Source organism: Clostridium sp. TJA085, assembly GCF_058310235.1.
Genome location: NZ_JBZEEZ010000005.1, coordinates 57,672 through 115,342, shown reverse-complemented (window position 1 = coordinate 115,342; position 57,671 = coordinate 57,672). Strand labels below are relative to the sequence as shown.

Annotated in this window: 54 protein-coding genes, 1 riboswitch and 1 other annotated feature (2 of these 56 cut by a window edge); of the genes, 40 read left to right on the top strand and 14 right to left on the bottom strand. The window is 28.0% G+C overall.

Annotated elements, in window-relative coordinates; all coding sequences use genetic code 11:
• The 8 genes from AC4FQW_RS11905 to AC4FQW_RS11870 all read left to right on the top strand — a co-directional run.
• Window positions 1-1,204, top strand: the 3' portion of a protein-coding gene (locus AC4FQW_RS11905; RefSeq protein WP_491149255.1) for a glutamate-5-semialdehyde dehydrogenase. 41 nt of this gene lie to the left of the window's left edge; the window shows 1,204 of its 1,245 coding nt (coding positions 42-1,245); its start codon lies beyond the left edge, outside the window; its stop codon occupies window positions 1,202-1,204.
• A gap of 18 nt (window positions 1,205-1,222) precedes the next feature.
• Window positions 1,223-1,672, top strand: a complete 450-nt coding sequence (locus AC4FQW_RS11900) for a GNAT family N-acetyltransferase (RefSeq protein ID WP_491149253.1) — start codon at window positions 1,223-1,225, stop codon at window positions 1,670-1,672.
• A gap of 230 nt (window positions 1,673-1,902) precedes the next feature.
• Entirely contained in the window at window positions 1,903-2,823 is a 921-nt protein-coding gene (locus AC4FQW_RS11895; RefSeq protein ID WP_491149251.1) for a TraB/GumN family protein, read from the top strand.
• A 285-nt stretch (window positions 2,824-3,108) separates the two neighbouring features.
• Complete coding sequence (locus AC4FQW_RS11890; RefSeq protein ID WP_491149249.1) at window positions 3,109-3,885, top strand: SDR family NAD(P)-dependent oxidoreductase; 777 nt, start codon at window positions 3,109-3,111, stop codon at window positions 3,883-3,885.
• A gap of 11 nt (window positions 3,886-3,896) precedes the next feature.
• Window positions 3,897-4,700 (top strand): HAD family hydrolase, encoded by an 804-nt coding sequence (locus AC4FQW_RS11885; protein WP_491149247.1) that lies wholly within the window; start codon window positions 3,897-3,899, stop codon window positions 4,698-4,700.
• Window positions 4,701-5,045: 345 nt separating this feature from the next.
• Entirely contained in the window at window positions 5,046-6,095 is a 1,050-nt protein-coding gene (gene carA / locus AC4FQW_RS11880) for a glutamine-hydrolyzing carbamoyl-phosphate synthase small subunit (protein ID WP_491149245.1), read from the top strand.
• Window positions 6,096-6,118: 23 nt separating this feature from the next.
• Window positions 6,119-9,334 (top strand): carbamoyl-phosphate synthase large subunit, encoded by a 3,216-nt coding sequence (gene carB, locus AC4FQW_RS11875; RefSeq protein WP_491149243.1) that lies wholly within the window; start codon window positions 6,119-6,121, stop codon window positions 9,332-9,334.
• Between the two features lie 234 nt (window positions 9,335-9,568).
• Complete coding sequence (locus AC4FQW_RS11870; RefSeq protein ID WP_303127292.1) at window positions 9,569-9,811, top strand: hypothetical protein; 243 nt, start codon at window positions 9,569-9,571, stop codon at window positions 9,809-9,811.
• Between the two features lie 85 nt (window positions 9,812-9,896).
• On the opposite strand, the gene AC4FQW_RS11865 is transcribed toward AC4FQW_RS11870, so the two are convergent.
• Window positions 9,897-11,798: a type I glutamate--ammonia ligase gene (locus AC4FQW_RS11865; protein WP_491149241.1), complete on the bottom strand. Its 1,902-nt coding sequence runs from the start codon at window positions 11,796-11,798 to the stop codon at window positions 9,897-9,899.
• Window positions 11,799-12,053: 255 nt separating this feature from the next.
• Here AC4FQW_RS11865 and murI point away from each other — a divergent pair, with 255 nt between their 5' ends.
• The 8 genes from murI (at window position 12,054) to AC4FQW_RS11825 (ending at window position 20,757) form a co-directional block, all read left to right on the top strand.
• Window positions 12,054-12,827 carry a glutamate racemase gene (murI, locus tag AC4FQW_RS11860; RefSeq protein WP_303127296.1) on the top strand — a complete coding sequence of 258 codons (774 nt, stop codon included), beginning with the start codon at window positions 12,054-12,056 and terminating at the stop codon, window positions 12,825-12,827.
• Window positions 12,828-13,060: 233 nt separating this feature from the next.
• Window positions 13,061-13,333, top strand: a complete 273-nt coding sequence (locus AC4FQW_RS11855; protein WP_303127298.1) for an STAS-like domain-containing protein — start codon at window positions 13,061-13,063, stop codon at window positions 13,331-13,333.
• A 197-nt stretch (window positions 13,334-13,530) separates the two neighbouring features.
• The gene (locus tag AC4FQW_RS11850; protein ID WP_303127300.1) at window positions 13,531-14,175 is read left to right on the top strand and encodes a DedA family protein; all 645 of its coding nucleotides are present in this window, start codon (window positions 13,531-13,533) and stop codon (window positions 14,173-14,175) included.
• A 141-nt stretch (window positions 14,176-14,316) separates the two neighbouring features.
• Window positions 14,317-14,841 carry a peptidylprolyl isomerase gene (locus AC4FQW_RS11845; RefSeq protein ID WP_303127302.1) on the top strand — a complete coding sequence of 175 codons (525 nt, stop codon included), beginning with the start codon at window positions 14,317-14,319 and terminating at the stop codon, window positions 14,839-14,841.
• A gap of 12 nt (window positions 14,842-14,853) precedes the next feature.
• A complete protein-coding gene (locus AC4FQW_RS11840) occupies window positions 14,854-15,222 on the top strand; it encodes a DUF3783 domain-containing protein (protein ID WP_491149238.1) in 369 nt (122 codons plus the stop codon).
• Between the two features lie 6 nt (window positions 15,223-15,228).
• Window positions 15,229-15,906, top strand: coding sequence for a helix-turn-helix domain-containing protein (locus AC4FQW_RS11835; RefSeq protein ID WP_491149237.1), 678 nt, complete (start codon window positions 15,229-15,231; stop codon window positions 15,904-15,906).
• A gap of 96 nt (window positions 15,907-16,002) precedes the next feature.
• On the top strand, window positions 16,003-19,464 hold the full coding sequence (locus tag AC4FQW_RS11830) for a S8 family serine peptidase (protein ID WP_491149236.1): 3,462 nt from the start codon (window positions 16,003-16,005) through the stop codon (window positions 19,462-19,464).
• Window positions 19,465-19,524: 60 nt separating this feature from the next.
• Window positions 19,525-20,757, top strand: coding sequence for a peptidoglycan-binding domain-containing protein (locus AC4FQW_RS11825; RefSeq protein ID WP_491149234.1), 1,233 nt, complete (start codon window positions 19,525-19,527; stop codon window positions 20,755-20,757).
• Between the two features lie 44 nt (window positions 20,758-20,801).
• Here AC4FQW_RS11825 and AC4FQW_RS11820 read toward each other — a convergent pair whose 3' ends face one another.
• Window positions 20,802-21,866, bottom strand: coding sequence for a YkvI family membrane protein (locus AC4FQW_RS11820; RefSeq protein WP_303127312.1), 1,065 nt, complete (start codon window positions 21,864-21,866; stop codon window positions 20,802-20,804).
• Between the two features lie 142 nt (window positions 21,867-22,008).
• Here AC4FQW_RS11820 and AC4FQW_RS11815 point away from each other — a divergent pair, with 142 nt between their 5' ends.
• The 4 genes from AC4FQW_RS11815 to AC4FQW_RS11800 all read left to right on the top strand — a co-directional run bounded on the left by AC4FQW_RS11815 (window position 22,009) and on the right by AC4FQW_RS11800 (window position 25,510).
• The gene (locus AC4FQW_RS11815) at window positions 22,009-23,106 is read left to right on the top strand and encodes a hypothetical protein (RefSeq protein WP_303127314.1); all 1,098 of its coding nucleotides are present in this window, start codon (window positions 22,009-22,011) and stop codon (window positions 23,104-23,106) included.
• Window positions 23,107-23,188: 82 nt separating this feature from the next.
• Window positions 23,189-24,118, top strand: a complete 930-nt coding sequence (gene mnmL, locus AC4FQW_RS11810; protein ID WP_491149314.1) for a tRNA modification radical SAM protein MnmL/YtqA — start codon at window positions 23,189-23,191, stop codon at window positions 24,116-24,118.
• A gap of 69 nt (window positions 24,119-24,187) precedes the next feature.
• Window positions 24,188-24,901 (top strand): 2-phosphosulfolactate phosphatase family protein, encoded by a 714-nt coding sequence (locus AC4FQW_RS11805; RefSeq protein ID WP_491149231.1) that lies wholly within the window; start codon window positions 24,188-24,190, stop codon window positions 24,899-24,901.
• Between the two features lie 42 nt (window positions 24,902-24,943).
• Window positions 24,944-25,510, top strand: coding sequence for a DUF1643 domain-containing protein (locus tag AC4FQW_RS11800; protein ID WP_303127318.1), 567 nt, complete (start codon window positions 24,944-24,946; stop codon window positions 25,508-25,510).
• A 44-nt stretch (window positions 25,511-25,554) separates the two neighbouring features.
• On the opposite strand, the gene rbr is transcribed toward AC4FQW_RS11800, so the two are convergent.
• Window positions 25,555-26,145 (bottom strand): rubrerythrin, encoded by a 591-nt coding sequence (gene rbr / locus AC4FQW_RS11795; protein WP_491149312.1) that lies wholly within the window; start codon window positions 26,143-26,145, stop codon window positions 25,555-25,557.
• 199 nt (window positions 26,146-26,344) lie between these two features.
• The gene (locus AC4FQW_RS11790) at window positions 26,345-27,523 is read right to left on the bottom strand and encodes a class I SAM-dependent rRNA methyltransferase (protein WP_303127319.1); all 1,179 of its coding nucleotides are present in this window, start codon (window positions 27,521-27,523) and stop codon (window positions 26,345-26,347) included.
• Window positions 27,524-27,670: 147 nt separating this feature from the next.
• Here AC4FQW_RS11790 and AC4FQW_RS11785 point away from each other — a divergent pair, with 147 nt between their 5' ends.
• Complete coding sequence (locus AC4FQW_RS11785) at window positions 27,671-28,906, top strand: NAD(P)-dependent oxidoreductase (protein ID WP_303127321.1); 1,236 nt, start codon at window positions 27,671-27,673, stop codon at window positions 28,904-28,906.
• Window positions 28,907-28,955: 49 nt separating this feature from the next.
• Here the strand turns inward: AC4FQW_RS11785 and AC4FQW_RS11780 are convergent, their stop codons facing one another.
• The 5 genes from AC4FQW_RS11780 to yedE form a co-directional block, all read right to left on the bottom strand.
• Window positions 28,956-29,099 carry a hypothetical protein gene (locus tag AC4FQW_RS11780; RefSeq protein WP_491149228.1) on the bottom strand — a complete coding sequence of 48 codons (144 nt, stop codon included), beginning with the start codon at window positions 29,097-29,099 and terminating at the stop codon, window positions 28,956-28,958.
• 63 nt (window positions 29,100-29,162) lie between these two features.
• Complete coding sequence (locus AC4FQW_RS11775) at window positions 29,163-29,390, bottom strand: (2Fe-2S)-binding protein (RefSeq protein ID WP_303127324.1); 228 nt, start codon at window positions 29,388-29,390, stop codon at window positions 29,163-29,165.
• Window positions 29,391-29,583: 193 nt separating this feature from the next.
• The gene (locus tag AC4FQW_RS11770; RefSeq protein ID WP_303127326.1) at window positions 29,584-29,862 is read right to left on the bottom strand and encodes a putative Se/S carrier protein; all 279 of its coding nucleotides are present in this window, start codon (window positions 29,860-29,862) and stop codon (window positions 29,584-29,586) included.
• Window positions 29,843-30,046, bottom strand: coding sequence for a sulfurtransferase TusA family protein (locus AC4FQW_RS11765; protein ID WP_303127328.1), 204 nt, complete (start codon window positions 30,044-30,046; stop codon window positions 29,843-29,845). The genes AC4FQW_RS11770 and AC4FQW_RS11765 overlap by 20 nt, the downstream gene beginning before the upstream one ends.
• Window positions 30,047-30,056: 10 nt before the next feature.
• Entirely contained in the window at window positions 30,057-31,124 is a 1,068-nt protein-coding gene (yedE, locus tag AC4FQW_RS11760; protein ID WP_303127330.1) for a YedE family putative selenium transporter, read from the bottom strand.
• Between the two features lie 184 nt (window positions 31,125-31,308).
• Between yedE and AC4FQW_RS11755 the strand changes: the two genes are divergently transcribed.
• The 7 genes from AC4FQW_RS11755 (at window position 31,309) to AC4FQW_RS11725 (ending at window position 40,887) form a co-directional block, all read left to right on the top strand.
• Window positions 31,309-32,478 (top strand): aminotransferase class V-fold PLP-dependent enzyme, encoded by a 1,170-nt coding sequence (locus tag AC4FQW_RS11755; RefSeq protein WP_491149224.1) that lies wholly within the window; start codon window positions 31,309-31,311, stop codon window positions 32,476-32,478.
• Entirely contained in the window at window positions 32,468-33,367 is a 900-nt protein-coding gene (locus tag AC4FQW_RS11750; RefSeq protein WP_491149222.1) for a selenium metabolism-associated LysR family transcriptional regulator, read from the top strand. The genes AC4FQW_RS11755 and AC4FQW_RS11750 overlap by 11 nt, the downstream gene beginning before the upstream one ends.
• 472 nt (window positions 33,368-33,839) lie before the next feature.
• Window positions 33,840-36,950: an isoleucine--tRNA ligase gene (ileS, locus tag AC4FQW_RS11745; protein WP_303127336.1), complete on the top strand. Its 3,111-nt coding sequence runs from the start codon at window positions 33,840-33,842 to the stop codon at window positions 36,948-36,950.
• Between the two features lie 163 nt (window positions 36,951-37,113).
• Window positions 37,114-38,112 carry a LacI family DNA-binding transcriptional regulator gene (locus AC4FQW_RS11740; RefSeq protein ID WP_303127338.1) on the top strand — a complete coding sequence of 333 codons (999 nt, stop codon included), beginning with the start codon at window positions 37,114-37,116 and terminating at the stop codon, window positions 38,110-38,112.
• A 136-nt stretch (window positions 38,113-38,248) separates the two neighbouring features.
• On the top strand, window positions 38,249-38,695 hold the full coding sequence (locus AC4FQW_RS11735) for a hypothetical protein (protein ID WP_303127340.1): 447 nt from the start codon (window positions 38,249-38,251) through the stop codon (window positions 38,693-38,695).
• Between the two features lie 17 nt (window positions 38,696-38,712).
• On the top strand, window positions 38,713-40,077 hold the full coding sequence (locus tag AC4FQW_RS11730) for an MATE family efflux transporter (RefSeq protein ID WP_491149219.1): 1,365 nt from the start codon (window positions 38,713-38,715) through the stop codon (window positions 40,075-40,077).
• Window positions 40,078-40,200: 123 nt separating this feature from the next.
• Window positions 40,201-40,887, top strand: coding sequence for a ferredoxin-like domain-containing protein (locus tag AC4FQW_RS11725; RefSeq protein WP_303127344.1), 687 nt, complete (start codon window positions 40,201-40,203; stop codon window positions 40,885-40,887).
• A 69-nt stretch (window positions 40,888-40,956) separates the two neighbouring features.
• Here AC4FQW_RS11725 and AC4FQW_RS11720 read toward each other — a convergent pair whose 3' ends face one another.
• Together AC4FQW_RS11720 and AC4FQW_RS11715 are read right to left on the bottom strand one after the other, a co-directional pair.
• A complete protein-coding gene (locus AC4FQW_RS11720; RefSeq protein WP_303127346.1) occupies window positions 40,957-41,226 on the bottom strand; it encodes an ATP cone domain-containing protein in 270 nt (89 codons plus the stop codon).
• A 93-nt stretch (window positions 41,227-41,319) separates the two neighbouring features.
• Complete coding sequence (locus AC4FQW_RS11715; RefSeq protein WP_303127348.1) at window positions 41,320-41,505, bottom strand: hypothetical protein; 186 nt, start codon at window positions 41,503-41,505, stop codon at window positions 41,320-41,322.
• Window positions 41,506-41,627: 122 nt separating this feature from the next.
• Here AC4FQW_RS11715 and AC4FQW_RS11710 point away from each other — a divergent pair, with 122 nt between their 5' ends.
• Window positions 41,628-42,203: a nucleoside recognition domain-containing protein gene (locus AC4FQW_RS11710; protein ID WP_303127354.1), complete on the top strand. Its 576-nt coding sequence runs from the start codon at window positions 41,628-41,630 to the stop codon at window positions 42,201-42,203.
• 15 nt (window positions 42,204-42,218) lie between these two features.
• Complete coding sequence (locus AC4FQW_RS11705; protein WP_303127356.1) at window positions 42,219-42,743, top strand: spore maturation protein; 525 nt, start codon at window positions 42,219-42,221, stop codon at window positions 42,741-42,743.
• A gap of 206 nt (window positions 42,744-42,949) precedes the next feature.
• Here AC4FQW_RS11705 and AC4FQW_RS11700 read toward each other — a convergent pair whose 3' ends face one another.
• Entirely contained in the window at window positions 42,950-44,107 is a 1,158-nt protein-coding gene (locus AC4FQW_RS11700) for a dicarboxylate/amino acid:cation symporter (protein WP_491149215.1), read from the bottom strand.
• Window positions 44,108-44,342: 235 nt separating this feature from the next.
• Between AC4FQW_RS11700 and AC4FQW_RS11695 the strand changes: the two genes are divergently transcribed.
• From AC4FQW_RS11695 to AC4FQW_RS11680, 4 genes are all read left to right on the top strand, one after another.
• A complete protein-coding gene (locus AC4FQW_RS11695; protein ID WP_303127360.1) occupies window positions 44,343-44,783 on the top strand; it encodes an ACT domain-containing protein in 441 nt (146 codons plus the stop codon).
• A gap of 19 nt (window positions 44,784-44,802) precedes the next feature.
• Window positions 44,803-46,053, top strand: coding sequence for an aminopeptidase P family protein (locus AC4FQW_RS11690; protein WP_491149213.1), 1,251 nt, complete (start codon window positions 44,803-44,805; stop codon window positions 46,051-46,053).
• Window positions 46,054-46,137: 84 nt separating this feature from the next.
• A riboswitch (Lysine riboswitch) is annotated at window positions 46,138-46,313 on the top strand.
• 123 nt (window positions 46,314-46,436) lie between these two features.
• A complete protein-coding gene (locus tag AC4FQW_RS11685) occupies window positions 46,437-48,155 on the top strand; it encodes a Na+/H+ antiporter NhaC family protein (protein WP_491149212.1) in 1,719 nt (572 codons plus the stop codon).
• 145 nt (window positions 48,156-48,300) lie between these two features.
• Window positions 48,301-48,777: an Hsp20 family protein gene (locus tag AC4FQW_RS11680; protein WP_303127366.1), complete on the top strand. Its 477-nt coding sequence runs from the start codon at window positions 48,301-48,303 to the stop codon at window positions 48,775-48,777.
• 22 nt (window positions 48,778-48,799) lie between these two features.
• Here the strand turns inward: AC4FQW_RS11680 and AC4FQW_RS11675 are convergent, their stop codons facing one another.
• Window positions 48,800-49,288, bottom strand: a complete 489-nt coding sequence (locus AC4FQW_RS11675; RefSeq protein WP_303127368.1) for an FUSC family protein — start codon at window positions 49,286-49,288, stop codon at window positions 48,800-48,802.
• A gap of 139 nt (window positions 49,289-49,427) precedes the next feature.
• Window positions 49,428-49,665, top strand: a binding site (T-box leader).
• Window positions 49,666-49,729: 64 nt separating this feature from the next.
• On the opposite strand from AC4FQW_RS11675, the gene metG reads away from it, so the two are divergent.
• Both metG and AC4FQW_RS11665 read left to right on the top strand, forming a co-directional pair.
• Window positions 49,730-51,691 (top strand): methionine--tRNA ligase, encoded by a 1,962-nt coding sequence (metG, locus tag AC4FQW_RS11670; RefSeq protein WP_491149209.1) that lies wholly within the window; start codon window positions 49,730-49,732, stop codon window positions 51,689-51,691.
• A 77-nt stretch (window positions 51,692-51,768) separates the two neighbouring features.
• Complete coding sequence (locus AC4FQW_RS11665; protein WP_491149207.1) at window positions 51,769-53,145, top strand: methionine--tRNA ligase; 1,377 nt, start codon at window positions 51,769-51,771, stop codon at window positions 53,143-53,145.
• Between the two features lie 204 nt (window positions 53,146-53,349).
• Here AC4FQW_RS11665 and AC4FQW_RS11660 read toward each other — a convergent pair whose 3' ends face one another.
• Window positions 53,350-54,024 (bottom strand): Crp/Fnr family transcriptional regulator, encoded by a 675-nt coding sequence (locus tag AC4FQW_RS11660; protein ID WP_491149205.1) that lies wholly within the window; start codon window positions 54,022-54,024, stop codon window positions 53,350-53,352.
• A gap of 100 nt (window positions 54,025-54,124) precedes the next feature.
• On the opposite strand from AC4FQW_RS11660, the gene AC4FQW_RS11655 reads away from it, so the two are divergent.
• The 4 genes from AC4FQW_RS11655 to rsmA form a co-directional block, all read left to right on the top strand.
• On the top strand, window positions 54,125-54,910 hold the full coding sequence (locus tag AC4FQW_RS11655) for a TatD family hydrolase (RefSeq protein ID WP_491149203.1): 786 nt from the start codon (window positions 54,125-54,127) through the stop codon (window positions 54,908-54,910).
• A 223-nt stretch (window positions 54,911-55,133) separates the two neighbouring features.
• On the top strand, window positions 55,134-56,189 hold the full coding sequence (locus tag AC4FQW_RS11650; RefSeq protein WP_491149201.1) for a resuscitation-promoting factor: 1,056 nt from the start codon (window positions 55,134-55,136) through the stop codon (window positions 56,187-56,189).
• A 161-nt stretch (window positions 56,190-56,350) separates the two neighbouring features.
• The gene (rnmV, locus tag AC4FQW_RS11645) at window positions 56,351-56,902 is read left to right on the top strand and encodes a ribonuclease M5 (protein WP_303127466.1); all 552 of its coding nucleotides are present in this window, start codon (window positions 56,351-56,353) and stop codon (window positions 56,900-56,902) included.
• Between the two features lies 1 nt (window position 56,903).
• A protein-coding gene (gene rsmA / locus AC4FQW_RS11640; protein ID WP_491149199.1) for a 16S rRNA (adenine(1518)-N(6)/adenine(1519)-N(6))-dimethyltransferase RsmA crosses the window boundary here: on the top strand, window positions 56,904-57,671 show its 5' portion. The gene runs 75 nt beyond the window's last position; the window shows 768 of its 843 coding nt (coding positions 1-768); it begins with the start codon at window positions 56,904-56,906; its stop codon lies off the right edge, out of view.

The following is a 57,671-nucleotide window of genomic DNA, read 5'->3' as shown; positions in this document are numbered from 1 at the left end:
AGCATATATATTAGCTAATCTTACAACTACAGATAAAGATAAATCTTTAGAAAAAATGGCAAATAATCTATTAGAAAAAAGCAATGAAATAATAGAAGCAAATAAAAAAGATTTAGAAAAGGCAATTCAAAATGGTACTAATAAGGCTATGCTTGATAGATTATCATTAGATAAATCAAGAATAGAATCAATGGCTGATGGGCTTAAGCAAATTGTTAATTTGCAAGATCCAGTAGGAGAAGTTATTTCTATGTGGAATAGACCAAATGGACTTCAAATAGGTCAAAAAAGAGTTCCTATGGGAGTTATAGGAATAATATATGAAGCAAGACCAAATGTTACGTGTGATGCAGCTGGACTTTGTTTAAAAGCTGGAAATGCAGTTATATTAAGAGGTGGAAAAGAGGCAATAAATTCAAATATAGCAATAACAAAAGTTTTAAGAGAAGGACTTAAAGAAGCAGGTCTTCCAGAGGATTCAGTTCAACTTATTGAAGATACAAGTAGGGAAGTTGCAACGGAAATGATGAAGCTAAATGACTATATAGATGTCTTAATTCCAAGAGGTGGAGCAGGTCTTATAAATGCTGTTGTTAAAAATGCAACTGTTCCCGTTATAGAAACTGGAACAGGAAATTGTCATATTTATATTGATAAAGATTGTGATTTTGAAATGGCAAAAAATATAGTTGTTAATGCAAAAACATCAAGACCTGCTGTATGTAATGCTGCAGAAAGCTTGGTTATACATCAAGATGTGGCAGAAGAAATACTTCCTATTTTAGTGAAGTCTTTAAGAGAAAAAGATGTTATTTTAAGAGGGGACGAAGCTTCAAGAAAAATAATTAGTGATATTGAAGCGGCAACAGAAGAAGATTTTTATAAAGAATATTTAGATTATATTATGAGTGTTAAAATAGTAAAAGATATAGACGAGGCTATAAATCATATAAATAAACATAATACTGGACACTCAGAAGCAATAGTTACAAATAGTTATGAGAGTTCACAAAAATTTCTTCAAAGAATAGATGCAGCAGCTGTATATGTTAATGCATCAACTAGATTTACTGATGGGTCAGAATTTGGTTTTGGAGCTGAAATTGGAATAAGTACGCAAAAACTACATGCTAGAGGCCCTATGGGACTTAAAGAGTTAACAACAATAAAATATATTATATATGGTAACGGACAAATAAGATAAAAGTGGTGAGGGTATTAAATGAAACTTTGTATTCAAAAATTTGATGAATTTACAAATGATGATTTATATAAAATACTTCAAGAAAGGTTTGAAGTTTTTGCCTGTGAACAAAAAATAACATGTGAAAATGAATTTGATGGAAAAGACCAGGATTGTATACATTTATATGCAAAAGACGGAGATAAAATAGCTGCATATCTTAGAATACTTCCTAAAGGTGTTGGATATAAGGAGGCAGTAGGAATAGGCAGAGTTTTAGTAAAAAAAGAATATAGAGGATATGGTTTAGCAAAAGTTGTTTTAAGAGAAGCTATAAAATATATTAAACATAATTTTAATAATGAAAAAATAAAATTATCTTCTCAGGAGTATATAAGAAGTTTATATGAATCACTTGGATTTGTTGCAATATCAGATATATATGATGAGGCAGGAATACCACATATAAAAATGATGTATAAAGGATAAATTAAAAGCCTTCAGTGTATAAACTGAAGGCTTAATTAAGATAGTATTGAAATAGTAAGTGTGGTCAACTCTAAAATTTTAGTAGCTGCCCTTACTATAATTTTCTGAATATTCAAACAAATTATACTATAAATTTAAGATAAAATCAAATTTATACTATATTATAGTATTTATATTAAAATATGTTACAATTAAATTGAAAAAATATAAAAAATAGGAAGTGGGATGATATGGCAATAAAAAAATATAAAAAAGTAGTATATACTTTTACAGCTATTTTTATTTTTTTAGGTATAGCAATATATTTTTCTAGTCTTGATTTAAAATCAGACTTAAAGCCTGAAGCAAAAGGCTTTCAATGGGAAGTTACAAAAAATAATAAAAGTATGTACTTAATAGGGACTATGCATCCTATAAATAAAGAATATAATTATTTCAATAAAAATGTAAAAGATATAATAAGAAAAACTGATGTATTAGCAGTTGAAATAAATCCCTCTAAAGAGGAAATAGATAATATTAATGCAAAAAATGTATATATAAATGGACATAGTATAGAAGATGAACTTAATAAAAATCAAATAAAAAATTTAAAAAGTATATGTAATGAAATAGGTATAGATTATAAAGATATAAAAAAATTAAAGCCTCATATAATTATGAATAAATTAGAATCTGTTTTATATTATAAAGCAAATCTTGTAATGGAAACTTTTGATGATATGTTAAAAGATACTATAGTTAGTAAAGGAAAAAGAGTAGTTCAATTAGAAAATATGGAATTTCAAATGGATCTTTTAAGTAAAATTAATGGACTTGAATCATTAAAGTTAAATTTAAATAATTATAAGAAGGGAAAATTTTTAGAAAGTGGAGAAGAAACTATAAAATATTCAAAAGAACTTATGGATGGATATGCTAAAGGTAATAAAGCTATTATGGAAAAGGCAATAGAATTACAAAAGAAAAATCCATTAAGTTATAGGATAATGATAACTAATAGAAATAAAGTTATGACTAAAAAGATAGATGAGCTTTTTTTAGATAATGAAACATATACTGTAGCTGTTGGTGCATTACATTTCTTTGGTGATGAAAGTATAATAAAGATGTTAGAGAATAAAGGTTATAAAGTTAATCCTATAAAATAAAAAAGTGGCTTAAAGCCACTTTTTATTTGCATAAATTTAAATTTTTATATTAAAGAAATTCTTCAGCTTGAGTATAAATATAGCTTGAAGCTTAATGAGCTGAGTTTGATTAAAAAATCCAGTAATTCTAAATAATCTATATATAGATTATTTTATAAGGATATTAATAAAAATATTTTTCCTAAAATAAATTTTTAAGTCAGCTATTTCGTTGATATTGTATAAAAAGAATGTATAATTTATAAATAAAGAAAATATAAAAACTAATTATGGAAAGGATATTATATGGTAAAGGATAATTACACTTTAATAACTGGTGGGACTAAGGGGATTGGATTTGAACTTGCAAAATTATTTGCAAGGGATAGTAACAATTTAATCATTGTTGCAAGAAATGTTAATGAACTTATTGAAGTTAAAGAGTTTTTAGAAAATAAATATAAAATATTTGTGGAAATATTAGATTTAGATATAAGTGTGGATAACTCCGTTGAAAAAATTATAAATTTTGTGGAAGAAAAAAATTTAATTGTGGATAACTTAGTTAATAATGCTGGAGTCGGAAGTTTTGGTTATTTTGACGAAATAGATGAGAAAAAAGATTTAAACCTTATAAATATAAATATTATAGCATTAACTAAACTTATAAAATATTTTTTACCTAAATTAAAAAAAATGAATGATGGTGGAATATTAAATGTTGCATCAACTGCAGCATTTATTGGGGGACCAAAAATGAGCACATATTATTCTTCAAAAGCATATGTACTGACTTTATCTGAAGCTTTATATGAAGAAGCAAAAGAGTTTGGAGTAACAGTAAGTTGTCTTTGTCCTGGACCTGTAAAAACATCTTTTCAAAAAAATGCTGGAATTATTAAGTCTGAAAAAGCAAGAAAATATTTAATGGATGCAGAAATAGTAGCAAAGTGTGGGTATAATGGCTATAAAAAAAAGAAAGACATTATAATTCCAGGTTTTAAAAATAAAGTTATGATTATAGCTACAAAGTTTTTTCCAAGGAGTATAATAAGAAAAATAATATTTAATACAAATAAGTAGGAGTGTAAAATATGGGGATTTTTGAAGGGTATCTTTTAGTTTCAGATATGGATGGAACTTTATTAAATGATAAAAGAAAAATATCAGATGATGATAAAAATGCTATAAAGTATTTTAAAGAAAATGGAGGTTTATTTACTATAGCAACTGGTAGAATGCTAGAATCAGCTGGTAGGTTTGCAAGAGAGCTTGATTTAAGTTTGCCCATAATACTTTATAATGGAAGTAAAGTTTATGATTATACAAGTGAAAAGGTAATTAAGGAGTATTTTTTAGAAGAAGAAAGAAAAGTAGTTATAAATAAATTACTTCAGGAAAATAAAGAAATAGGAATTGAAGTTTATTCTGAAGAAAAAATATATATATTTAAAGAATGTAAATATACAAAAAGATTTACTGGAAAAGGATATAAAGTAATATATGATATAGATGATAGTATTTGGAATGCAAAGTGGACTAAAGTATTAGTTGTTGGTGAAGAAGGTATATTGGATGAACTTGAAGCAAACTTTACAAAATATGATAGTGAAATACCTATAAGAAGTGGAGAAAGGTTTCTTGAAATTGTACCAAAATATACTTCAAAAGGACAGGCTTTAAATGATTTAATAAATGAATATAAACTCAATGATTTAAAGGTTATAACTGTTGGAGATAATATGAATGATAAAGAGTTTTTAGAAAATGCAGACTATGGTTTTATAGTTAAAAACGGAAATAAAAAATTATTAGATAAGGTTAAGTATAAAGCTCCAAGCAACAATGATAATCCTATTAAATTTATAGTAGAATGGATTGAAAATAATATAAAGTAATTAATTATCATAATGATAATTAAATTTTTAAATTTCTTGACATGGAAATTTATATAAACTAAAATAGTAAAAAAAGAATAAATTTAGAAAAGTTAAAGTACACTTTAAATTGGTCCCGTGAGGCCAGAAAGGAGTATAGAACTATGCTATTATTTAATGGAAATATTATAGCTTTGTTTAATAAGTTAAATTTAAATAAGAATGAATATACCAGGGCAATAGGGAGAGCAATTTCAATTTAAAGTAATTTGGTCTCTTTATTGTCCTTTTTGTTATGCAAAAATTTAAATTTATCTTTAAAGTGTATTTTTAGCAAGTAACTTAAATTTTTGAGGAGGGCTAAGCATGAAAGCAAAGCTTATATTAGAAAATGGAGTAATTTTTGAAGGAAAAGCCTTCGGATATCTTAAAGAAAATGTTGGAGAAGTAGTATTTACTACAGGAATGACTGGCTATCAAGAGGTTTTAACAGATCCATCATATCATGGACAAATAGTAACTATGACTTATCCTTTAATAGGAAACTACGGAATAAATTTAGAGGATATGGAATCAAACAAGCCACAAGTGAGTGGATTTATAGTTAGAGAAAAATGTGACATACCTAATAATTTTAGATGCGAATTAACATTAGATGATTATTTAAGACAAAATAAAATTATTGGTCTTGAAGGTATAGATACAAGAGCATTAACTAAAATTCTAAGAAGCAATGGAACAATGAGAGGAATTATTGTATTAGATGATTCTAAATTAGAAGACGTTAAGGGTAAAATTGAGGGTTTTTCAAATAAAGAGGCAGTACATATTGTAAGTACTAAAGAAAAATATGAAATTGAGGGTACAGGAAAGCACGTAGCTGTAATCGACTATGGTATAAAAACTAATATTCTTAGATGTTTTAAAAAGAGAGGATGTAAGTTAACGGTATTCCCATCAAATGTATCATCAGATGAAGTACTTAGTGTAAATCCTGACTTAGTATTTTTATCAAATGGACCTGGAGATCCGGAAGATTTAAAGGGAGAAATAGAAACTATAAAAAATATTATAGGAAAGAAGCCGGTAGTAGGAATATGTCTTGGTCATCAACTTTTAGCATTAAGTTTAGGCGGGAAGACAGCTAAATTAAAGTTTGGACATAGAGGTGGAAATCATCCAGTAAAAGACTTAGAAACAGGAAAAGTACATATAACATCACAAAATCATGGTTATTACGTAAATAACATTCCAAAGGATGTAGAAGTAACTCATGTAAATATAAATGATGAAACAGTAGAAGGAATGAAGCATAAAGTTATGCCAATATATTCAGTTCAATTCCATCCTGAGGCATCAGCTGGCCCTAAGGATTCAGAATATATATTTGATAGATTTTTAAATTATGCACTATAAGATACTTTAGGAGGATTGAAGTTATGCCATTAAATAAAGATATTAAAAAAGTTTTAGTTATAGGATCAGGACCGATTATTATAGGACAAGCAGCTGAGTTTGACTATTCAGGAACTCAAGCTTGCCAAGCGTTAAAGGAAGAAGGAATAGAAGTAGTTTTAATAAATTCAAATCCTGCAACAATAATGACAGATAAAGAAGTTGCAGATAAAGTTTATTTAGAGCCACTTACATTAGAGTTTGTTGAAAAAGTAATAGACAAAGAAAGACCAGATAGTTTACTTGCAGGAATGGGGGGGCAAACTGGGTTAAATCTTGCAGTAGAGCTTTATGATGCTGGAATTTTAGATAAATATAACGTAAGAGTAATAGGTACATCTATCGAATCAATAAAAGAAGGAGAAGATAGAGAGTTATTTAGAGATATGATGAACAGAATAAATGAGCCAGTTATACAAAGTGAAATTGTAACTGACTTAGATGCTGGAATTTCATTTGCAAATAAAATAGGATATCCAGTTATAGTAAGACCTGCATATACACTTGGAGGCACAGGTGGGGGAATTGCTGAAAATGAAGCGGAACTTATAGAAATATTACAATCAGGTCTTCAATTAAGTACTATAGGACAGGTTCTTTTAGAAAAGTCAGTTAAAGGATGGAAAGAAGTTGAGTATGAAGTAATGAGAGATTCATACGGAAACTGTATAACTGTATGTAATATGGAAAATATAGATCCAGTAGGAATACATACAGGAGATAGTATAGTTGTAGCACCATCACAAACATTATCAGATAAGGAATATCAAATGCTTAGAACTGCATCAATTAATATAATAAACACAGTAGGAATTGAAGGTGGTTGTAATGTACAATTTGCTTTAAATCCAGAAAGTTTTGAATATGCAGTAATAGAAATAAATCCTAGAGTTTCAAGATCATCAGCTCTTGCTTCAAAAGCAACAGGATATCCAATAGCAAAGCTTGCTACAAAAATAGCACTTGGATATGGATTGGATGAAATAAAAAATGCAGTAACTCAGAAGACGTACGCATGCTTTGAGCCTTCATTAGATTATGTAGTTTGCAAAATACCAAAATGGCCATTTGATAAATTTTTTGGAGCTGATAGAGCTCTTGGAACAAAGATGATGGCAACTGGTGAAATAATGGCAATAGGGGCAAATTTTGAGCAAGCTTTCTTAAAAGGAATAAGAAGTTTAGAAATCGGAAGATATTCATTAGATTACAAGAAGTTTAGAGATTTAAGTATGCAAGAACTTAAAGAAAGAGTAATGGTTCCAGATGATGAAAGAATCTTTGCATTAGCAGAAATGCTTAGAAGAGATTATAGAATTGATATGGTATGCCATATAACAGGAATGGATAAGTTCTTTGTAGAAAAAATAAAATGGATAGTAGATGAAGAACAAAGATTAAAGTTAAGTAAAATTGAAGATTTAAACAAAGATTGGTTATTAACATTAAAGAAAAAAGGATTCTCAGATAAAGCAATTGCAGACTTCTTAAATGTTAGTCCAGAAGAAGTATATAAATTAAGAAATATATGGAACATTAAACCGGCATATAAAATGGTTGATACTTGTGCTGGAGAGTTTGAAGCACTATCACCATATTATTATTCAACTTATGAACAATATGACGAGGTTAAAGTAACAAAGGATAAAAAGAAGGTTATAGTAATAGGATCAGGACCAATTAGAATAGGACAAGGTGTTGAATTTGACTATGCTTCAGTTCATTGTGTTAAGTCATTAAAGAACATGGGAATAGAAACAATAATAGTGAATAATAATCCAGAAACAGTAAGTACAGATTTTGATATATCAGATAAATTATACTTTGAACCATTAACAGAAGAAGATGTATTAAATATAGTTGAAAAAGAAAATCCAGATGGAGTAATTCTTCAATTTGGAGGACAAACAGCTATTAAACTTGCAAATTTCTTAAAAGAAAAAAATATACCAGCACTTGGTACAACAGCAGATCAAATTGATATGGCAGAAGATAGAGAAAAATTTGATGAGCTATTAGAAGAACTTGGTGTAGCTAGACCAAAAGGAAAGGGTGTATGGTCAGTTCAAGAAGGTTTAAATGAAGCGAAAATTCTTGGATTCCCAGTACTTGTTAGACCTTCATATGTACTTGGTGGTCAAGGTATGGAAATAACTCATGATGAGGAAGAATTAACATACTACTTAACAAATGCTTTTAAAAAAGATACAAAAAATCCAATTCTTATAGATAAATATTTAATGGGTAGAGAAATAGAAGTTGATGCTATATCAGATGGTTGTGATATATTAATACCAGGAATAATGGAACACTTAGAGAGAGCAGGAGTTCATTCAGGTGACAGTGTCACAATGTATCCAAGTCAAAATATAAGTAAAGAAATAAAAGATAAAGTATTAGAATATACAAAGAAACTTGCAACTTCAATAGGAATAAAAGGTATGATAAACATTCAATTTATAGAGTTTGAAGGAAATCTTTATGTAATAGAAGTTAATCCAAGAGCTTCAAGAACTGTTCCTTATATAAGTAAGGTTTCTGGAGTACCAATAGTAGACCTTGCAACAAAGGCAATGCTTGGATATAAAATTAAAGATTTAGGATATGGAGTAGATGTATATAAAGAGCCAAATCTTGTATCAGTTAAGGTTCCAGTATTCTCAACTCAAAAACTTCCAAATGTTGAAGTATCTTTAGGACCTGAAATGAAATCAACAGGGGAAGTCTTAGGAATTGGAAGAAATATAAAAGAAGCTTTATATAAAGGATTTGTTGCTGCTGGTATGTTAAGCAATATTGATAACGGAAAAATACTTGCAACAATTAAGAAACATGATAAGAAAGAATTTTTACCAATGGCAATAGAACTTTCAAAACTTGGATATAAATTCGTAGCAACAAAAGGAACATGTAAATTATTAAAAGATAATGGAATTGAAGCTGAAGAAGTAAGAAAAATCAATGAAGAAAATCCAAATATATTAGATGTAGTAAAGAATAAAGAAGTTGATTTAGTAATAAACACACCAACAAAGGGAAATGATTCAAAAAGGGATGGATTCTTAATAAGAAGGGCTGCTGTAGAGAGAAATATTGGAGTTATAACAGCTTTAGATACATTAAGGGCTATGATAAATGTAAGAAAAGAAAAATTAAATAAGAGGAATGATTTAGAGGTTTTTAATATAGCTGAAATATAAAAATATTAATAAAATTTAAGGTGCTATGCAAATTGTATTTGTATAGCATTTTTTTTATATGACATATAGATATTTTAATCGACAAAGTTTTTGCTATAAAAATAAAAAAATAATTAGGAATATATAATTAAATAAAACATATATTGTTAACATAAGAAAAAAATATGTTGACATGCGAACTTCTGTTCGATAAAATATAATCAAACGTGTGTTCGTATAAAAGGAGTGTTATTTATGAAATCAGATTCAAGCGTTTTTGTAAAATTAAATTACAAAAATATTGGTGAAGTTAGAAGTCTTATTATAGATAGACAAGGTAATTTTGGAGAATCAAAAAAATATTTAATGTGTGCTGGAAAATGCGACAAAAATGGATGGACAATAGTATTTAAAGCAAAAGATTTCAAAGAAGCCGAGGAGATAGTAAATAGTAGCACTTTTAAGAACACGAGACATAAAGCTATTATGTATAACTAAAATAAGCGTTAATTTATATAAATAATGAAGAATAGATATTAAATATCTATTCTTCATTTTAATATTATATATTTATAATTGATAATTAAATATCTAATAGATTTTTTTCATATGAAGAATAAAGATCTCTTAAAGTACTCATTTTACTTTCAATTTCTAAATATAGTTCTGATGCTAATTCAAAATTAGAATTTTTAAATGCTTCTTTGATTTGAGTAAATAAGCATTTCTCGTTATAAGTATCTTTCATTAAGTGGTGTCTTAATTTATTTATTTCAGTCCATCTTGTAATATCTAAATCAAGAGCTTTTTCAGCTGCATGAAGAGCCTTAGTTTCTCTTATTTCTTTCATATAGTTAATTATAACTCTATGTTCTATTTCAGTTGACCATCTATTCAAAGCTGCAATTTTAAAGCTATCAATAATTTGATCAGTAAGTGCTGGATTTCTTTTTAATGCATTTATTTTTTCTTTATTACTATCAAGTTGCATTACATTTTCAACTACAGTTGCAGGTGCTTTTCCAAAATAGCTTATTCTTTCTTCTTCAGTAAAATCTTCAAACACATCTTCTTCAGTTCTATAGGCTCTAGATTTCTCTAGGTAAGTTGCATCTTCACCAGGCTTCTTTGAAAGTTCAGCTAATAACTCATCTTTTGATTTTTTTGATTCTGATGCATATAAAATACCATCTAGCATAGCCATATATGAAATAGCGATAGTAAGATATGTATTTGAATGTGGATTTGGAGATCTAAGCTCGAACCTAGTAGCCATAGGCTTATCTAAATCTCTTATTAATCCAACAAGTATAGTTCTATTTCTTGATGGATTATCAGGTGCTGCGCCTAAAGAAGTAACAGTACAAATAGGTGCTTCAAATCCAGGTTTTAATCTTTTTAATGAATTATTAGTTGAAGATATAAATGGATTCATAACTTCATAATTTTTAAGAATACCCATTATAGCTCCATATCCTATTTCGCTTAAGAAGTGTTCTTTTCCCATATGGAATAAGTTAATTCTTTTTCCATCTTTTAATTTGGCACTAACTCCTAAGTGAGTATGCATACCTGATCCAGCTACACCGTCAATAGGCTTTGCCATAAATGTTACATCAAGACCATTTCTTCTAAATGTTTCTTGTATTAAAACTCTAATAAAAAGTTCGTTATCAGCAGCTTGTAATGCAGATGAGAATTTCCAATCAACTTCAAGCTGTTCCATTATATGATTAAAGTTACCTGAGCTATCAAGTTTTGCTCTAACTCCTCCAACTTCCTTATGACCCATTTCTGGTTCAAATCCGTATTTATCCATTAAATCTAAAGTTTGTTCTAAAGCAGTTCTTACACTACCTTTAGTTCTTGTCCAATATTGTTCTTGTAAAACTTGAGATGTTGATAATTCTTCTATTAAAGCAACATCATTAGGTGTTTTAACCCAAAATTCTAATTCTGTAGCAGAAGTTAAATTTATATCTTCTAAGTCATCAATACTTATATTATAAGTATCTAAAAGATTTGGATTTTTATTAAATTCTTCTAATAAATTCTTTTGGAAGGTTTCAACAGAGGATTTAAGTATAAATCTTGAGTCAACAGGTTTATTATCATGATATAAGAAACAAGGAATTCTAAGTGTTCCGACAGGTTTGTTAGTTGAAGGGTCTATATTATCATAATTATAGTCAATGAACCAATTACAATCTAGATCAGCAATCATATCGACTTTAGCGTTATTTAGAGTAGCTATGTTAGGTAGTACTACTGAAGAACCGTCAGTTTGAACTGCAACGCCATTTAGGAAGGAATCAATATCGTCTAAAAAAAGAGATACTGGTATTTTTTCGTCAGTATCATTTCCTGATAAATCAATTCCAACTAAGGATACAAATTTGATTTGTGGATTTTCTGTTAATATTTCTTTTATACTATTTTTATTATGTGTTTCTTTTGGTAGTGTGTAAATTAAATTGTCAATCATAATATATATTCTAGATATTATGCTATATTTAAAATTATATCTAGAAATAAGTCACATCCTTTCTACAGTTAAGTCGAATGAAATTATGAACATTTCGTTAAATGTTCGGAATTAAAATCTTAGAAAAATTTTACTACAAGATATATTTATAGTCAATAAATGAAAATAAAAATATTTATGTACATATAGATTTATTTTTATTAAAGTTATAGAATATGAAGTATATTAGTTTATAAAGAGTGGAGTGATTAGGCTTTGGATAAAAAACAATTGCCAATAGGATTTTTTGATTCAGGAGTTGGAGGTTTAAGTGTATTAAAAGAAGCTATAAAACTTATGCCAAATGAAAATTACATATATTTTGGAGATTCTAAAAATGCTCCATATGGAACAAAGGATATGAAAGAGGTTAGAGATTTAACTTTTAATGCGGTTGAATTTCTATTAAGTAAAGGAATAAAGGCTTTAGCTGTGGCTTGTAATACAGCAACTAGCGCAGCTGTTGCTGAACTTAGGAGAGTATATAAAGATTTACCTATAGTAGGAATAGAACCAGCTGTAAAACCTGCAGTTGAATTACATAAAGATGGAGATATAATAATTATGGCAACTCCATTTACATTAACACATAGAAAATTCCAAAGACTTTTAGAAGGCTATAAAAATGAGGCGAATATAACTCCTATGCCTTGTGGGGGATTAATGGAATTTGTAGAACGTGGAGATTTAGATAGTTTAGAACTTAAAAATTATCTTAGAGATAAATTTAAAGACTATAAAGATAAAGATATAGCTGCAATAGTTCTTGGCTGTACACATTATCCATTTATAAAAGAGCGTTTAATAGAAATAGTCGGGAAAGATGTCCCTATAATAGATGGAGGGGAAGGTACAGTTAGAGAACTTAGAAGAAGGATGGGTCTAAAGGATTTAATAAATGATTCAACTGAAAGGGGAAGTATAACTTTCTATAATTCATTAGAAGATAATGAAATAATAAAATTGAGTGAAAGATTATTGAAATCTTAAAAAATAATAGTACTAAATTTAGTACTATTATTTTTTATTAATATGAAACATATTTAATTTTTAATCATATAATTAATTAAGAGAGAAAAATTTTTTGAAAAAGTTTGTTAAATAGTTGACAAATAAAAATGAACTTGGTATATTATAATTGTAAAATGAATTGTCAGAAAATTTGAAAAACAAATAAAATTTAAAGTGTTTATATATAAGAATTAATTTATGAGGTGATTTATATGATTATAAATGTTAGAGAGTTTTTAGGAGAAAATTTTGCTGTTGAAGATGCTATAGTACTAAGGGAACAAATAAAAAATAATTTAAATGAAGAAGTAGTTTTAGACTTTGAAGGACTAGATAGAGTACCAAGTACATTCTTAACTTGTCTTTTTAGTGAATTAATAAATAGAAATGGAAGAGAAACAATTTTTAACGCTATTAATGTTAAGAACTTAACAAACTATAATGATTTTTCAAGAGTAGTAATGGGAACAACATTTTTAAATTAATAAATGGAGTAAAATAATATGAATTTTTATAATCATAAGAAGTTATAGTCTTTTTAAATAAAGATAGTAACTTCTTATTTTTTATAAAAAATTATAATGAAAAAACTAATAAAGTTATCATTTAAAATTAATTCATTATTAACATGTTTGAATTATAATAATAAATAAAAATTTATTATATTATTAGGAGTGATAAAATGAGTATTATAAGTGAAATAATAAGCTTTATACTTCATTTAGATAAATATTTAAACATATTTATTATGAACTATGGTATATGGGTTTATGCTATATTGTTCTTTATAATTTTAATTGAAACAGGGTTAGTTGTTACTCCATTTTTACCAGGTGACTCTTTAATATTTGCATCAGCAGCCTTTGCGGCAAGTGGAGTATTAAATTTAGGAGTTTTATTAATTTTGTTATCATTTGCTGCAATAATAGGTGATACTTTAAACTATAATATAGGTAAATACTTAGGTAGCAAATTACTTTTAAAAGGAGATTCTAAGTTTATAAAGAAAGAGCATATAGAAAAAACTAATTCTTATTATGATAAGTATGGTGGAAAAACTTTAGTACTTGCAAGATTTATTCCGATTGTTCGTACTTTTGCACCATTTGTTGCTGGAATTGGTTCTATGAAATATAAAAAGTTTATATCTTATAATGCAATTGGTGGAATAGTATGGGTATTTATAGTATCTATGCTTGGGTACTTTTTTGGTAATATATCATTTATAAAAAGCAATTTTTCGATGATATTTATATTTATAGTAATAATTTCAATTGTACCAATTATAATTACCGCTATAAAAGGAAAAGTAGCAAGCAATAATTAGGGTTAAACAATAATTTGTTTAATAAGATTAAATGATATATAATTTCCTTATAATATTTATTATCTATTATTTTTATATGAATTTATATGAAGTATTTGGATAATAATAGATAATAGTTTAATTTTGAAAGGAGAATTTATTATGAAAAATCCAATAGTTACAATTGAAATGGAAAATGGGAAAGTTATAAAAGCAGAATTATATCCAGAGGTAGCAGAAAATACAGTTGATAATTTTATACATTTAATAAATATGGGATTCTATGATGGGTTAATATTTCACAGAGTAATTCCAGGATTCATGATTCAAGGAGGATGTCCAGAAGGAACAGGAATGGGTGGCCCAGGATATTCAATTAAAGGAGAGTTTACAAGAAACGGATTCAAAAATGAATTAAAACACCATAGAGGAGTTTTATCAATGGCAAGAGCTATGCACCCAGATTCAGCTGGTAGTCAATTCTTTATAATGGTTGCTGATGCTCCACACTTAGATGGACAATATGCTTCATTTGGTAAAGTAATTGAAGGAATTGAAGTTGCTGATGAAATAGTTAAAGCTCCAAGAGATCGTATGGATAGACCAAGAGAAGATCAAAAGATAAAGAAGGTTACAGTAGATTTAGGGGATTATAAAGCTAAAGAACCACAAATATTAGAAGATTAAGAGGTGAGCTAAATGGTAAAAAGTAAAGCTTTATTAGTACATGGCTTATCAGAAGAAGAAATAAATTCATTAAAACCATTAGCTAAAATAATAGAAATAAAGCCAGAAATGGTAGAATTAAAAATACATGAAATAGCTTCAGGAAAAGTAGTTGAAGAAATTATTGAAGAAACAGAATTACCTGATGAGAAAGCTATATTATTTAGTGGGTTTTCAGATAAGGAAGTTCAAGTTTTGGTGAAGAAAGTAAGAAGTTCTGTTCAAGGCGGGGTACTTGCAGTAGTAACTCCAATGTCACGTAACTGGTCATTTAAATATTTATTAAGCCATCTTATAGAGGAAAGAGAATGGTATAAGAGTCAGAACAAAAGAGGAGTGTAATAAGTTTTGAGTAGAGTTGGGAATAAGATAAAAGAAGCTAGACTTAAAGTTAATATGCCTCAAAAAGTATTAGCTAAAAAGCTTGGTGTTTCAGAGAAATTTATAAATGAAATAGAACTTGGTCGTAGAATTGCTCAAGAGAGTTTAATAAATAAAGCGGCTAAAGTTTTAAATGTAGATTTAAATGATGTAAATATGGTAGTTACAGATGAAGATTTAATGAATGAAAAGAAACTTGCTAAAGATATAAAACCAAGTTTTAAAAAAGATAATAAGTCTGATGCAGTATGGGAAAATGCATTTTCATCTGTTCTAAAAAATGTTCCGATATATGATTATTCTTTAAATAATGCAAAAGGATATAAGGAATTACCAATACACTCTAATAAAATTGAAGGATATCCTCAAGATAAAGTTATCTATATTGAAATTCAAGATGACGATATGAGTGGATTTAGAATGGCAAAAGGTGATTTGGTATTTGGACATTTAGTTACAGAGTTTAGTCAAAATGGTTTTTATTTAGTTCATTATAAAGGCTCAACAAAAATTAGGGAAATAAAAAAATTAGATAATGCAAAAGCTTTATTAATGAGTAATAGAAGTGGACTAATGACTGAAACTGTTGAATTTAAAAACATGAAGTTAATAGCGAAATTAGATAGAATAGAAATAAAACTTTAAAAGTGCATCTATTATAGATGCACTTTTTTTATATCAAAAAACATAGTAAGTCCATATTATACTAATTATATAAATAATTTTGAGGTGAAATATATATTGGAAAATAATATAAATTATTCACTAGGAAAATATAGATCATTAACTAAAGATATAATTAATAGAATTAATAATTTCAAAGGTAAAGTTGTTGAAGGACAAAATTTAATTGAAGTTATAATAATTAGTGGGGATAATGTGGATAATATTTCACAAATTGTGGATAACTTAGGAGGGAAATATGAAAATTTGGGATATGGTTATGGAATAGTAACTGTACCTGTGGATAAGTTATATCAATTAGAACAATATAAAACAATACAATATATTGAATTACCAAAAGAGTTATATATATCAGATTCTAGTAGTAATAGAACTGCATGTGTTCAAAGAGTTAGAGGCAGTTATGATGTTGATGGTACTGGAGTAGTTATAGGATTTATAGATACAGGAATAGATTACATGCATCCAGCATTTAGAAATGAAGATGGAACTACAAGAATTGAATATATATATGATTTAAGTTTAGATGGTAAAGTATATAATAAAAATCAAATAAATGAAGCTATAAATAGTGTGTATCCAACTAATATAGTTCCATCAATAGATGTAATAGAGCATGGTACACATGTTGCTGGAATAGCTTGCGCAGGTGGGAATATTCCACAAAATAATTATGGAGTTGCTCCAAAAAGTTCAATAATAATGGTAAAGGCAAATAGAGGTAGATTTGCTTTAAGTACTCAAATACTCAGGGGAATTAAATTTTTAGTTGATAAGAGTAAAGAATTGAATATGCCATTAGTTGTTAATATAAGTTTAAGTACAAATGATGGAGCTCATAATGGAAATTCATTATTAGAAAAATATATAAGTACAGTTTGTGACTTAGAAAGAATAACTGTTGTTGTTGCGGCTGGAAATGAAGGAGATGCAGCACACCATGTTGGTGGAGAACTTAGAGATGAGCAAGAGATTTCTATAAATGTTGAAGAAGATGAACCTTATGTTGAGCTAGCTATTTATAAGGATATATTGCCTAAACTATCTATTCAAATTACAAATCCAACTGGTAAAAGTAGTGGAGAAATATTAATTAATAATGGTCTTAATGAAATTTATTTAGATGGAGATAGAATAGTAATATATGCATCTGGCCCCAAGCCATTTGATTTAGTTGGGGAGATAACTATAGCTTTTATAGCAGGTGGATTTTATTTGATAAATGGTGAATGGAAGATAAAAATAAAGGTTGTAAATGAGTATAGGGGATATTATGATATATGGCTTCCTATTAGAGAAGGATTAAATACTAACACAAAGTTTTTAAAGCCAACTCTTTTTAATACATTAGGAATACCAGCAACAGTTCAGAATGTTATATCAGTAGGAAGTTATAATTATTTAACTAATACAATATCTCCTTTTAGTGGAAGAGGTAAAATTCGAAATACATCATTTATAAAACCGGATATAATAGCGCCAGGTGAAGGAATTATAGCACCAGTACCATTTAATACATTTGATTCAAAAAGTGGAACTTCTATGGCTACACCACATGTTTCTGGTATAGCTGCATTACTTATGCAATGGGGAATAGTTAATGGAAATGATACATTTTTATTTGGGGAAAGACTTAAAAATTATTTAGTAAGGGGAGCTAAAAGAGATAGACCTAGCATAACTTATCCTAGTTCTTTATGGGGTTATGGAACTATTTGTGCATTTAATTCATTTGAAATATTAAGAAATGATTTAAATATTCCAGCACAGAATAGACAAATTAAGAGAATAAGAAAAATTGTTGAGTATGTTGGAGATTTAGAAGCAGCATTATCAAAATATCCAGATGTAAATTTAATTATTTTAGATGAAAATTTTGCGGTAATAGATGTTTTAGAAAGTGATTTAAAGAGGATAGTAGATACAACTAGTGAAATTGTTTATGTAGAAGCATCTCCAGTATATACTTTAAATGATGTTTCTCCAGTTGAAGCATCTGGAGCTACGTTATTTCATGATAATCCATACCTTTCTTTAAATGGAAGAGGTGTTATGGTTGGAATAATAGATAGTGGTATAGATTATATGAATAAAGAATTTATGAGAGAAGATAACACAACAAGAATATCTTATTTATGGGATCAATCTATAGAAGATGGAAAAGCACCTAGTAGTTTTAATTATGGAGTTGAGTTTTCGGAAAATCAGATAAATGATGCAATAAATGCAGGTCTTTCAGGTGGAGATCCATATTCTATAGTTAATAGTAGGGATGAAATAGGGCATGGGACTATGGTTGCTGGAATAATTGGAGCAAGAGGTAGAGAGAGTGAAGAAATAATTGGTGCAGCCCCAGATTGTAATTTTACAATTGTAAAGTTAAGAGAGGCTTCTGAAACCTATCTTAGAAATTTTGGAGTAACTAATAGTGGTGTTGGAAGATATGAAAATGTTGATTTAATACTTGGAATAAGATTTATATTAAATAAGGCACGACAACTAAATGTACCTGTTGTAATATATATACCAGCTGGGACTAATGTAGGTTCTCATGATGGAACATCTATACTTGAAAGATTTATAGGAGATGCTTCAAAAAGGAGAGGACTTGCGGTGGTTGCTTGCACTGGAAATGAAGGAGATTCTGATACTCATACATCAGGTAAATTAGAATCAACTGGAGATATAAAAACAATTGAACTTAGTGTTGATAGAAGACAACAAGAGCTATATATGGAAATATGGTGTAATAAACCTGATAAAATATCTTTATCAATAGTTTCACCTTCTGGAGAATTTATTGATAAAATACCAGCAAGACTTGGACAAATTGAAGAAGTTAGATTTGTTTTTGAAGGAACCAAAATGTCTATACAATATTTTATTCCAGAAGAAATAACTGGAGATGAATTAATAAGAATAAAAATGGAAAATTTAAGAGAGGGTATATGGCAATTTAGGTTAATAGGAGATTATTTAGTTAATGGTGGATATAATGCATGGATACCACAAAGAGAATTATTAGCTCCAGAAACTAAATTTTTAAATCCAAGTCAATATACTACACTTATGTTACCTTCAACAGCAGAAATGGCTATAGTTTCAGGTTATTATAATCAAAATAATAATGCATCAGTTGGAAAGTCAGGAAGAGGAAATACTAGAGATGGAAGAGTTAAACCAGATATTGCATGTGGAGGAATAAATGCTACTGTACTTGTACCTGGTGGAGGGACTAAGGTTGCATCTGGGTCTTCAATTGGAGGAGCTGTTTTAGCAGGCTGTTGCGCATTACTTCTTCAATGGGGAATAATTGATGGAAATGATCCAGCTATGTATTCTGTGAAAATGAAAACTTATATAATAAGAGGATCTGAAAAGAGAGAAGGAGATACTTATCCTAATAGACAGTGGGGATATGGAATGATTAGCATGAAAGGATTATTTGATAATATAAGAAGTAGAGGATATAGTGAGTTTTATGTTGGTGATATGTTTGTAAGAAAGCCTAATAAATAATTTCACAAATATAAACATTAAAGCATAATCTATTTATAAAGTAATATTAAGGAGTAATTAATGGCTGAAAAGGGTCGATTAAGATTACAATGTTTTAATGGCGATAGCTTTATTCCGTTAGATGGTTGTAAGGCAACTATAACAACTAATGATGGTAATGAAAAAATTGTTGAATTAGTAACAGATTCTTCTGGAAAAACTCAAACTATAGAGCTTGAAACACCACCTTTAGAAAATTCTCAATCTCCATCAGGTGGAATACCATATAGTTTATGTGATATAAAGGTTGAGAGAAATGGATTTGAAACATTTATAGTAAGAGGATGTCAAATATATCCTGTAGAAACTGCATTTCAAGTTTGTAACTTAAATCAAATTAATACAAGTAGAGCAAGTAGACAAGAAGTAATAGTTGTACAACCTAATAGACTTGTTGGAGATTTTCCAAGGAAGATACCTGAGGATGTAGAGAAGGAATTACCACCACCATCAAGTGGAGTAGTTCTTCCAAAGCCAGTTGTACCAGAATTTATAATTGTTCATGAAGGAACACCAAATTCATATGGTGTAAATCGTAGAGTATTATATAGAGATTATATAAAAAATGTTGCATCAAGTGAGATATATTCAACTTGGTCAAGTAATACTATAAGAGCTAATGTTTTTTGTATAATATCATTTACTTTAAACAGAATTTACACAGAGTGGTACAGGTCAAAAGGTAAGAACTTCGATATAACAAATTCAACTGCTTATGATCATGCTTTTAGTTATGGAAGAAATATATATGATAATATTAGCAATATAGTAGATGAGATATTCTCAACATATGTAAGAAGAATAGGAAGAAAACAACCGCTTTTAACTCAGTATTGTGATGGAAAAAATGTTAGTTGTCCTGGATGGTTAACTCAATGGGGAAGTAAAGAATTAGGTGATCAAGGAAGAACACCTTATGATATCTTAAAATTTTATTATGGAAACAATATAGAACTTACAACAGCAGAAATAGTAAAAGGAAGTCCTAAATCTTATCCAGGTTATGATTTAACTGTAGGTTCAAGAGGAGAGCCTGTTAGAGTAACACAAGAATATTTAAATAGGATAGCTACAAACTATCCTTTAATTCCAAAGGTAGCTCAAGATGGAATTTATGGCAGTAGGACACAAAATCAAGTTAAGGTTTTTCAAAGTGTATTTGGATTACCACAAACAGGTATTGTTGATTACAGAACTTGGTATAAAATATCTGAAATATATGTAGGAGTAACAAGAATAGCGGAATTAAAATAATAATTAAAAAAATAAGCACTAGTATAGATTCTAGTGCTTATTTTTTAGCTATTTAAATAAGTTCTATTTTTTAAATAAAACTTAACACATTGAAATACAAATATAAGACTTAAAAATCCGAACAATGGATAAAGTGTAGAAATTAAATTTCCAAATCCTAAAAGAGATATTGGGAATGCTATAAAAATTACTAAGATAACAGACTTTTTAAAATTCATTTTAAATATTTCTTCTAATGTTTTGCTTATTGAATAAACATCAGATACTTCAGTCGAGAACATTTCCAATAATATAACCATAAGTAATAATGCTTGCAATATATAGCTAAAGCGTTGGGATACAAATAATAATGGAATTTCATATTGATAAATATAAGGTTGATTTATAGTTAGAAGTAAATTTATCATGAGACAAAGAATTGTTAAGCCTAAAGCACCAGAAACAACTCCTAATGTCATAGTTTTGGTATTTTTGATTCTAGTACTTAAAGGAACAAGAACACCACTACAGCATAAAATATTATATCCTGCATATAAAATTGTTGATAATACTAATCCTTTATCTTTTGGAGCCTCAAAAGATAATATATTATCAAAAGTTATAAGATCTCTACATAGGATAAAATAAAGTATCGTTATTGTAGTTATTGTAAATATAAGAGTTGGAACAATAAAAGAATTTACTTCAATTAGTCCATTAGTTCCTCTAAATAGGAAAAAAATAGCTATACCCATCATAATTAATGTTCCAACTATTTTTGGAAGACCAAAAAACTGATTAATAAGAGCACCACTTCCAGCAAGAATTATAGATGCGCTCGATATTAAGTAAATAGTTGTTATTCCACCAGTAATTTTTCCAAAAAAGTTTGGACTTATCTTATGTATTACATCTCCATAAGATTTTAGTTTGTATTTCATACCAATTTTTGAAATTATAGTTCCCATGGCAATATAAAATATTCCACAAATTATTATTGATATAAAACTCATTACACCAAATGAAGTGAAAAATTGAGTTATTTCTTTTCCAGAAGCAAGTCCAGCACCAACAACTGTACCAATAAAAACAACTGCAACTTGAAATATTTTAATTAACTCTTTTTTCAAAGTGTTACCTCCTTAAATAAAATTATTCTTAATAACAAATATACAAGCTAAACTTAAGATTTATTCTATTTATAAGTGAATAAGGTATATTTTCTAAGGAAAACTAATTATAAATATATGAATATAAGGAGGTAACTTCATTTTGAATAAAAAAAGAGTTTTAGCTATTTTTATGATTTTAATCTTATGTATAGTAGGATGTAATAAAAATATTAGTCAAAAGGATTCAGAAAACCAATTTAATGTTCAATTGTCTAAAAAGGTTGCAACAAGATATTTAGAATGTCTTAAAAGAAATGATATTGAAGGTGCTAATTCTATGTCAACTTCAAGTCTTGCATCACAAAATAAAGTTAAAGATTTATCTGATATGCCTATACTTTCTTTTTTAGTAGGTAATTTAGTGGAAACTGGAGGTAGTGCATATATTGAATATATTTGTGCAAGAAATAGTAAAAATACATTAAATGCAAGTTTAGATACAGTTACATTACAAGTTGCAAAGGAAGATGGAGAATATAAAGTATCAGATGTTAAGAGTGAGAATATAAAAGAGGTATATGTTGATAAGGATAATTTAAGATCAGTTATAAATGGAGCTGGAAGTGATGAATTAATTTTTAGATTAAATGATTTACCAACAAATATTTATCCTAAAGATATTACACCACCTATAAAAAAAGAAAAAATACCAAGGAATAAATTTTCTTCTTTAGGTATTAGTTATATTGGTGGAAAAATAGGATTTGCTACAACTGATGAAAAGGATAGTTTAATAGGCATTGCTACAGTTGAACAGGAAAAGCCATCAATGGCTAGTATTGGCGAGAGTATAGCTCAGGATTCAGGTACAAATTCTCAGGGCGTTGATGATAAAACATTAAAAGAGATATTTGAGAAACCAACAGCTCAAAAAATAATATGTTATGATATTTTAAGAGATAGTAAAATAGAAGATATTATTTTTACTGAAGGTGATGGAGATTTATTAGTTCAATATACTAAAAAGGGCCAAAAAGGAACTGGATTAAAAATTTATAAAAATCCTGATGGAAGATTGTTATCAATAGAATTTGAAAAGTTATTTCCAATGGATAAGTATAGTATAATTTATGAAATGGCAACAAAAACAGAACTTATAATAAATGTTATACCTGTTGGAGATAAAAATAATATATCTCAAGAAATATTAGGAAAGTATACTATAGATCTTGTTAAAGAAGAGATGAATAAAATATAGAATATTAAATAAAACCATTGAGAAATAAATTTTCACATATGATATTATATTTATAAAGGATATAAACAATTTGGAGGAAATCATTGTGAAAGAATGGAATGGTAAGAGGTATCATAGCTTAAATTATTTTTTAAGAAATAAATTTAATGAAAAAGTATTTAAAATATCATTAGATGGAGGTTTTTCTTGTCCCAATAGAGATGGAACTATAAGTAAAGGTGGATGTCTTTTTTGTAGTGAAAGTGGTTCAGGCGATTATGCTGGAAATAGAGTGTTATCAATAGGAAAACAATTTTGTGATATAAAAGAAATGATGAATAAAAAGTGGAAAGAAGGAAAATATATAGCTTATTTTCAGGCTTTTACTAACACGTATGCTCCAGTTGATGAATTAAGAGAAAAGTATAAGGAAGCAATAAAGCAAGAAGGAGTTGTTGCTCTTGCTATTGCCACTAGACCTGATTGCTTAGGCGAAGATGTTTTAGATCTTTTAGAAGAAATAAATAAGGATGTATATGTTTGGGTAGAACTTGGTCTTCAAACAGTTTCAGATGAAACTGCAAGAAAAATAAATAGAGGATATAAGTTAGATATATATGAAGATGCAATTTATAGATTAAAGAAAAGAAATATTGATTTTGTAACTCATTGTATATTTGGACTTCCAGGAGAAACTAAAGATGATATGTTAAATACGGTTAAATACATAAGTAAAACTGGATCTAAGGGAATAAAATTTCACTTGTTACATTTAATGAAAAATACTCCTATGGTGAAGTTATATGAAAGAGGAGAATTAGAATTTTTATCACAAGATGATTATATAGATTTAATATGTAAAGGAATATCTATGATTCCAGAAGAAATGGTTGTACATAGACTTACAGGAGATGCCCCAAGGGATCTTTTAATAGGACCAATGTGGAGTCTTAAGAAGTGGGAAGTTTTAAATGCCATAGATAAAGCATTAGTTGATAATGAAATATATCAAGGTAAAGATTTTGAAAAGTAATAAAAAATAGCAAGAAAGCCCAAAGGGCTTTTTTGCATTGTTAAAATAAAAGTGAGGATGGAAATAAATATGAATATAGATGTTATTATTTCAGCAGATAATATAGACGAAAGTAAGGTTAAAGATAAGGTGGTAATTGTTATTGATATGTTAAGAGCAACTACTGTAATAACTACAGCATTTATGAATGGATGTAGAGAAGTTATACCATGCCTTACAGTTGATGATGCGTTAAAGGAAGGAAAAAAATTTAATAGAGATGAGTTTGTTTTAGGTGGAGAAAGACGAGCTATGAAAATAGAAGGATTTGATTTGTCTAATTCTCCATTAGAATATACAGAAGATGTTGTTAAAGATAAAACAGTTATAATAACAACGACAAATGGAACTAGAGCATTAACTGAATGTAAGAGTGCAAAAAGAATTTTTGTAGCTTCTGTAATAAATGGAGGTGCAGTTGCTAGAAAACTTATGGAAATTGGGGAAGATGTTACAATAATTAATGCAGGAACAAATGGGGAATTTTCAATGGATGATTTTATATGTGGTGGTTATATAATAAATGAAATGATGAGTATAAATGAAAATTTATATTTAACTGATGTAGCAAAAACAGCTAATTATATTTATGAAAATAATAAAAGTTTTCAAAATTTTATAAAGGATGCAAGACATTATGGTGTAATGAAACAATTAGGATTAATTGAAGATGTAGAATATGCTATGAAAAAAAATATTACTGATATTGTACCAGAATATATAGATGGTCATATTATACAGTAAATTAAGTATTAATTTACAAAGTAATTAAATAAGGGGAAAGGCATGGGTAGGGATAGTTTTCCTAAATTTTTTAAAAAGAAAAATATAAATATAATTGAAGACTCTTCAGAAGAAAATTGTTACAAAATAGAAGTTGAATTATCAGATAGTGGTTCAAATATTCTTATAATATCAAGTTATCCTAAAAAGGCAAACTCAAGAATCTGTATAAGATTTTTAAGAAGAATAATAAGCTTTATTAATGATAAGCATTTTGATTATTTTGAAAAGGGAATAAAAAGTATTTCTATAGTTAATTTATTTTCTTCATATGAAAATAATTTAAATAAAGAAGGATACTTAGATAGTATAAATAAAAATGACGAAGTAATAAGGACATGTATTTCTGATAGCGATGTAATAATTGCAGCTTGGGGAGAGCCTTTAAAAATTGATAAAAAGGTTTACAGAGAAAGGATAACAGATATTTTAGAATTAATAAGAGATGACTTTCTAAATAGCAATATAAAAAAGTTATTCTTAAAGGTAGGAAAGTCAACTAAGCTTGGATATCCAAAACATTGTTTTGCTTGGGATTCTGATGATGAATTAAATAACTTTTTTAATTAAAAAAAGCCATTAGGGAAATTTCTCTAATGGCTTTTATATTTATTTTAGTAGTTTTCAACAAATAATTCAAAGAATTCTTGTGGATGTAAGCAAGCTGGACATTTTAATGGAGCTTCAGCACCTTCAAATATGAAGCCACAATTTCCGCATTTCCATAATGTATCTTTAGATTCTCTCTTAAATACAATACCTTGATCTATATTTGCAGCTAATTTTCTATATCTCATTTCATGAGCGATTTCAGCTTTAGCAATCATTCTAAATGCAATGGCAATTTCAGGGAACCCTTCTTCATCAGCTATTTTAGCAAATGTAGGATAAAGGTTTGAATTTTCATCATGTTCCCCTTCTGCTGCATATATTAAGTTTGTCTTAGTATCAGTAGGTAATTCTACTGGATAAGCTGCATTTATTTCAATTCCTTCACCTTGGAAGTCATCTTTTAAAAATTTATAGAATCTTTTAGCATGTTCTTTTTCATTTTCAGCAGTTTCCATAAATATATTTGAAATTTGACGATATCCTTCTTTTAATGCAGCACTAGCAAAATAAGTATATCTTGTTCTTGCTTGACATTCTCCTGCAAAAGATTTCATTAAATTTTCAGCTGTTTTAGTACCTTTTAAACTTTTCATCATAAACTCCTCCTAAGATTAAATCAAATATTTATGTCGGATAATTATTATTCGTTAATCATTAATTTTATTATATATCTATCTATATTTATATTCAATATTTGGGAGGTTAACAATTAAAGTTTAAATTTAACAAATTAAATATTTAAAAGAAAATATATTAACAATTTGTACAGCCTTTTAATTCATTAATATAAATTTAAATAACTTGGAATACGAAAAATTTTAGGTAATATGATTCATCTGAATTCCAAAGTATTGGGTGATCTGATGATTGAGTTCTAAATTCTATTTGTCTTAATGTTCTGTGAGCATCATGGGCTGCATCTGCTATGGTAGTTTTAAGAAGTTCTTCAGACATATAATGAGAACATGAACAAGTTACAAAATAACCGCCTTCTTTAACCATTTTAAGACCTCTAAGATTTATCTCCTTATATCCTCTTTTTGCTCCATTTATAGTATTTCTTGATTTAGTAAATGCAGGTGGATCAAGTATTACAACATCAAATTTTTTACCTTCTTTTGACCATGAAGGTAATACATCAAAAGCATTATGACATTCAAATTTTACTGTATCTTGAAGATTATTAAGCTCTGCATTTTTAGTTGCACAATCAACAGCGTGTTGTGAAACATCTATACCAAGAACTGATTTAGCACCGGCTATTCCAGCATTAAGGGCAAATGATCCAGTATGAGTAAAGCAGTCTAAAACATCCTTGCCCTTGCAAATTCTATGTATTGCTGCTCTATTTTCTTTTTGATCTAAAAAGAAACCTGTTTTTTGTCCGTTTTCTAAATCAACAATATATTTAACTCCATTTTCAATAATTTGAACATTTGTATCAAAAGGTTCTGTTAAAAATCCTTTTGTTTGTTCAAGTCCTTCAATCTCTCTAGTTTTAAGGTCACTTCTTTCATAAACTCCTTTAGCACCATATTCTTCAATTAATATTTTAACGATAACGTCTCTATATTTATCCATACCTAAAGTAGAAATTTGAATAACGTAATAATCTTCAAATTTATCTATAGTAAGACCAGGAAGAAAATCTGCTTCACCAAATATAAATCTACATGAAGAAGTATCAATTACAGTTTTTCTATAATCCCAAGCGGCTTTAAATCTTTTTTTGAAAAAATCTTCGTTTATTTCTTCATTTAAATCTCTTGTCATTATTCTTATTGCAATTTTACTTGCATCATTTATGTAGCCTTTTCCTATGAAATAATGTTTATGATTATAAACTTCAACAATATCTCCATTTTTATATTCTCCATCATATTCTTTTATTTCATCTGTATATATCCAAGGTCTACCTTGCTCAGCTTTTGCCTTTTTGCTTAATTTATGTAAATAGAATTTACTAGCCATTTATATTAGCTCCCTTCAAAATAATTCTTTAAAGATTATAACATAACTTTTTTATAGATAATGTAATAAAATCACTTGTTTTTTTCTCATAATGATAATATAGTATAAAAAAGATTTAAAAAAGATTAACTTTTTTGGGAGGACGTCATGAATTTATTTTTAAAAGAAGAAGCAAATAGATGTTTGTTATGTAAAAAACCTAGATGTAAAGAATTTTGTCCTATAAGTACGCCTATTCCTGAAATTATAGAACTTTATAGGGAAGAAAGATTTAATGAAGCTGGAAAGATTTTATTTGAAAACAATCCATTATCAGCTATATGTGCCATAGTTTGCCCTCATGAAGATCAGTGTGCAGGAAATTGTATAAGAGGAATAAAAAGTGAACCAATTCCTTTCTATGAAATAGAAGAAGAAATATCAAAAAATTATTTAAATAATATAAAATTAGATAAAATTAATGGGACTAAAGATAGAATTGCTATAATTGGTGGAGGACCAGCGGGAATAACAATAGCTTTTACTTTAGCTGAAAGGGGTTTTAAAGTTACTATATTTGAAGCTCATGAAAAAATAGGTGGAGTATTAAGATATGGTATACCAGAATATAGACTACCAAATTCATTAGTTGATAAATATGAAGAAAAATTAGTAGAACTTGGTGTGAAAATAAGACCTAATATAATGATAGGACCAGTTATAACTTTAGATAGATTATTTGAAGACGGATATAAAGCTGTATTTATTGGAACTGGTGTATGGAATGCTAAAAAGTTAAATATAAAAGGTGAAACTTTAGGCAATGTTCATTATGCAATTGATTATTTAAAAGCACCAGATGTTTATAACTTAGGAGATACAGTTTGTGTTATAGGAGCTGGAAATGTGGCTATGGATGCTGCAAGAACAGCAAAGAGAAATGGTGCAAAAAATGTGTACATAGTTTATAGAAAGCATTTTGATCAAATGACAGCAACTAAAAAGGAAATAGAAGAAGCTAAAGAAGATGGAGTAGAGTTTAAATTATTTAGAGCTCCAGTTGAAATATTAGAAGATGGAATTAAATTTGTTAAAACTGAAAATGTAGAAGTAGATGGAAAAATTCAAACAAGAACTTTAGATGGACAAGAAGAATTCATATCATGTGATTCAACAATAGTTGCTATAAGTCAAGAACCAAGATCAGTCATAGTTTCAAGTACAACTAAGTTAGAAACTAATAAATGGGGACTTGTAATAACAGATGAAGAAGGACATACAACAAGAAAGGGTGTCTTTGCTTCAGGGGATGTTGTTACAGGTGCTAAAACAGTAGTTCAAGCAGTTTCACATGCTAAAATAGTTGCAAATGCTATAGAAAAATATTGTGAAGAAAATAAATAGTAATTATATAACAAAATAAGCCATAACAAAAAGTTATGGCTTATTTTTATTATTTCATTGGGTTTTTGTTAGTTGAAGTCCATTGGTTATTTCCCTCTGTTTTAGGTTTTCTTTTAGATGAGGGAACACCATTAACTTCTACTGGAGTTGATATCCATTGATTGTTTACGGCACTTTTAGGTTGTTTAGGCATAAGTAATTCCTCCTTTCCTAACACTAATAGTTTTAGCAATAGGAAAGATTTAATTCGAGGAATTTATTTGTATTCGCCTTCATTATATTTGTCTATTAATTCTTGTATTTTAAATACACACCTAGCACCACCACAACATCCTGTTCCGGCACCAGTTGCTTCTTTAACTTCAGATATAGACTTAGCTCCATTTCTTATTGCATCTTTAATTGTTGCTCTATTTATAGCCTTACATACACAAACTTTAGTTAATTTATCCATTATTTCAGGTTTAACATTATTATTTTCCATAGCATACTCCTTTCCATAGTTTATTTATAAGTTAAAATTAAGTTAGTAATTTATTTTTATTTGATTGAATCTATACAATTAAATTTAAACATTAATACAATTAAAAATCAATAGTAAATAATAAGAATTATTTATTAGTTTTCGGTTTATAATAAAATAAGAATTACTTAAACTTAAGCAATTCTTATTTTATTTAAATATTTTCAGCTTTATATATAGTTTTATATTTTTTATCAATTAATTGAACTATTTGTTCAATTTCATCATTATGCTTTAAATTATCACAACATAAGTATTCTTTTTTAAATTTAACACAAGTTCCACAAGATGAACTTAAATCTCTTGGAACAGGCATTATTATCATTTCTAAAAATTCTTTTTCATAAATTTTTTTAAACCTTATTGCTCCAAAATGTGAAAAGAATGTAGCTATATATGTATTTGTATTACATTTAGTTTTTTCTAAGTTCAATTTTATACTCTCCATTATTTTCTTCGTAAAATACTTTATAATTTTTAGAATTAGCAAAACGAGTTATATTTTCAAGAGCAGGTTGACAATCAACAAGTATAGTATAATTATCTTCATTTGATTGTAGAGCTTTTTTTAATATAAGAACTGGTTCTGGACATGAGCGTCCTCTTGCATCAATCATAATTATCCTCCTAAGCTTTTTGTTTTTTTGTATTATAAATTGCAATTATAAGCATTATTATAAATCCAATTATTACAGCTAACTTACCATTTAATGTAGGTCCTTTTGCTGAAGATGCTAAAGCAAAATTATGAGCAAAAGCTGCACCTACTATTAAACCGATTACAGTTATGGCTGAATCTGTATTACCTTCACCTGTTAATATAAGTTGTCTAAGTGGACATCCACCTAAAAGAACAGAACCGAAACCTGTTAAAACCATCCCTAGCATATTCCAAAGGCCATCGGTATGTGCAACTGGTTGACCTGTAAAACCTGGATTAAAACCACCAACAATTAAGCTCATAACAAAAGCAGATATCAATATAGAAATAAATCCATATAGCATATTCCATTGACCAAATAGGACTAAATCTCTAATACCACCAACCATACAAAGTCTAGTTCTTTGTGCTAGAATTCCTACAATAACTCCTGCTGTAAGAGAAATTAAAATAGCGGCATGTTTTGCTCCAGGACCTTTACCAGCAGGTGTAAATAAAATAAATGTTGGAGCGGCTATAAGAAGTATTAAAAGAACAATTTGAACAATTGGAACTATTGAACCTTCAAGAGGTGTTAATTTATAAGTTCTTTTTAAAGAATATCCTTTGTTTAAGAAATAAATTCCTAAAAGAATTCCAAGAATAAGACCTATAAGACCAAAGATTGCATTTAAGTCACCACCTGCAATACGAAGAATCATTCTAAAAGGACAACCTAAAAACATTAAACAACCAATCATAATAAAAAATCCTAATATAAATCTAGTAATTGGTGAAGAGCCACCTCTTGGTAAAAACTCTTTTTTAGTAAGTGAAATAATAAAAGCACCTAAAACTAATCCTATAATTTCTGGTCTTATATATTGAACGGCTTCTGCTCTATGCAAGCCAAGGGCCCCAGCGGTATCTCTTAAAAAACATGCAATACAAAATCCCATATTTGCTGGATTTCCCATTAATACTAGTGATACAGCAATTAATCCTATAATAATTCCTGCTAAAATAATACGTAATTTTTCATTTTTTAAATTCATAGTTATATCCCCCTTATAATAGAAATTTTAACATGGTTTTACAAAAATGAATAATTCATTAATTCAATAATTATATTACTTTTATTGATTTTATCTATAAATATTTCGACAAAATTAAAATTTTAAATTATAATATTTATAATAATTTACATTAAAGGATATATTATGGAAAAGGGAGAATTTTATGAGAATTAATGAGAAAAATATAATTTATTTTGATAATGCTAGCACATCATTTCCAAAGCCTAATTCTGTATCTAAAGCGATGTTTGATTTTATTAATGAATATGGCATTAATATTAATCGTGGTGGATATAATAAGGCTTATGAAATAGCAGACTTGATTTTTGATACTAGAGAAAATATAGCAAAAATGTTTAATTTTAATGATTGTAAAAATGTAATTTTTACATCAAATATTACTACAAGTTTAAATTTTATTTTAAAGGGATATTTAAAAAAAGGAGATCATGTATTAGTTTCTTCAATGGAACATAATGCAGTTATGAGACCTTTAATACAACTATTATCACAAGGAGTTATGTTTGATAGAATTCCTTGTAATGATAAAGGGGAAATTCTTTTAGATAAAGTAAAACCTCTTATAAAAAATAATACTAAAGCGATTATAATTACACACGCATCAAATGTATGTGGTACATTACTTCCTATAAAAGAAATAGGAGAAATATGCAAAGAAAATAATCTTAAGTTTTTTGTTGACTCTGCCCAAACAGCAGGAGTTTTTGATATAGATATGAAAAAAATGAATATAGATATTTTAGCTTTTACAGGACATAAAGGATTGCTAGGACCACAAGGAATTGGTGGATTTATTACAACTGATTTTATGGCTGATAAGCTGACTCCATTAATAAGTGGTGGGACAGGTAGCGCTTCTCATAGTGAAGATATACCAAACTTTCTTCCTGATAAATTTGAATCAGGAACATTAAATATTCCAGGTATTTTAGGACTTAATGCTGGAATTAATTATTTAAATAAAATAGGTATAGATAAAATTAGAGATAAAGAACTTAAACTTACAGATAAGTTTATTAAAGAGATTAAGAGTATTGATAAAGTTAGAATTATAGGAAAAAGTTGCATAAATGGACGAGCTGCTGTTGTTTCTATTCAACCAATTGAAAAAGACCCAGCTCTTATATCACATATTTTAGATGAAGATTATGGAATAATGACTCGAGTAGGACTTCATTGTGCTCCAAATGCACATAAAACCTTAGGTACATATCCAACTGGAACTATTCGTTTTTCTTTTAGTCATTTTAATACAGAGGAAGAAGTTTATTATGCAATCGATGCTTTAAGGAGGATTGTATATGGAGCTTAAACAACTTGAGGCTTTTGTTACTGTTATTGATTATAATGGTTTTTCAGAGGCTGCAAAACAATTATGTCTTACACAACCAACGATAAGCACTCATATAAAGTCTCTTGAACATGAATTAAATGCGAAACTTATTAGTAGAACAACAAAAAAGATAACTGTAACTAAAGAAGGTGAAAAGCTTTATGATTATGCTGTTAGTATGATGAAGCTTAGACAAAAAATTTTAGATGAATTTACTTCTTCCAAAAAGAATATTATTAATATAGGTGCATCTACTATACCGTCATCTTATATATTACCTGAGATATTATGTGAATATAGAAAATTAGAACCTAATACTTCTTTTAATGTATGGCATTCTCATAGTGAAGGAGTTTTAAAGGAACTTTCAAATGGAAATCTTGATATAGGTTTTGTCGGAACAAATACAAATGATAAAGAATTTATATATGATCCTTTTTTTAGTGATGAACTTGTTGTTGCAGTTCCTAATAATCAACATTATGAAAAATTTCTTTATAAAAATTTTGATATAAAAAATTTACTTAAAGAGCCAGTTATTATGAGAGAAAATGGTTCAGGAACTAGAAGGGAAGCTTATAAATTTATAGAGAGTATTGGGATTTCACCAGATTCTTTAAAAATTATAGCTAGTATGAATGATCAAGAAGCTATAAAAAATTCAATAGCAAATGGAATGGGTATTTCAATTGTATCTAGTAAAGTAATATACGATATGGTTAAAACTAAAAAAATAATATCATTACCTATTGGAGAAAAAGAAACTTATAGATATTTGTACATAACGTATAAAAAGAATAAAATATTGCCAAAACACATTAAGAAGTTTATAAAATTTATAAAGAAATATTATAATGATAAATATTAAATTAATATATAAAGAATAAATCATTAATAATATATTTCAAATATATAGAAATTTACATAATTGACTTTTTAATATGCATAATATATAATGTCTTTAATAAAGACAGTGATTAGGAAAAGTAGTTAATTTTTTTACTTAAAGAGAGTAGTTGGTTGGTGTAAAGCTATAGTAAAAATTAATGAAAATCACCTAGGAGTTGGTGGCCGAACAGTAAATATTACTTATTAAGTTAACACGTAATTCTGCGTTAAAGAATAGAGTATGTTAGTACTTGAATAGTTGATTTCAATTAAAATAGTAAGAGAGAAAACTTATTATTATATTATTGATACTTTATCAATATAATTGATTTTGTAATACCATGGGTGGTATAGCGAGTAATTTACTTCGTCCTATAGTAAGGATGAGGTTTTTTTTATTTATATATAGAAATATTTTAACAAAAAAAGCAATTAGAGAAAGGAGTTTTGACATGTACAAAAAAGTAGAACTTACAAATGGTTTTGTAGGTATGGAAAAAGAAGTAGCTGACCTTTGGAAAGCTAGAAATGTAATTAAAAGAAATTTTGACATGAATCAAGATGGTGAATATTTTACTTTTTATGATGGACCTCCAACAGCAAATGGAAGACCTCATGTAGGACATATTTTAACTAGAGTTATGAAGGATATAATCCCAAGATATAAAGTTATGAAGGGATTTAAAGTTATAAGAAAGGCTGGTTGGGATACTCACGGATTACCAGTTGAGCTTGAAATAGAAAAGAAACTTGGAATTTCAGGTAAAGAGCAAATAGAAGAATACGGAGTAGAAAAATTCGTTAAAGAATGTAAAGAAAGTGTTTTCACATATGTTAACATGTGGGAAAAAATGACTGATAAAATTGGTTACTGGGTTGACATGGAACACCCATATGTAACATATCATAATCCATACATTGAATCAGTATGGTGGGCATTAAAACAAATGTGGGATAAAGATCTTTTATATAAAGGTCATAAAGTTATGCCATATTGTCCAAGATGTGGAACAGGTCTTTCATCACACGAAGTATCACAAGGATATAAAGATGTTAAGGATTTAACTGCAGTTGCTAAATTTAAAGTAGCTGGAGAAGAAAATAAATATATACTAGCTTGGACAACAACTCCTTGGACATTACCTTCAAACGTAGCATTATGTTTAAATAAATCATATGATTATATTGAAGCTAAGGTTGGAGATGAAACGTATATTTTAGCTAAAGAGTTAGCACCAAAAGTACTTGGTGAAGAATTTGAAGTAATTAAAGAATTTAAGGGTGCAGATATTTTAGGAATGAAATATGAGCAATTATTACCATTCCACAAGCCGGAAGGTAAAGCATTTGAAGTAATTCATGGAGATTTTGTAACTCTTACAGATGGTACAGGAATAGTTCACATAGCACCAGCTTATGGTGAAGATGATAACTTAGTTGCTAAAAAGAATAATATGGCATTTATAAATTTAGTTGATGCAGAAGGTAAGTTCGTTGCTGAAGTAACTCCTTGGGCTGGAAAATTTGTTAAAAAGTGCGATCAAGCAATTTGTGATTACTTAAAAGAAGAAAATAAATTATTTAAAGCTGAAAAGCACACACACTCATATCCACATTGTTGGAGATGTGATACTCCACTTCTTTACTATCCAAAGGATAGTTGGTTTGTTGCTATGACAACTTTAAGAGATAAGTTATTAGCTAATAACGATAAAATAAATTGGTTACCAGATAATATTAGAACAGGAAGATTTGGTAAGTTCTTAGAAAATGTTATAGACTGGGGTATTTCAAGAGATAGATATTGGGGAACTCCACTTCCAATTTGGGAATGTGAATGCGGACATAGAGAATGTATTGGGAGCATTGCTGAATTAAAGGAAAAAGGAATAGATGTTCCAGAAGATATAGAATTACACAAACCATTTATAGATAGAGTTGAGTTAACTTGTAGCCATTGCGGTAAAAAAATGAAGAGAACTCACGAAGTTATTGACTGTTGGTTTGATTCAGGATCAATGCCATTTGCTCAACTTCATTATCCATTTGAGAATAAGGAATTATTTGATCAAAATTTCCCAGCTCAATTTATATCAGAAGCTGTTGACCAAACAAGAGGATGGTTCTATACATTACTTGCAATTTCAACTGCAATATTTGATAGAAATCCATTTGAAAACTGTATAGTTTTAGGTCATGTCCTTGATAAAAAAGGATTAAAGATGAGTAAATCAAAAGGTAATGTTGTAGATCCATTCGATGTACTTGATGCACAAGGTGCAGATGCTACAAGATGGCATTTCTATACTGCAAGTGCACCATGGCTTCCAACTAGATTCTCAATAGATGATGTTGCAGAAGCTTCAAGAAAGTTCTTAAGCACATTATGGAACGTATATTCATTCTATGTACTATATGCTGACTTAGATAAATTTAATCCAACTAAATATGCTGATTTTGAGTCAGATAATGTAATGGATAAATGGATACTTTCAAAATTAAATACATTGATTAAAACTGTTGAGACTGGATTAGACGAATACAATATAACAGGTTCAGCTCTTGCGATTGAAGAGTTTACAGATGAATTATCAAACTGGTATGTAAGAAGAAATAGAGCAAGATTCTGGTCAGCAGAATTAACTGATGATAAGATTGGAGCTTATGTAACATTAAATAAAGTACTTGTTACTTTAGCTAAAGTTGCAGCACCATTTGTTCCATTTATAACAGAAGAAATTTATCAAAACTTAGTTGTTAATATGGATGAAAATGCTCCAGAAAGCATACATTTATGTTCTTGGCCAAAGGCTGATGAATCAGCTATAAATAAAGAACTAGAAAAGGAAATGGATTTAGCTTATACAATAGTTAAGCTTGGAAGAAGTGCAAGAAATGGAGCTAACGTTAAGAATAGACAGCCACTTTCAAAAATACTTGTTTCAACAAAATCACTTCCAGAATATTATGGTGATATTATAGCTAATGAACTTAACATAAAAGAAATTGAGTTTGGAGCAGACCTTTCAAAATATGTTAATTTTGAAATAAAACCTAATTTACCGGTTTTAGGAAGAAAATTTGGTAAATTAATACCTGGAATAAGAAAAGAAATAGCTTCAAGAAATCAAATGGAACTTGCTCAAAAAATCCAAAATGGTGGAGTTGAAGTTATAAATGTAGATGGAACAGAGATACCTTTAGATGCAGAAAGTGTTCTTGTAACTATGCAAGGTTTAGAAGGATTTGCTTTTGCTGGAGAAGGAGATACTGGTGTTGTTCTTGATACTCATATAACTGAAGAGTTAAGAGAAGAAGGTCATGTAAGAGAAATGATTTCAAAAATCCAAAACATGAGAAAAGAAAAAGGATTTGAAGTTGCGGATAATATAAATCTTTATGTTGCAAATAATGATATGTTAATTGATGTAATTAAAAAGTTTGAAGATACTATTAAAAAGGAAACTTTAACAAAAGATATAGTATTTAATGGAGAATTTGATTATACAGAAGTAACTATAAATGGTGAAAAACTAGATATGACTGTAGAAGTTGTAAAATAAAATATTAAAAAAGCTAGAAAGTTAATGCTTTCTAGTTTTTTTTATTTATTAATATATATTTACATAATTTTTAGAGAAACTATAATTAAAGAAGGGGTTTTCTTGAAATAAAGCGAATATATTAGTATAATAAATTATCAAATATGATTAGGAGTGATAAATTATGGCTACTTCTATTAAGGATGTTGCAAGAGAAGCTGGGGTTTCAATTGCTACAGTTTCAAGAGTTTTAAATGACATAGATGTTGTGAATGAAGACACAAAAAAGAAGGTTTTAGATGCTATAAAGAAATTAGGATATAGACCTAATATAGTTGCAAGAAGTTTAAAAACGCAAAGAACAAAAACAATAGGAATATTAATACCTGATATATCAAGTCAATTCTATCCAGAGATAGTAAGAGGAGCTGAAGATGTATCTAATATATATGATTACAATATAATACTTGGAAATTCTGACTTTGATGTAGAGAAGGAAAAAGAATATTTAAGAGTATTAAAAGAAAAGATGGTTGATGGAGTAATCTATATGAGTAGTTCATTACAAGATGAAATTTTAGATTTAATAAATGAGTTAGATTTAAAAACAATTCTTGTTGAAACTAAAGATAAAGAAGGAAAATTACCTAGTGTAACTATTGATAATATAGAAGCTGCATATGATGCAACAAAATATTTAATAAATAAAGATTTAAAAAATATTGCTTTTGTAGGTCTTGATAAAGATGAAATGAATGCATGGAGCGATAGATACATAGGTTATGAAAAAGCTATAACTGAGTCAGGGGAAAAGTTAAATGAAGAATTAATTCATTTATCAGGGCTTAAAGTTAAGTGTGGATATGAAGCGGCTGAAAAGTTTATAAAATCTGATTATAAGGTAGAAGGTATAATATGTGCTACAGATGAGTTAGCAATGGGAGTTATAAACGGATTAAGAGATAATGGAATAAGAGTTCCTGAAGATGTTAGTGTTATGGGATTTAATAATAATTTTGTTGGAGAAATATTCTATCCAAAACTTACAACTATGAATCAACCAAGTTATGATATGGGTTCAGTTGCAATGAGAATGTTAATAAAACTTCTTAACAAACAAGAGTTAGAACAAGCACACTATGTTTTACCACATAACATAATCGAAAGAAATAGTGTAAAATAATATATGATGATTTAAATGAGCTATCAAAAAGATAGCTTATTTTTTATAAAAAATTTATGCTTTTATTTAGTTCTGATAAAAATTTAAGTTTATGATATAGTATATTTATGAAAAATGAAGGGAGGATATAGTTTTAGTGAAAAAAAGATATATAATAGCTATTATTTTAGTTATTGTAATAGGAGTTTTTTCTTTTTTTATTTATAAAAAATATGAGGAAAAACATAAATATGATTCTATAAAGTATGGTAGAGCTGAATATGTAACTAGTATGAATGAAATCAATAAGTCACTTCCAACTATAATACTTTTTAAAAGTGTTATGTCAGAGCATAGTTTTGATGCAGAAAAAAATCTTAAGTTGTTACATGATAAATATGGAAATCAATTTAATATAGTTCATGCAAGTGCAGATAGTTTGGATAATGATGAAGCAGTAAATCTTGCAAAAAAATATAATGTTACAGGAGTTCCAACTTTTGTAGCATTAGATAAGAACTGCAATTTAATAGAAAAAAAAGAAAATGTTTATTCAGAAAAAGCTATAAAAATTATACTTAAAGATATGGGAGTAAATATATAATATTAGGAGGGGAATATATGAATAAGCAAAAAAGACTTGGGGAAGAAAAGATATCGAAATTATTAAGAATATTTTCAGTGCCTGCAATAGTAGGTATGATAGTAAATACTTTATATAACATTATTGATAGAATGTATATAGGTAATATAAAGGGTGTGGGTCAACTTGCCATAACAGGTGTAGGGATTACTATGCCTATAATGACTATAATATTAGCTTTTGGTATGTTAGTTGGAATTGGAACTGCAGCAAGAGTTTCTCTAAAGCTTGGAGAGCATAATAAAGAATCTGCAGAAAAACATTTAGGAAATGCATTTACATTAATAGTTATAATAAGTATTTTAATTACTATAATAGGATTAATATTTTTAAATCCGATATTAAGAGTGTTTGGTACTAGTAATGCTACTGAAATATATGCAAGAGAGTATATGCAAATAATATTTGTTGGAACTATAGTAAGCATGCTAAGTTTTGGATTAAATCACTCTATAAGAAGTGATGGAAATCCTAAAATAGCAATGTTTTCAATGCTTATTGGAGCTTTAACAAACATAATATTAGATCCTATTTTCATATTTGCTTTAGGAATGGGAGTTAAGGGAGCTGCTATAGCAACTGTAATTTCTCAAACAGTTACAACTATATGGATATTATATTATTTTACAAAGGGTTCTAGCATAATAAAGTTAAAATTATGTAATTTAAGACTTGATAAGGCTATAATTATTAGTATTTTTTCAATAGGAATGAGTCCTTTTAGTATGCAAGTAGCTGCAAGTATAGTCCAAGTTCTAGCAAATAATTCATTAAAAGAATATGGTGGAGACCTTGCAATTGGAGCTATGACAATCGTTTCAAGCATTTCTATGATATTCTTAATGCCTATATTTGGATTAAATCAAGGTTCACAACCTATAATAGGGTACAATTATGGAGCTAAAAAATATCATAGAGTAAAGGAAACTGTAAAATATGGGTCAATAATTGCAACTATAATAGTTGTTTGTGGATGGCTTGTAGTACAATTAACCCCAGAAGTTTTAATTAAAATATTTAACAGTGACCCAAATCTTGTTAATATAGCTAAAAATGGTATAAGAATTTACTTATTTATGTTACCAGTTATAGGATTTCAAATAATAAGTTCAAACTATTTTCAATCAATTGGTAAGGCTAAAATATCAATGTTTTTAAGTCTTCTTAGACAGGTTATATTACTTATACCTTGTCTTTTAATTCTTCCAAAAATATTTGGATTAAATGGAATATGGCTTTCAGGAGCTATAAGTGATGGATTTTCATCACTTATAACAGGAATTCTTTTTTATAATTCTGTTAAAAAATTAAAAGAAGTAAATGAGGTTAATAAAATAGCATAAGAAATTAATTAAAAAGTGACTTTAAAGTCACTTTTTTTATTTTGATGTAACAATAGTTACAAACATAATTTTAAGGTTAATATATAATAAAAGCATAGTATATTTTAATATGGAGGATTAAATATGAGCAATATGGTAAATGGTATACCTAATATGGTAAGTGGAACTCATTATGGTAATCTTCAGAAGGTTAGAAATGGTAAGAGAACTTTTGGAATAACACCACATATTCCAGGAGGTTTTATAACTATAGAAAATTTAGAGAAGATAACTAATGTAGCAAAAAAATATAATGGTGTAATTAAAATAACATCAGGTCAAAGAATTTTAATAACAAACCTTAATGGAGAAGACTTACCTAAAATATGGAAAGAACTTGGAATGGAACCAGCTGTTAGAAAGCAAAATTCGGTTAAAAATGTTGAAATGTGTCCAGCTGGTTATTGTAAAAGATCAAAGTTTAATACTATAAGTACTGGAATGAAGTTACTTAATAAATATCAGAATATGGATATGCCTTGTAGAACAAAAATTGGAGTTGCAGGATGTAAAAATGCATGCGGTAGTGTATATTCAAAAGATATTGGAATAATTGCAGATAAAACAGGATTTTTAGTTACAGCTGGTGGATCAGCAGGCTATAATCCAAGATTGGCTGATATAATAATTCAAGATGTTTCTGAAGATGAGGCTTTAAAAATAGTAGATAATATTTTTAAAGTTTATAAGTCACTAGGAGAAGCAGGAGAAAAACTTGGAGATTTTATTGAGAGAATAGGAATAGATAATTTTAAGGAAAAGGTTTTATAATATAAAAAATAAGAAGGCTGTAGAAATAATCAATGAATGATTACTTTTACGGTCTTCTTGCTTTTAAAATTAATGATGTTTATTTTGGTATGCGTGTTTAATTTTTGAAAAGCCGTTTAAAGATAAAACTTTACATACTGATTTAATTAATTCTTTTCTTTCTGCAGCTCTACAATCGTCAGTTGTAACATCTAAAACATTTTTAACGTCTGTAACTAAGGAATCTAAATCTCCAGTCGTTATTGAAAAATTAGCATCCATAGCAGCGCTTAATATACTATGCCTTATTTTTTCATCATCAAATGGAACAACCTTATCGTTTTTATTTACTATTTCCATTTAAATTACCACCTTTCATATAAATTTTAAACAAATAAAAGAAGCTTAAATAAATAAGCTTCCATTGTTATCTTAACCTAATAAAATTAATTATTAAAGGATACCTTCTGTTTTAAGAATATCTTCTAATTGTTGAAGTTTATTATTTAAAGATAAGAATTTTTCTTTTATATCATCTCTTGATATTTCATCTTTATCGATACCTTCTTCTAAGGCTTCTACAGTTTTTAATGCTTCATCAATATCTTGTTGAACTAATTTAAGATTTTCTTCTCTCATATAAGATTCTCCTTTGGTATATCTTTTTAAAATTATGTTTATACTTTAATCCTATCACTACTAAAACTGTTGTGCAAGGCATATATTTAACTGTTAACAATAGTTATTTTATGGAGGAATGAATGATTAATTATATTTGGTTTGCAATGATATTTTTTGGAATAATTTTTGCTTTATTTACTGGAAATGGAGATAAAATAACTGAAGCAATAGTTTTAGGAAGTGAAAGTACAGTTTCTTTTTTAATTGAACTTGTAGGAATAATGTGCTTTTGGTGTGGAGTAATGAAAATAGCTGAAAAGAGTGGCCTTACAGCACAAATTGCAAGAATTTTAAGACCTTTATTAAAGAAACTTTTTAAAGAAGCAGCAACAGATGAAAAGGCACTTGGTGCAATTGTTATGAACTTAACTGCTAATATGATGGGACTTTCAAATGCAGCAACTCCTTTTGGAATAAAAGCTATGGAAGAAATGGATAGATTAAATAAAAAAAGCAGTGTTGCATCAAATGATATGGCTTTGTTTTTAGTTATGAATGCAGCTTGCATACAATTAGTTCCTACAACTGTAATATCTATAAGAGCAGCAGCGAATTCTGTAAATCCAGGAATAATAATATTACCTGCAATTATATCAACAACCATAGCTGCAATAGTTGGGGTTGTATGTTGCAAAATACTACAAAGATATTTTTAGGTAGGGGGTTTTAATATGTTTTCATATATTACAAAAAGTATTATCCCTATAATAGTTGTTATAATACTTTTTTATGGAATGATTAAAGGGAGAAAAGTGTATGAGTGGTTTATAGAAGGAGCTAAAGAAGGTTTATTTGTATGTATGAGAATTTTTCCGTATCTTTTGGCTATGATTGTAGCTGTACAAATATTTAAAGGTGCAAATCTTTTGGAGTTAGTAAATAATATAATTTCACCACTTTCTAGAGCTATAGGATTACCAGAAGAAGTAGTTCCTTTGGTTCTTATAAAACCAATATCAGGTAGTGGAGCAGTAGGTATGTTTACTGAAATTATTAAAACATATGGAGCAGATACATTTATAGGGCTTGTAGCATCTGTAATTATGGGAACAACGGAAACTATATTTTATACTATAACTGTATATTATGGAGCTGCAAAAATTAAAAAAATAAGGCATACATTGTGGGCAGCTGTAATTGCAGATATAACAGCTATAATTGCTGCTATTACTGTTGTTAATTGGATAATACTATAATGTAGTATGTTTTAAATTTTTAATATTATCTTTAAGAAAACTTTTATTGTTAATAAATTTTAAAATATAATTTTATTAACATATATTTAGACTTAATATACAATAATTATAAATAATAATTACTTTGAATAAAAAATTGTATAATTTAATTGAAGAATAAAAAGGAATCTTAAATTAATATATTCAAGATTCCTTATTTTATAAAATTATTTATTTTCTTTAAATTTATTAACTATTAATGCAATTGCATTATCACCTGATACATTACAAGCTGTTCCAAAACTATCTTGAGCAATATAAAGAGCAATCATTAATGCAAGTTGTGCATCATTAAAGCCTAAGTTAGTTTGTAATACACCAAGAGCTGCCATGACAGCACCACCAGGAACACCAGGGGCTGCAATCATAGTAACACCTAACATTGCTATAAATCCAAAAAATTGTGGAAAATTAAAAGGCATTCCATTAAGTAACATTACTGCAATTGAACAACAAGTTAAAGTAATAGTACTACCAGATAAATGGATTGTAGCACAAAGAGGTATAACAAATTCTCTAACACCTTTAGAAACTCCATTTTTTTCTGCAACTTCAAGGTTTACTGGTATTGTAGCAGCTGAAGATTGTGTTCCAAGAGCTGTTAAGTAACCAGATAATTGATTTTTCATTAAAGTAAAAATATTTTTTTTGTTTAAAGCTCCAGCAATTGTAAATTGAGATGATATAACAAAAAAGTGTAGAGCTAATATTATTAAAAATACTTTCCAAAATACTGAGAATATAGATTGAACTTGACCTGTATAAGTCATATTTGCAAATATTCCTAATATATGAAAAGGAATTAAAGGAATAATTATAGCATTGATAACTTTTTGAATAATTTCTTGAAATTCTAATGATGCATTATATAAAGTACGACCTTTTACATAAGCTATACCAAGTCCAAGTAAAAAAGCAATAAGCAATGCAGTTGTAACTGACATAACAGGTGGCATATCAACTACAAATAATGGTTTAAGTAAACTATGTTCAGGATTATTTGCAGTAAAACTTAAGGATTCCTTAACGAATTTTGGAAATAAATTTGAAGCAACAAAAAATGCTAATAAACCTGAAAGTAATGTTGATAAATAAGCTAATAAAGTTGTAAGTCCTAGCATTTTTCCTGCTGATTTACCCAAGTCTGCAATACCTGATACAATAAATCCTATTATTATAAGTGGTATTATAAAACCAAGAAAGTTTCCAAAGATAGAATTAAAAGTTGCCAATAATCTTATGAAATTTTCTGGCATAAATTTACCGAATATGAGACCAAATATAATTGCTAATATTAATTTTGGAATAAGTCCTAAATTTCTCAAATGTATCCCTCCTGTGGACAAGTGTATTTTGTATGTATTATAATAGTATAAAGTTGAATTTGTCTATTTATTTATTAGTTGGGGCAATAAAATAGAGTAAATGATTAATATTAGGAGAAAAACAACACTTACATATTATAATGGATAATATGCTCTAAATTCCAAATAATAATCATAAATTTAATTATGATTAAAATACACAAATTAAAATTTGTCTTTAGATTGGGGGGGTTATATGTCAGATGAAAAATTTTATATTGTAAATGAGCAAGTATTACCAAATATATTTTATAAGGTTATAGAGGTTAAAGAATTACTTCATACAGGAAAAGTAAAAGATATATCAGAGGGAGTTAAAAAGGTTGGAATAAGTAGAAGCACTTATTATAAATATAAGGATTTTGTATATCCAATGGCGGAAGGTGTAAATAGTAAAAAAATTACGATTGTGCTTTTACTAGCTCATAAATCGGGAGTGCTTTCAAGAGTTCTAGACTTTATTGCAACAAATGAGTTAAATATATTAACAATTAATCAAGATATACCAATAAATATGACTGCAAATGTTACTATAACATTAGATGTCTCTAAAATAAGAGGAGATGTTAAAAACTTTTTATACAAAATCAGTGAGCTTGATGATGTAATAAAAGTTAGAATACTAGCCGTAGAATAAAAAGTATGGAGGGATAATTATGGAGAAAAAAGTTTTTGAATTTAACAGAAAGAGGGTACTTGAAAAGTTAGAGGAAAATTCTTTATTAATTCTTTTTGCTGGAAATGCACCAAAGAAAACTGCTGATGAAAAATATAGTTTTACACCAAACAGAAATTTTTATTATTTAACAGGAATTGATGAAGAAGATCATATTATTGTTATGGGTAAATTAAATGGCAATGTAATTGAAAAGATGTTTATAAAAGAAATAGACCTTGAAAAAGAAAAGTGGCTTGGTAAAACAATAAGAAAAGAAGAAGTTTTTAATTTAAATAGTATAGAAGATATAGGATACTTAGGAGAGTTTAGAGGCTTTTTAAATAAAATAATAAATGAAAGTGTTGATATAAATATATATTTAGATTTAGAAAGAGATGAGTTTAACAGCTTACCAACAGTAAGTAGTACATTTGCTAAAAAGCTTAGAAATAAGTATCCACAAGTGAATATAAAAAATGTATTTCCAATATTTGCACCAATAAGACTTGTAAAGAGTCCATCTGAAATAAAAGAAATGCAGAAGGCTATTGATATAACAATTAAAGGTGTTGAATCAATAATGAAAAATATAAAACCTGGAATGCTTGAATATGAATTAGAAGCATATTTTGAATTTGAATGCAGAAAAAGAGGAGTTCGTGATTATGCATTTAATACAATTGCAGCAGCTGGAAAGAATGCAACTATATTACATTATGTAGATAATAATTCAGAAGCTAAAGATGGAGATTTAATTCTTTTTGACTTAGGAGCACAGGTTAATTATTATAATGGAGACATTTCAAGAACATTTCCTGTAAACGGTAAGTTTACAAAAAGACAAAAGGAAGTTTATGAAGCTGTACTTAGAGTAAATGAGAAAGTTATATCAGAGTTAAAACCAGGTATTAATTTCTTAGATATAAATAAAAAATCTAAAGAGTGGATTGCAGAAGAATGTATTAATCTTGGATTAATAGAAAATAAGGAAGAAGTATCAAAATATTATTGGCATAGTATAGGACATAGCTTAGGTTTAGATACTCATGATATAGAAAATCCAGGAAGAAATACAGTTTTAGAACCAGGTATGGTATATACAGTAGAACCAGGCATATATATAGGAGAAGAAGGTATTGGTGTAAGAATAGAAGATGATGTACTAATAACTGATGATGGATGTGAGGTATTAACTAAGGATATGATAAAATCAGTTAGTGAAATAGAAGAATTTATGAAAAATTGTTAATAAAATAAACAAAAAATTAAAAGATATATTGATATATATATATTTATATTATATAATTATATTAATTTAAAAGTGAATAATTTGCGAAGAGGTAGAGGCGCGGTCTTTAAGAGTAATGTTATTGAGATAAGCACTATGATATAACATGAAAGGAAATACCGCCGAAGGATATAACTAATGCTTTAATGTTATAATCCTGGGCTTATGCATAATATGCATAAGACTGTCACAAATTATATTTGTGGTGAGCTATCATTCAATGGATTCTTACGTTATATATTTAGAACCTTGAGTGTTATCTCAAGGTTCTTTTTGACTTTAAAGTAAAATGATGGGCCTCTAAAAAATATTCACAAATTTTATTTTAATAGGGGGATTCAATCATGAAAAAAAGAAATTATTTAGTATTTTTATTTACCTTTATACTAATGATTAGTATGACAACAGTAGCATTTGCATCAGAAATTGATCCAGGAACTGTAAATGCAGAAAGGTTTGGTATATGGACTATAATACCACCTTTAGTTGCAATTGTACTTGCATTTATTACAAAAAATGTTGTAGTATCTTTGTTTATTGGTGCATTAGCTGGATGTTTTATGATTCAAGTCGTAGATCAAAATGCATTTAATGCATTGATACAAGCCTTTTTAGATTTTATACAAAGAGTTCTAAATTCTTTAGCGGATCCTTGGAATGCTGGAATAATACTTCAAGTTTTAGCTATTGGAGGAGTAATAAATCTTGTTGCTAAAATGGGAGGTGCTAGAGCTATAGCAGAAGCACTTGCAAAAAGAGCAAAAACTCCAAGGAGTGCTCAACTTGTTACTTGGTTTCTAGGTCTTTTAGTATTTTTTGATGATTATGCAAATTCATTAATAGTAGGTCCTATAATGAAGCCTGTTGCAGATAAACTTAAAGTTTCAAGAGAAAGGTTAGCTTTTATAATTGATGCAACAGCAGCACCAATTGCAGGACTTGCAATAATATCAACTTGGATAGGGTTAGAAGTAGGACTTATAAATGATTCATTTACTCAAATTGGAGTTAAAGTTGATTCCTTTGGTGTTTTTCTTCAAACTATTCCATATAGATTTTATAATATTTTAATACTTGCATTTGTAGTTATTACATCTGTTATGCTTAGGGATTTTGGACCTATGAGAAAGGCTGAAGTTAGGGCTAGAAAAGGTATTAAGGATAAAAAATCGGAGCTTGAAAGTATAAGTACAGAAGATGAGATGAAAGTAAAAGAAGGAGTTAAGCTTAGTATTTGGAATGCAATAATCCCAATAGGAGCACTTATAATATCAGCTCTTATAAGTTTTTATTATAGTGGATATACAAGTATAATAGGTGGAACTGATGTAGCACTTAGAGAAGTTGTAACTAATGCACCGTTTTCTTTTACAGCAATAAGAGAAGCATTTAGTGCAGCTGATGCATCAACAGCACTTTTCCAATCAGCAGTATTTGCATCAATAATAGCAATTGCTATGGGAGTTTGTAAAAAGATATTTACTGTGTCAGAAGCTGTTGAAGTTTGGGTAGATGGAATGAAAGGTCTTATAATAACTGGAGTAATTTTATTACTTGCATGGTCATTAAGTTCAGTAATAAAAGATTTGGGAACTGCTAAATATTTAGTTACATTATTATCTGGATCAATACCATCATTTTTACTTCCAAGTATTATATTTATATTAGGAGCTGTAATATCATTTGCTACCGGAACTGCATATGGAACAATGGGAATACTTATGCCTCTTGCAATTCCTCTAGCTCATTCAATATCACCAGATATGAGCTATATAGTATTAAGTACAAGTGCTGTACTTACAGGAGCAATATTTGGAGACCACTGTTCACCAATATCAGATACAACAATACTTTCATCAATGGGAGCTGGATGTGATCATATAGAACACGTAAAAACACAAATGTGGTATGCACTGTTTGTTGCAGGAGCCACAATAATATTAGGTTATATACCAGCTGGATTAAATGTTCCTGTTTATATAATATTACCTGTTGCAATAATAGTACTTGTAATTGCTGTTAAGTTTATAGGAAAACCAGTGGATGAAGTTGTGGAAAATTAATATATTAATTTTTAAAAGTGTGGATAATTTCCACACTTTTTTTATTAGAATAATTAATAACTTACCTAATATATAAATTAAAATGTGTCAGTATAATATTTATATTAATAAGTTATAATAAGAAAAATTTTATAAGAGGGATATTATGAATAGAAGAATAGGAAATAGAAATATTATTAATAACATAGGAGATTTTTCTAATATATTTAGTCAAACATTTTCTAAGTTTTTTAGTAGTATAAATATTGGTTCAATTGAAGAATTTTTTAATGAAGGTGATTTTATAAATGTAAATATGAAAGAAGATGAATCTAAATATATAATAGAAGGAGTATTTCCAGGGATAGATAAAAAAGATATAAAAGTAGATTATAAAGATGATTATATATATATAAATATAAATCGAAGGCAAGTATTTTCTAATGGTTATAATATGTCTATGGTTGTATCAGAATTTGGTGATGGATTTTCTAGAGAATTTTTTGTTCCAGATTCAGATATATCATCACTTAAGGTATCATTTAAAAATTATAGATTAAAATTAGAAATACCTAAACTAAATTATAGATTACCAGTTGATCAGAGTGAGATTATTGATGTTGTAGATTATAAAGAAGAATAAAGCTATAGTTTTTACTATAGCTTTATTCTTTCTCCTCAGGCGGATTAAAATATTTATTTATTAGTATTGCTACGATTATACCTATTGCGGTATCTATGCTTCTTCCAATGGCATAAGCATAAGATTGAGGTCCACTATAATTAATCATTATACCTATAAGTACTATACATGCAATTGTAACTGATCCTGGTTTATTAAAAAGGTTACAAGTGTAAATTACAGCAACTATACCAAGTCCAGTTATAAATGCGCTATAATCATATAAGAAGGTAAATTTAATCATAATAAATATAATTAACATACCAAATATACCACCAATTATAGTGCCGATAAGTCTATTTTTACCCATGGTAAAGGAACTTGAGACTGTATCCTTCATACAAATAACAGCAGCAATACATGCATAAAATGCGTTTTCTCGTCCTAGAAATTGAAATATAATCATACAAACAGTAACCGCAAGAGCTGTTTTTATATTACGTAAACCAACCCTATGCACGTTTAACTTCATAATTAAAACCCCCAAAATAGATTTTTAAATATTATAACACATAGAAGTAAATAATTTTATTAATAAAGATTACAATTTAAAAACAATTGACATATAAAAATATATAGAATATTATATATTTAAAATATTAAAATTAAAGATAAATGCTATGAAAAGAAGAGTAGTAAAAGTATGTATCTAAAGAGAGCTAGCAATTTGCTGAAAGCTAGTGTTATAGACTTTTATGAATATGGCCTTGGAGCACATCCTTTGAGCTTAGAGAGTTAGAAGGATACGGGAACAACCGTTATATTGTAAGGTAAATTTTATTACCTATTGAGTTTTTTGTCGTGAGGCAAAGGAGAAATAGAGTGGTACGCGTATATAACGCCTCTATGCATTATGCATAGAGGTTTTTTTATAGTAAAAGATATATTTATATAAATAAAGGAGGATTTTAAGATGTGTAAGAAACCATATTATATTACTACACCTATATATTATCCATCAACGAAGTTACATATAGGTAACACTTATACAACAGTTGCAGCTGATGCAATAGCAAGATTTAAGAGATTAACAGGATATGATGTAATGTTCTTAACAGGAACAGATGAACATGGTCAAAAAATTCAAAGAATAGCTGAAGAAAAAGGTATAAAACCTATAGAGCATGTAGATGAAATAGTTGCTGGAATAAAAGACCTTTGGAGCATGATGAATATAAGTTATGATAAGTTTATAAGAACAACTGATGATTATCATGTGGAAGCAGTTCAAAAAATATTTAAAAGATTATATGATCAAGGAGATATATATAAGAGTTCATATGAAGGGTTATATTGTACTCCATGTGAATCATTCTGGACAGAAAGTCAATTAGTAGATGGAAAGTGCCCAGACTGTGGAAGACCAGTTGAAACTTCAAAAGAAGAAGCTTATTTCTTCAAAATGAGCAAATATGCTGATAGATTAATTAAATATATAGAAGAACATCCACATTTCATACAACCAGAATCTAGAAAAAATGAAATGTTAAATAACTTCTTAAAACCAGGATTACAAGATCTTTGTGTTTCAAGAACTAGCTTTGATTGGGGAGTTCCAGTAACATTTGATGAAAAGCATGTTGTTTATGTATGGATTGATGCATTATCAAACTATATAACTGCATTAGGATATGGAAGCAATAATACAGAATTATTTGATAAATACTGGCCAGCAGATGTTCACTTAATAGGCAAGGATATATTAAGATTCCATACAATTTATTGGCCAATAATGTTAATGGCTTTAGATTTACCATTACCAAAACAAATATTTGGTCATGGATGGTTACTTGTTGATGGTGGAAAGATGAGTAAATCAAAAGGTAATGTAGTTGATCCAGTTACATTAGTAGAAAACTTTGGTGTAGATGCTGTTAGATATTACTTATTAAGAGAAATACCATTTGGAGCAGACGGATTATTTAACAACGAAATATTTATAAAGAAAATAAATTCAGATCTTTGTAATGACCTTGGAAATTTACTTTCAAGAACAGTTGCAATGATAGAAAAATATTTTGATGGAGTTATTCCAGCACCAGTAGGTAAGGAAGATGTAGATGATGAGCTAATTAACTTAGCATTAGAAACTCCAAAGAAGGTTTCAGAATCAATAGATGCATTAAAGCTTCCTGAAGCTTTAGAAAATGTATTTGAATTAGTTAGAAGGGCTAATAAGTATATTGATGAAACAACTCCATGGATATTAGCAAAGGATGAAGATAAAAAGGAGAGACTTGGAACAGTTCTTTATAATTTAGCAGAAGCTTTAAGATTTACTTCAGTTTTATTATCATCATTCTTACCAACAACTTCAGAAAAAATAAATGAACAATTAGCTGTTACAGCAACTGATTGGAATTCATTAGAAGGATTTGATGGAACTGCTCCTGGAACAAATGTTAAAAAAGGAGATAGTTTATTCCCAAGAATAGATGTTGATAAAAAGCTTGCTGAACTTGAAGAGTTAAGAAAAGCTCAAATAGAGGCTAATTCTAAAAAAGAAGAAGTTAAAGAAGACGTTAAAGAAATCCAACCAATTAAAGAAGAAATAACAATAGAAGATTTTGAAAAAATAGATTTAAGAGTAGTTAAAGTTTTAGAGTGTGAGCCAATAAAGAAAGCTAACAAATTACTTAAATTAAAAGTTGATTTAGGTGGAGAAGTTAGACAGGTAGTTTCAGGAATAGCAAAACACTTTAAACCAGAAGATTTAATAGGAAAAAATGTTGTACTTGTTGCAAACTTAAAACCTGTTAAGTTAAGAGGTGAATTATCACAAGGTATGATAATTGCTGCATCAAATGACGATGATAGTATATTAAACTTAGTTAATCCAGGAGATAACTTACCAACTGGAAGTATAGTAAGATAAATAAAAAACACTAGATAGGAAGTCAGCTTGTATAAGGTTGGCTTCTTTTTGTATAAAATAGGAAGGGATTTGAGAAAATGAATATAGTAATAGGTAATGCGTGGCCATATGCTAATGGAAAGTTGCATTTAGGACGGATAGCAGTTTTTCTTCCAGGGGATATATTAGCAAGGTATCATAGAATGATGGGAGATAATGTAGTATTTATATCGGGCAGTGATGCACATGGTAGACCAGTAAAGTTAAAGGCTTTAGAACTTGGAATAACACCAGAAGATACACTTAAAAAATATAATGATGAATTTATAGAATGTTTTAATAAATTAAATTTTTCATTTGATCTATTTACCAATACGGATACTAAATATCATAAGGAAAATGTAAAAAAATTTATACAAAAATTATATGAAAGTGGTTATATATATGAAGAAGTTTATGAAAATAATGATAAGAATTTAATATTTTCACTTTCAAAATTAGAAAATGATGTAAAAAGAATATTTATAAAACAAAATGACTGGAGAAAAAATGCTGAAATAATAACAAAAAGATATTTAGATGAAGGATTAAGAGATAGATCTATAACAAAAGAAATTGATTGGGGGATAGATGTACCTTTTAAAGGTTTTTCAAATAAAAAGATATTCGTTTGGATTGAAGCTCTTATGGGATATTTAACTGCAACAAGCAAATGTATAGAAAATAAATTAGATAATAAGTTATCTGATTACTGGGATAGTGAGGATGGTAAAGTTTATTTAGTTCATGGAAAGGATAATATACCATTTCACACAATAATTTTTCCGGGAATATTAGTAGCATTAGGTTTTAAAAATCCAAATATAACTATAGTTTCTAGTGAACATTTAAAGCTTGAAGGTAAAGATTTTTCTACAAATAAAAATTGGGCCATTTGGGTAGATGAAATATTAGAAAAATACAATGTAGATTCATTAAGATATTATTTAATAAATAATGGGCCTGAAGAAAATATAACAGATTTTAAATGGAGAGATTTTATAAATTTAAATAATAGAGATTTAGTTTTTGAATTAGATAGTCTCTATAAAAAAACAATAAAAACAAGTGATTTTTCTTATTTAGATAATATAGAAAGAGATAAAATGTTGGATTTATATTTTAGTGTTGGAGAGAAAATAGAACAATGTAAATTTAAGTCTGCAATTAGGCAAATTTTTGCATATATAAAGGAAGAAAATAAAAAAAATAATCCAAAGGTTGAAAGTATTATAAATTTAGCGAATGTATTAGAGCCATTTTTACCAGAAACATCAAAAAAGATAAAAGATAATTTTGAAGTAAGTGGTGGAGAGTGGAATTTAATAAACGTAAGGAAAACATCTATTATAAAATCATATAAACCATTATTTGAATTAATAGATAGGAAAAATATTATAGATGAAATAAAAAAATTAAAAGAAAATAAAATATAAAAAAATCCTAGAATATCTAAAATAGGGGGACTAGATATTCTAGGAACCAATCAATTAAGATGGTTATAAGGGGTAAATAATAATGCTTTAACTACTTTACAATTAAATAATAACTTAGTAATATGTCAGTTTTGTGTCAAAATATATAATAAAATATTAAATGATAATTATTCTAAATAAATAATAATAAAAATATTAATAAAATTAGATTGTTATTTTGTCGAAATTCAATATTTTAATTGTTTTTCTATCATAGTCAATTATTTCTTCATTTTTCATTCTGATTAATTCTCTAGATAATGAAGGTCTTTGAACTCCGAAGGAGTTTGCTAGAGCTTGCTTTGTCATATTTAAGTTTATTATATTACTATTTTGTTTTTTTGATTCAATCAATAAAAATTCACAAATCATAGCTCTTAATGATTTTGATGACACTTGTTTTAATTTTTGACTTAATAATAGTGCCTTATTAGATAATAGTGCTAAAAATGCTAATAATAATTTTTGGTTTTCTTGAAGTAAAGAAGTTATTTTCTTTTTATTTATATGAAGAATTAAACTATTATTTTTACTAACTACATCCATAGGATAAGTATTCTTGTTTCCAAATAATAAATTTTCACCAAACATATTAGAAGCTTCAAGGGTTGAAACAATTAAAACATTTCCATTTTCATCATTTTGTTGAATTTCAACTACACCAGATATTACTATGCTTAAATTATTGCAAATATCATTATTAAAAAATATAACTTCTTCTTTAGAGTACTTCTTTATTGATACTAAAGGGTCTGATATAATCGCTTCTATTTCTTTAAATTCAAAATCTTTGAACAACAATGATGATTTTATTATATTTATTAATTGGGTGTTTTTCATGTGTTTCAAATCCTTTCACTAATGTATATATTTTTTCAAAGTGCTTATATTGTATAATAATATATGTAATAAAATTTTAAAAGAGGGAGATTTGCTATTAATGGATAATAAATACAAAATATTTGATACACATGCACATTATGATTCTGAGGATTATGATGTAGATAGAGAAGAAATTTTAAATGAATTAAAAAATAATGGGGTTATTGGAATTTTAAACTGTGCTTCTTCATATGAAAGTATAGAAGTAACTTATAAGCTTACACAAACATATGATTTTATATATGGCGCATTAGGAATTCATCCTGAAAATGCTAATGAATTAACAGATAAAGTATTAAAAGAATTAAGAGATTTAATAAAATCAAATGAAAAAATAGTTGCTGTTGGTGAAATTGGATTAGATTATTATTGGGAAGAAAATCCTCCAAAAGAAGTTCAACAAGATGTATTTAGAAAACAAATGAAACTTGCAGAAGAATTAAATTTACCTGTAATAATACATGATAGAGATGCACATAAAGACACATTAGATATAATGAAAGAATTTCCAAAAGTTAAGGGTGTAGTTCACTGTTTTTCAGGAAGTGTAGAGTTTGCAAAAGAATGCATAAAGCTAGGATATTACATAGGTTTTACTGGTGTTGTTACATTTAAAAATGCAAAAAAAATAGTAGAGGTTGCAAAAGAAATTCCAGTTAACAGAATGCTTGTAGAAACTGATGCTCCATTTATGGCTCCAGTACCAAATAGAGGAAAGAGAAACAGATCTGATTATATAAAAGAAGTTATAGAGAAAATAGCAGAAATAAGAAGCATGAATCCAGAAGAGTTAAATATTGAGCTTAATAACAATTTTTACAACTTGATTAATAAGGAAAAATAATGTAAACTTAAATGGAATTAATTTACAATTAATTCTCGGAGATACTTAAACAATATACCATGGACGCAGGGAACTCATTTAGTGCTAAATTATAATAAAAAAAATATATGCATAGCACTGCATTTTCAAGGTTTAGCGCTAGTAAGCAAGAGAGTGTAGATTTGACAAGGTACTAAAAACTAAGTATAATGCAAAAGACACTCTTGCCAAAGGAGGGAAATCAATGGTAGAAAAATTTAAAACTTTTATGAAGAAAAGTTTTTCTAACGGTCCGAAGGCAAAAATAGTGATATTAACTGCAGCTATTGCTGTAGTCATAGTAGCCACTACAGTTGCTACAATGAGAAAGACAGTTAAATTAAGTATTGACGGAAAAGAAGAAACATTTATCACATATAAAGGGACTGTTAAAGATGCGTTGCAAGATAAAGGAATAGGTTTATCAGATTATGATAAGGTGCAACCATCCTTAGAATCCAAAATTAAAGAAGGTCAGGAGATTGCAGTTGATAAAGCTGTGCCGATCAATATTAAGTTTGCAGATAAAGATGTTAAAATTTATTCAGCAGAAGACAATATTGAAGATGTTTTATTAACTAGTAATGATCAACTTAAAAAACAAGGAGTAGAATATGTAGATGGTATAGATGAAGTTAAACCAGAACTAAATACTCCAATTACAGAAAATATGGATGTTAGTATTGTTAAGGTAGAAAGCAAGAAGGTTACAGAACAAAAGGCAATACCTTATGATACAGTAACTAAGAGTGATGAAAGCCTTGAGAAAGGTAAGAAACGAATTGAAGCTGAAGGTAAAAACGGAAAGCAAGAGGTTACTTACGAAATAGTATATAAAGATGGAAAAGAAGCTTCAAAGAAAGAGGTAAGTAGTAAAGTTGTTGCAACTCCTGTTAATGCAGTGGTTGTACAAGGTACAAAGAATCCAGTTAATTATATACCAAATAGAGGTGATTCAGTACAATATAAGAAACACTTAGTTATGGAAGCAACAGCATATTCTGGTCATAGTACTACTGCAACTGGTGTTGCTCCTGTGTACAACCCTGGTGGAGTTAGTACAATAGCAGTAGACCCAAGAGTTATTCCTTTAGGAAGCTTAGTATATGTAGAAGGTTATGGATATGCTAGAGCGTCAGATACTGGTGGAGCTATAAAAGGAAATATAATAGATGTTTATTTAAATAGTTCATCAGCATGTAATCAATGGGGAAGAAAATATGGAGTAGATGTTTATATAGTATCTTATCCGGGTGAATAGTTTGATTTTAAAGAGATAACAGATTAGTTATCTCTTATTTTTTTGTATATAATAGTTATGTATTATTATTTGACATGATGTATATATATATGTAAATTATTTATATATGAGTGCTAAGAATAAATGATTAGCGAAAGGAAGTAAAGCTTGTGGATAAGAAAATTATAAAAGAAGTTATAGTAGTTGAAGGTAGAGATGATATAGATGCAGTAAAGAAAGCTGTAGATGCTGAACTTATTGCTGTTGGTGGATTCGGAATAAATAAAAGGGTTATAGATAGAATAAAAGAAGCTCAAAAAAGAAAGGGAGTTATAGTTTTAACTGATCCAGATTTTGCTGGAGAGAAGATACGTAACATAATTGCAAAGAGAGTAAAAGGAATAAAGCATGCATATATAGCTCAAGAGGATGGATTAAAAGATGGAGATATAGGTGTAGAAAATGCATGTCCAGATGTTATAATAAGAGCCTTAGAAGGTGCAAAGGTTACGCTAGAAGAAAAGCATAATGAATATGGTATGGAGGATATGTTTTATTTTAAACTTGCAGCTGATGAAAAGGCTAAGGATAGAAGAATGGCTTTAGGTAAAGAACTTGGAATAGGATATGGAAATGCTAAACAAATGCTATCTAGACTAAACAATTACGGAATAGACAAAGAAGAATTTGCAAAGGCTATGCAAAAAGTAGAAAAAGAAATAGGAGAAATTTAATATGGAAATAAAAGATTATAAAACTCAAGAACTTGTAAAAAAGTACAATTTTAAATTTTCGAAGAGCTTAGGACAAAACTTTCTTATAGATGACTCAGTTCTTACTGATATAGTTCAAGGCGCTGATGTTAATGATGAAGATTTAGTAATAGAAATAGGACCAGGGGTTGGAACTTTAACTGCTCAGCTTTTAAATAAAGCTAAAAAAGTTGTTTCAATAGAATTAGATAATGATTTAATTCCTATATTACAAGAAGAACTTGGAAGTCATCCAAATTTTTCATTAGTACATAAGGATGCTTTAAAGGTAGATTTCAATGAAATAATTGGAGATGAAAAAAGTGTAAAATTAGTTGCAAATCTTCCTTATTATGTAACTACTCCGATAATAGTAAATCTTTTAAAAGAAAAATATAATTTTAAAAGTTTAACTATAATGATACAAAAAGAAGTTGCAGAGAGAATAAATGCAGAACCAAACTGTAAAGAATATGGTTCATTATCATTATTAGTACAATATTACTGTAATACAAAAATAATAAGAAAAGTATCACCAAGTTCATTTATACCAAGACCTAAGGTTGATTCAATAGTAATAAGGTTAGATAGATTAGATAGTCCAAGAGTTGAAGTTAAAGATGAAAAACTTATGTTTGACATTATAAGAAATTCTTTTAATATGAGAAGAAAAACTTTATGGAACGGAGTAAAAAATATAGGTATAGATAAAGAAAAGCTACAAAAGGCATTTGATGATGCTGGAATAGAT

Coding starts and splice junctions, on each gene's coding strand:
- AC4FQW_RS11730 (WP_491149219.1), top strand. CDS start 38,713: ATGAATAAGCAAAAAAGACTTGGGGAAGAAAAGATATCGAAATTATTA.
- ileS (WP_303127336.1), top strand. CDS start 33,840: ATGTACAAAAAAGTAGAACTTACAAATGGTTTTGTAGGTATGGAAAAA.
- AC4FQW_RS11775 (WP_303127324.1), bottom strand. CDS start 29,390: ATGGAAAATAATAATGTTAAACCTGAAATAATGGATAAATTAACTAAA.
- AC4FQW_RS11755 (WP_491149224.1), top strand. CDS start 31,309: ATGAGAATTAATGAGAAAAATATAATTTATTTTGATAATGCTAGCACA.
- AC4FQW_RS11685 (WP_491149212.1), top strand. CDS start 46,437: ATGAAAAAAAGAAATTATTTAGTATTTTTATTTACCTTTATACTAATG.
- carA (WP_491149245.1), top strand. CDS start 5,046: ATGAAAGCAAAGCTTATATTAGAAAATGGAGTAATTTTTGAAGGAAAA.
- AC4FQW_RS11655 (WP_491149203.1), top strand. CDS start 54,125: ATGGATAATAAATACAAAATATTTGATACACATGCACATTATGATTCT.
- AC4FQW_RS11825 (WP_491149234.1), top strand. CDS start 19,525: ATGGCTGAAAAGGGTCGATTAAGATTACAATGTTTTAATGGCGATAGC.
- carB (WP_491149243.1), top strand. CDS start 6,119: ATGCCATTAAATAAAGATATTAAAAAAGTTTTAGTTATAGGATCAGGA.
- AC4FQW_RS11740 (WP_303127338.1), top strand. CDS start 37,114: ATGGCTACTTCTATTAAGGATGTTGCAAGAGAAGCTGGGGTTTCAATT.
- AC4FQW_RS11715 (WP_303127348.1), bottom strand. CDS start 41,505: ATGAGAGAAGAAAATCTTAAATTAGTTCAACAAGATATTGATGAAGCA.
- AC4FQW_RS11660 (WP_491149205.1), bottom strand. CDS start 54,024: ATGAAAAACACCCAATTAATAAATATAATAAAATCATCATTGTTGTTC.
- AC4FQW_RS11840 (WP_491149238.1), top strand. CDS start 14,854: ATGGTAAAAAGTAAAGCTTTATTAGTACATGGCTTATCAGAAGAAGAA.
- AC4FQW_RS11750 (WP_491149222.1), top strand. CDS start 32,468: ATGGAGCTTAAACAACTTGAGGCTTTTGTTACTGTTATTGATTATAAT.
- AC4FQW_RS11780 (WP_491149228.1), bottom strand. CDS start 29,099: ATGCCTAAACAACCTAAAAGTGCCGTAAACAATCAATGGATATCAACT.
- AC4FQW_RS11845 (WP_303127302.1), top strand. CDS start 14,317: ATGAAAAATCCAATAGTTACAATTGAAATGGAAAATGGGAAAGTTATA.
- AC4FQW_RS11665 (WP_491149207.1), top strand. CDS start 51,769: ATGAATATAGTAATAGGTAATGCGTGGCCATATGCTAATGGAAAGTTG.
- AC4FQW_RS11870 (WP_303127292.1), top strand. CDS start 9,569: ATGAAATCAGATTCAAGCGTTTTTGTAAAATTAAATTACAAAAATATT.
- AC4FQW_RS11720 (WP_303127346.1), bottom strand. CDS start 41,226: ATGGAAATAGTAAATAAAAACGATAAGGTTGTTCCATTTGATGATGAA.
- AC4FQW_RS11765 (WP_303127328.1), bottom strand. CDS start 30,046: ATGATTGATGCAAGAGGACGCTCATGTCCAGAACCAGTTCTTATATTA.
- AC4FQW_RS11885 (WP_491149247.1), top strand. CDS start 3,897: ATGGGGATTTTTGAAGGGTATCTTTTAGTTTCAGATATGGATGGAACT.
- AC4FQW_RS11705 (WP_303127356.1), top strand. CDS start 42,219: ATGTTTTCATATATTACAAAAAGTATTATCCCTATAATAGTTGTTATA.
- AC4FQW_RS11675 (WP_303127368.1), bottom strand. CDS start 49,288: ATGAAGTTAAACGTGCATAGGGTTGGTTTACGTAATATAAAAACAGCT.
- AC4FQW_RS11650 (WP_491149201.1), top strand. CDS start 55,134: ATGGTAGAAAAATTTAAAACTTTTATGAAGAAAAGTTTTTCTAACGGT.
- AC4FQW_RS11725 (WP_303127344.1), top strand. CDS start 40,201: ATGAGCAATATGGTAAATGGTATACCTAATATGGTAAGTGGAACTCAT.
- metG (WP_491149209.1), top strand. CDS start 49,730: ATGTGTAAGAAACCATATTATATTACTACACCTATATATTATCCATCA.
- rbr (WP_491149312.1), bottom strand. CDS start 26,145: ATGAAAAGTTTAAAAGGTACTAAAACAGCTGAAAATTTAATGAAATCT.
- AC4FQW_RS11850 (WP_303127300.1), top strand. CDS start 13,531: ATGAGTATTATAAGTGAAATAATAAGCTTTATACTTCATTTAGATAAA.
- AC4FQW_RS11805 (WP_491149231.1), top strand. CDS start 24,188: ATGAATATAGATGTTATTATTTCAGCAGATAATATAGACGAAAGTAAG.
- yedE (WP_303127330.1), bottom strand. CDS start 31,124: ATGAATTTAAAAAATGAAAAATTACGTATTATTTTAGCAGGAATTATT.
- AC4FQW_RS11800 (WP_303127318.1), top strand. CDS start 24,944: ATGGGTAGGGATAGTTTTCCTAAATTTTTTAAAAAGAAAAATATAAAT.
- AC4FQW_RS11865 (WP_491149241.1), bottom strand. CDS start 11,798: ATGATTGACAATTTAATTTACACACTACCAAAAGAAACACATAATAAA.
- AC4FQW_RS11695 (WP_303127360.1), top strand. CDS start 44,343: ATGTCAGATGAAAAATTTTATATTGTAAATGAGCAAGTATTACCAAAT.
- AC4FQW_RS11680 (WP_303127366.1), top strand. CDS start 48,301: ATGAATAGAAGAATAGGAAATAGAAATATTATTAATAACATAGGAGAT.
- AC4FQW_RS11690 (WP_491149213.1), top strand. CDS start 44,803: ATGGAGAAAAAAGTTTTTGAATTTAACAGAAAGAGGGTACTTGAAAAG.
- AC4FQW_RS11785 (WP_303127321.1), top strand. CDS start 27,671: ATGAATTTATTTTTAAAAGAAGAAGCAAATAGATGTTTGTTATGTAAA.
- AC4FQW_RS11900 (WP_491149253.1), top strand. CDS start 1,223: ATGAAACTTTGTATTCAAAAATTTGATGAATTTACAAATGATGATTTA.
- AC4FQW_RS11790 (WP_303127319.1), bottom strand. CDS start 27,523: ATGGCTAGTAAATTCTATTTACATAAATTAAGCAAAAAGGCAAAAGCT.
- AC4FQW_RS11895 (WP_491149251.1), top strand. CDS start 1,903: ATGGCAATAAAAAAATATAAAAAAGTAGTATATACTTTTACAGCTATT.
- AC4FQW_RS11710 (WP_303127354.1), top strand. CDS start 41,628: ATGATTAATTATATTTGGTTTGCAATGATATTTTTTGGAATAATTTTT.
- AC4FQW_RS11890 (WP_491149249.1), top strand. CDS start 3,109: ATGGTAAAGGATAATTACACTTTAATAACTGGTGGGACTAAGGGGATT.
- AC4FQW_RS11855 (WP_303127298.1), top strand. CDS start 13,061: ATGATTATAAATGTTAGAGAGTTTTTAGGAGAAAATTTTGCTGTTGAA.